The organism is Burkholderia orbicola, assembly GCF_900100915.1.
Taxonomy (GTDB): Bacteria; Pseudomonadota; Gammaproteobacteria; order Burkholderiales; family Burkholderiaceae; genus Burkholderia; species Burkholderia orbicola.
On sequence record NZ_FNKW01000003.1, the window covers coordinates 226,240 to 283,910 of the forward strand.

Genomic DNA, 57,671 nt, shown 5'->3' on the forward strand with positions numbered 1-57,671 from the left:
GATCGACGACCTGGCTCGGGCCGTGCACGTCGTACGGCTGGAAGCGCGATGCGGGATCGGCCACCGCCAGCGCGTCGTCGAGCAGGTAGCGGTACAGCGTGCCGGGGCCGCACGGCGCGACCGTCTCGAACCAGCCGTCGCCGGCGGGCGTCATCGGGATCGCGCGGCCGCCTTCGTCCTGCAGCTCGACGGCGGCGGTGCGGCTCGCGGGCGCCCACAGCCGGAAGCGCGTGCGGTCGGCCTCGACGCAGGTCGCGCCGAACGACGATTCGAATACGTGCGTGCCGGTGGGGCGGGCGGAACGGGATGTCATGGCGGTCCTCAGGAGGGCTGATCGGGCGGCGGCACGGCCGCGACCGCGATCACGGCCGCATGCGCGGCGACGTCGAGCCCCGCTTCCGGCCACGAGCGCGGGCCCGAGTCGGGCGTCGCGGTGTCGAGCAGGATGCGGTAATCGAGCACGGGCGCGGGCGGCATGAACGTGATGGTGTCGGCCGATGCGTTCAGCATCACGAGCAATGCCTCGGTGCGCCCCGTGCGGCCGGTGCCGACGCGCCGCATCGTCAGCGCGCGGCGTTCGCCGTCTTCCCACGCGGGCACGGTGAGCGCGTCGCCGCGTTCGTCGAACCAGTCGATCTCGCGCATGCCCGGCGCGCCGTCGCGGTCGCCCGACGGGTAGCGCGGCGCCGACATCACCGGATACATGCGCCGCAGCGCGGCGAGCCGCGACACGAAGCGGGTCATCTGCACGCCGGCGTCGCTGTGCGCCAGGTCCCAGTCGAGCCACGACAGTTCGTTATCCTGGCAATACGCGTTGTTGTTGCCGTGCTGCGTGCGGCCGAATTCGTCGCCGGCCACGAGCATCGGCGTGCCGAGCGCGGTAAACAGCGTCGCGAGCATCGAGCGTGCGACGCGCAGCCGCACGTCGCGGATCGCCGCGTCGTCGGTCGGCCCTTCGACGCCCCAGTTCGCGCTGCAGTTATCGTCGCGGCCGTCGCGGTTGTCCTCGCCGTTCGCGTCGTTGTGCTTGCCCGCATACGCCACGAGGTCGGCCAGCGTGAAGCCGTCGTGCGCGGTCACGAAATTGATCGAGGCCCACGTGCGGCGCCGCCCGTGATTGAACAGGTCGGCCGAGCCCGACAGGCGCGCGGCCAGTTCCGGGCGCTGCCCCGCGTCGCCGCGCCAGAAGCGCCGCACGGTGTCGCGAAACCGGTCGTTCCATTCGGCGAAGCCGGGCGGGTGGCGGCCGAGCTGATAGCCGCCGGGGCCGAGATCCCACGGCTCGGTGATCAGCTTGCGCTGCGCGAGCACCGGGTCCTGCCGCAGCGCATCGAAGAACCCGGCGCCCGGCTCGAAGCCGTGATCCTCGCGGCCGAGCGTTACGCCGAGATCGAAGCGGAAGCCGTCGATGTTGAACGCGGTCGCCCAGTAGCGCAGCGAATCCATCACCATCTGCACGACGCGCGGATGCGACATGTTCAGCGTGTTGCCGCAGCCGGTCTCGTCGACGTGGTAACGCGGATCGTCGGGCCGCAGCCGGTAATAGCTCGCGTTGTCGAGGCCGCGCCACGACAGCGTGGGCCCGAGCTGGTTGCCTTCGCACGTGTGGTTGTAGACCACGTCCAGCACGACCTCGATGCCGGCCGCATGCAGCTGGCGGACCGCGATGCGCATTTCGTCGAGCCGCCGCGTCGTCAGATACGACGGCTCCGGCGCGAAGAACGCGGCCGTGTCGTAGCCCCAGTAGTTGCGCAGCCCGCGTTTCACGAGTTCGCGCTGCTGCAGGAACGCGTGGATCGGCAGCAGCTCGACCGTCGTCACGCCGATCGACAGCAGGTGATCGATGAACGCCGGATGCGCGAGCGACGCGAACGTGCCGCGCTCCGGCGGGCGCAGCCCGGCGCGGCGCATCGACGCGCCGCGCACGTGGGTCTCGTAGATCACGGTGCTGCGCCACGGCACGTTCGGGCGGCGGTCGTTGCTCCAGTCGAACGCTTCGTCGACGACCACCGCTTTCGGCATCGCGGGCGCCGAATCGCGGCGGTCCATCGACAGGTCGGCCCGGTTCGAATGCACGCGATAGCCGAACAGCGCGTCCGACCAGCGGAACTGGCCGACCAGCTTGCGCGCGTACGGGTCGAGCAGCAGCTTGGTCGGATTGAAGCGATGGCCGTGCTGCGGCTGGTACGGGCCGTCCGCGCGGAACCCGTACACGGTGCCCGGATGCGCGTTGGGCAGGTAGCCGTGCCACACCTCGTCGGTGCATTCGGGCAGGTCGAGGCGCGCGAGTTCCTTGCGGCCGGTCGGGTCGAACACGCACAGCTGGATGCGCTGCGCATGCGCGGAAAACACCGCGAAGTTGGTCCCGAGGCCGTCCCAACTGGCGCCGAGCGGATAGCTGCGGCCGGGTTCGAGACGGTCGGGCAGGGCGGTCGGCATGGGGTGGATCTCCGTGTCGGGGAGGTGAATGATCAGGCGGGGGTCAACCAGAGCGTCGCGAGCGGCGGCAGGCGCAAGCTCGCCGACCACGCCTCGCCGTGCGCGGGCACGGCTTCGGCCCACACGGCGCCGTCGTTGCCGGCGTTGGTGCCGCCGTACGACGCGGCGTCGGTGTTCATCAGTTCGCGCCAGTGGCCGGGCGCGGGCAGGCCGAGCCGATAACCGGCGCGCGGCACGGGTGTGAAGTTGCAGACGGCGACGACCAGATGCCCCGCATCGTCGCGGCGCGCGAACGCGAACACGCTGTTGTCGCGGTCGTCGCCGATCAGCCAGGAGAAGCCGGCCGCGTGGCAGTCGAGCGCATGCAGCGCCGGCTCGGCCGCATACGCGCGGTTGAGATCGCGCACGAGCCGCTGCACGCCGCGATGCGCGGGCGCGTCGAGCAAATCCCAGTGCGGCGTCGCGTCGTGCGCGAACTCGCTCCACTGCGCGAATTCGCTGCCCATGAACAGCAGCTTCTTGCCGGGGTGTGCCCACATGAAGCCGAAATACGCGCGCAGCGTCGCGAGCCGCTGCCACGCGTCGCCGGGCATCTTCGCGACGAGCGAGCCCTTGCCGTGCACGACCTCGTCGTGCGATAGCGGCAGCACGAAGCGCTCGGAGAACGCGTACACGAGTCCGAACGTCATCCGGTCGTGGTGATAGCGGCGGTGGATCGGGTCTTCGTGCAGGTACGCGAGCGTGTCGTGCATCCAGCCCATGTTCCACTTGAAGTCGAAGCCGAGCCCGCCGTCGGCGGTCGGCGCGGTGACGCCCGGCCACGCGGTCGATTCCTCCGCGACGGTGACGACGCCGGCCGGCGCGGCGTCACCGTGCAGCGTGTCGTTCAGCCGGCGCAGGAACGCGACCGATTCGAGGTTTTCGCGGCCGCCGTACACGTTCGGCACCCATTCTCCTTCCTTGCGCGAATAGTCGCGATACAGCATCGACGCGACCGCGTCGACGCGAATGCCGTCGACGTGATAGCGGCGCGCCCACGCGAGCGCCGACGCGACGAGGAACGCGCTGACCTCGGTGCGCCCGACGTTGAACACGCAGGTGTTCCAGTCGGGGTGCATCCCCTCGCGGGGATCGGCATGCTCGTATAGCGCGCTGCCGTCGAATTGCGCGAGCCCGTGCGCGTCGTTCGGAAAATGCGCGGGCACCCAGTCGACGAGCACGCCGATGCCGGCCGCGTGCGCGCGATCGACGAAGCGCGCGAAGCCCTCGACCGGCCCGAAGCGCGCGGACGGCGCGAACTGCGCGAGCGGCTGGTAGCCCCACGAACCGCCGAACGGGTATTCGGCGATCGGCATGAATTCGACGTGCGTGAAGCCCATCCCCTTCACGTACGGAATCAACCGCTCGGCGAGTTCGTCCCACGTCGCGCTGCGGTCCATCTGTTCGGGGATGCGCTGCCACGACTCCGGATGGACCTCGTAGATCGACCACGGCACGCGGTAGCGGTCGTCGTGGCGCGGCCGCGCGTGCATCCAGCCGTCGTCGTGCCAGGCGAACGCGTGGAGCGCCGCGACGTCGGCGACCACCGACGCCGTGCGCGGCGGCGCCTCGGTCGCCCGTGCGCACGGATCGGCCTTGTGCGGCAGCACGCGCCTGTCGGCCGCGACCAGCTCGTACTTGTAGCGCTCGCCCGGGCCGATACCCGGCACGAACAGCTCCCACACGCCCGACGGCCGCCGCAGCCGCATCGGATGGCGGCGGCCGTCCCATGCGTTGAAATCGCCGACCACCGACACGCGCTGCGCGCTCGGCGCCCACACCGCGAACCGCACGCCGTCGGTATCGTCGATGCGCACCGGTGTCGCGCCGAGGCAGTCGAGCACGGCTTCGGGATCGCCGGCCGAAAAACGCGCAAGCGCTGCTTCGTCGAGCAGCGTGCCGAACGCGTACGCATCGTCGGTCACCTGGTGCGCATCCGGCCAGTCGATCGAGAGCAGATAGTGCGGCGCGCCGCCATCGTGCGCGATCGTCCCCGCGAAGCAGCCCGCGCGATCGACGCACGCGAGCGTGCCGAGTTCGGCGCCGTCCGGCGACAGCGCACGCACGCGCTCGGCGCCGGGCAGCAGCGCCCGCACGACGATCTGGTCATCGTGTCGGTGCGGGCCGAGGCAAGCGAACGGGTCGGGATGGCGGCCGGCGAGCAGCGCATCGATATCGGCGCGTTCGAACAGCGTATCGGTCATGGATTTCCTCCGTCGTCGGGCAGCACGCCGTCGCCGAGCAGCCGGTCGACCAGCGCCGCGAGCCCGCCGACCGGCACGCTCAGCCAGTCGGGCCGGTTCGCGGCCTCGTAGCACAGCTCGTACGACGCCTTGTCGATCAGGAACAGCGCGAGCAGGCGGTCCGCGTAGTGCGGATCGACGAAGCGCGCGGGCGCGAGGTCGGCCGCCGCGCGATAGCATTCGACGAAGCGGTCGGCGGCGGCCTGCCCGAAGCGGTCGAACAGCGCGCGCTTGCGGCCGGCCGCTTGCGGCGGCGCCTTCTCGATCGCGAACTGCGCGGTCGCGCTCACGTACGACAGCGAGCGCAGCAGGCCGGCCACGTCACGCAACGGATGCGATTTCGCGCGCCGCCGCTCGAGCGGGCGCGCCGGTTCGCCTTCGAAGTCGATCAGCAACGCGTCGCCCTGCACGTCGAGCACCTGGCCCAGATGAAAATCGCCGTGAATCCGCGTGCATTGCGCATCGAGCGTGCGCGGCACGAGCTCGCCGAGCGCCTCGACGGCCGCGTCGCGCGATGCGAGCAGCGCGTCGGCCGACGCGCGGGTGGGCGCATCGAGCGCGTCGAGCCGCGTGCCCAGCACGTCGAGCGCGCGTTCGAACGACGCGATCGCGTCCACGCACCAGCCGTCGACGTGATCGGGCGTCGCGGTTTCCGGTGCGAACGCGGGATCGTCGGACGGCTGCGCAAGCGCGACGTGCAACTGGCCGAGCCGCGTGCCGATGATGCCCGCGAACGCCGCGTAGCCGAGCAGCGCGTCGGGTTCCTCGTCCGTTTCGGCCGCCTCGCCTTCGTCCGCAGCGGGCAGCGCCAGTTCGTCGATCGCGCGGCGCAGGAAGTCGAACGAACGCGTCCACGCGTCGCCCTGGTTGTCGACGTAGCGCTGCAGGATCGCGACCGTATGCGGCGTGCCGTCCGGGTCGACGTGCACGACTTCGCCGGCCAGCGTCGCGGTGTTCGCATAGCCGATGCGCGTCAGGTGCCGGCTCATTTCCGCTTCCGGATGAGTGCCGTGCGCGACCTTGCGCACCAGCTTCAGCACGATCGCGTCGCCGATCACGAGCGAGCTGTTGCTCTGCTCGGCCGCGAGCCAGCGCACTTCCGCGTCGTCGCCCGGATCGAGCCCGGCGAGCGCGCCTTCCGGCAGAAAGGTGAGTTGGCCGCCGTCGGACGTGGGCACCGTCGCGCCGTCGCGCAGCTTGCGCAGCATCCCGCGCGCGAACGCCGGCAGCGCGAACGCGTCGGTCAGGTAGCCGACCGTATGGCCGCGCCGCACGCGCGCCAGCGCGAGCTGCGTGAACAGCGGATGGGACGTCTCGCCGCCCCAGGCGGCCGCGAGCGGCACCACGTAGCGCTCGACGCCGCCGTCGCTCGCGGATACCCACGCCTCCGCATACTGGAACGGCTCGTCCGGAATCGGCGTGACGACGTTCAGCCACGCGTCGCCGATCTTGCGATCCTTCGACGCGAACCAGCGCCGCCGCGCGAGCCACGACGCGAGCGCGTCGTGCGCCAGCGCGTGCAGTTGCGACACGTCCGGCCGCGTATCGCCGCGCCGCATCACCAGCGTCACGTATTCGGGCAGCGGTTCCGCATGCGGCTGCCGCCACGACGGTTCCCGGCCATGCTCGGCGAGCACGAACCACAGGAACCCGTACGGCGGGAAGGTGAGGAGATACGGGAGCTGGCCGATCGGCGGAAACGGCGAATCGGACGTCATCTCGATCGGCACGCGGCCCGCGAATTCGGACAGGTCGAGTTCGACCGCCTGCGACGCGCGCGACAGGTTCGCGACGCACAGCACCGGCTCGTGGCCGTCCAGCTCGCGCAGGTACGCGAGCACCTTGCGGTTCTCCGGGCGCAGGAAGCGGATCGTGCCGCGCCCGAACGCCTGCGACGCGCGGCGCGTCGCGAGGATGCGGCGGGTCCAGTTCAGCAGCGAGTGCGGATCGCGCGTCTGCGCCTCGACGTTGATTGCGTCGTAGCCGTACAGCGAGCCCATCACCGGCGGCAGCACCAGCAGTTCGGGGTCGGCGCGCGAGAAGCCGCCGTTGCGGTCCGACGACCACTGCATCGGCGTGCGCACGCCGTCGCGGTCGCCGAGGTGGATGTTGTCGCCCATCCCGAGTTCGTCGCCGTAGTAGATCACCGGCGTGCCGGGCATCGACAGCAGCAGCGAATTGATCAGCTCGATGCGGCGCCGGTCGCGCTCCATCAGCGGCGCGAGCCGGCGCCGGATGCCGAGGTTCAGCCGCGCGCGGCGGTCGCTCGCATAGGTCTGCCACAGCAGGTCGCGCTCCGAATCGGTGACCATCTCGAGCGTCAGCTCGTCGTGGTTGCGCAGGAACACGGCCCACTGGTTGCTCGGCGCGAGCGCCGGCGTCTGCCGCATGATGTCGAGGATCGGGAAGCGATCCTCGCTCGCGATCGACATGTAGATGCGCGGCATCAGCGGGAAGTGGAACGCCATGTGGCATTCGTCCTCGTTGCCGAAGTATTCCTGCACGTCTTCCGGCCACTGGTTCGCTTCCGCGAGCAGCATCCGGTTCGGATACTCGGCGTCGATCGTCGCGCGGATTCGCTTCAGGATCGCATGCGTCTCCGGCAGGTTCTCGTTGTTGGTGCCTTCGCGCTCGACCAGATACGGCACCGCGTCGAGCCGCAGCCCGTCGATGCCGAGGTCGAGCCAGAAGCGCATCACCTGGATCACTTCGCGCACGACGGCCGGGTTGTCGAAGTTCAGGTCCGGCTGGTGCGAGTAGAAGCGGTGCCAGTAGTACTGGCCGGCCACCGGGTCGTGGGTCCAGTTCGACGTTTCGGTATCGAGGAAGATGATCCGCGTGCCCGCGTATTTCGTGTCGGTGTCGGACCACACGTAGTAGTCGCGATGCGTGGAGCCCGGCTTCGCGCGGCGCGCGCGCTGGAACCACGGATGCTGGTCCGACGTGTGGTTGATCACCAGCTCGGCGATCACGCGGATGCCGCGCGCATGCGCTTCGCGGATGAAGCGCCGCACGTCGGCCAGCGTGCCGTAGTCGGGATGCACGTCGCGGTAGTCGGCGATGTCGTAGCCGTCGTCGCGGCGCGGCGACGGATAGAACGGCAGCAGCCAGATCGTGTCGACGCCGAGTTCGGCGATGTAGTCGAGCTTCGCGATCAGGCCGGGGAAATCGCCGATGCCGTCGTTGTTCGAGTCGTAGAACGACTTCACGTGCACCTGGTAGATGATCGCGTCCTTGTACCACAGCGGATCGTCCGCGCAGAGCGCGGGTTCGCGGCGCCGCGCGCGGCGCCGGCGCGGCGTGCCGGCCGGCGCGAGCGACGGGAATTGCGCGCGGCGCACGTCGTCGAGGGAATCTTCGCGTTTCATCATGCATGCGCTCCCGAAGGGCGGCGGGCGGGGTCCGGTTCGGGTGCCGCCGCCCGCGCGGCGCCCGGAGACGGCGCGAGCCGCCAGATTGCATACGGCCGCACGTGCGGATCGAGCGACACGTACTGGCGATGGCCGCGCCAGGTTTCCGCATGCGCGGCGTCCTGTTCGAGCGCATCGAGCGGTTCGCCGTCGGCCAGCCCGAGGCCGCGCCACAGCGCCGCATCGAGCGTGAAGTTCGCGGCCTGCGGATGCCACGGGTCGAGACTGATCGCGACGATCACCACGCTGTCGAACGCCGGCGTCGCCTTCACGAACACGAGCACCGAATCGTTGTCGGCCTCGACGAACGTGAGCCCGAGATGCGTCTGCAGCGCCGCGTGATCGCGCCGCGCGCGGTTCAGCCGCGCGATTTCCGTGCCGATGTGCGCGGCCTTGCTCCAGTCGCGCGCGCGCAGCTCGTATTTCTCGGCATCCGCGTATTCCTCGCTGTCCGGCAGCGGCACCGATTCGCCGAGCTCGAAGCCCGAGTACAGGCCCCACGAGCCGGCCAGCGTCGCCGCGAGCGCCGCGCGGATCACGAACTGCGAACGCGGCGCGTTCTGCAGGTGGCGCGGATTGATGTCGGGCGTGTTGACGAAGAAGTTCGGCCGGAAGAATTCGCGTGGCGGGCCGGCCGTCAGCTCGGTCAGGTAGTCGATGAAGTCGCGCTTCGACTCGCGCCACGTGAAGTACGTGTACGACTGCGAGAAGCCGACTTTCGCGAGGCGGTACATCATCCCCGGCCGCGTGAACGCCTCGGACAGGAACACGACGTCCGGATGCCGGCCGCGCACGTCGGCGATCATCCACGCCCAGAACGGCAGCGGCTTCGTGTGCGGGTTGTCGACGCGGAAGATCCGCACGCCCGCGTCGACCCAGAACAGCACCGCGTCGCGCAGCGCGAGCCACAGGTTGGGCAGCGCGTCCGGCGCGTAGAAATCGGGGTTGACGATGTCCTGGTAGCGCTTCGGCGGATTCTCCGCGAAACGCAGCGAGCCGTCGGGCCGCCACGCGAACCAGCCCGGATGCGCGGCGAGCCACGGATGGTCGGGCGAGCACTGGATCGCGAAATCGAGCGCGATCTCGAGCCCGTGCCCGCGCGCGGCGCCGACCAGCGCGCGGAACGACTCGAGTGTGCCGAGCTGCGGATGCACGGCCGTGTGGCCGCCGTCGGGCGAGCCGATCGCGTACGGGCTGCCGACGTCGTCGGGGCCGGCGGTCAGGCTGTTGTTGCGGCCCTTGCGCGCGGACGTGCCGATCGGATGGATCGGCGGGAAATACAGCACGTCGAACCCCATGTCGCGGATGCGCGGCAAATGTGCGATCACGTCGTCGAACGTGCCGTGCCGGTGCGGATCGTCGCTCGCCGAGCGCGGAAACATCTCGTACCAGCTCGAGAAGCGCGCCTGGCGGCGTTCGACGTCGACCGGGTAGGTCGTCGCATCGTGCGTGACGAACGGGCGGTAGCGCAGCGCCGCGAAGGCGTCGGCGAGCGCGGGCCCGCCGATCAGCGCGAGGCGATCGTCGGGCGACGCGTCCTTGAGTTCGGCGACGAGCCGTTCCATCTGCTTGACCGCGCGCGGATCGACGGGATCGGCGAGCTTCAGCGCGGTGGCGAGCAGCAGTTGCGCTTCGCGCACCTCCAGCGTCACGTCCTGGCCGGCCGCGCGCTTCTTCGCGATATCGGTGACGAGCGATGCCCAGTCGTCGCGCCACGCGACCACGCGGAATTCATGGCGGCCGAGCCGGTCGAGCGTGACGCGTGCGTGCCAGCGGTCGTTCGGCTCGGCTTCGAACGGCACTTCGCGCCAGGTGTCGTCGTCGGCGGCGCGCCACTGGAGTACGGCCGCGAGATGCGCATGCCCGTCCGTGAAGATCGACGCGCTGACGACGAGCGGCTCGCCGATCACGCGCTTGATCGCGAAGCGGCCGTCGTCGACCGACGGCTCGACGCGCTCGATCGCGATCCGGTCGGCCACGAGCGCGGCCGACAGCGCGGTGCGTTCGCGCGCGGCGTCGGCGCGCGTCGTGACGGGCGGCGCCCGCCATGCATGCAGCAGCGCATACGCGCCGGGGGCGAGCGTGAACGGCTCGAGCGCGGCCGGCGGATGCGTGTGCGCGCCGTCCTGCGTGACGACGCGCGTGAAGCCGCCCGGCACGCCGGGCAGGATCGTCGCGGGGTCGACCGTCGCCGGCGCGTCGAGATCGGGATTCAATGCGATCAGCAACGCCGCGTCGTCGTGTTCGAGCAGCGGCCCGGTGCCGCGCAGCAGCGCGGTCGCGCTCGCGCCCGGCGCGCTCAGTTGCACGATTTCGCCGCGCGCCGCCGCGACGGGCGTGGCGCGGCGCCACGCGTTCGCATCGGCGAGCGCGCCCGACAGGTCGAAACGCGCGTGCTCGAACGCGGCGCGGTAGCGCGCGGCGTCCGCGTCGCGGGCCATCAACGGCACCGTCACGCCGCGCTCGAAGCCCATCGGCACGAGCCAGCCGGTGCCGACGGCCGCGGCCGTCCACAGCGCGCGGCGATACGCGCGGGCGACGGTGTCGTCCGGCGCGTCGGGCCAGTCGTCGGCGAGACGCGGGCCGTCGGGCGCATCGGGGAACGCGATCGGCGCGCCGATGCGGCGCAGCAGCCGGTGCTCGTCCGCGAACCACTGCGCGCGCAGGTCCCACCAGCGTACCGATGAAAACACCGCGTCGAACCCGGCGGCTTCGAGCTGCGCGAGCGCGTCGCGTGCATGGCCGGGCACCCCGGCGAGCACCGCGACGTCCGGGCGCGCACGGCGCAGCGCCGCGCGCCAGCCCGGCCACCAGTCGGCCGGCAGGTGATGCGGCGCGTCGATCAGGAAGCCGGCCGCGCCCGCGTCGGCGTACGTCGCGAGATGCGCGCACCACCATGCGGACAGCGCGTCGCGCACGGCTTCGTCGGCGGTGTTCGCATGCGCGATATCCAGTGCGTGCGCGGTGCCGCGCGGATCGATCAGCGCGTCGTCGTGCGTACGCTCGACGTACCAGTCAGGGTGCTCGGTGCGCAGCGGGTTGTCGCGCGCGATGCGGTCGGGCACGACTTCGAGCAGCAGGCGCAGCCCGTGACCTTTCGCCAGTTGCGCGAGCCGCGAGAAGGTTTCGAGCGCGCTCGCGCGGGTCTCGAACGACTGGGCCGGCCGACGGAAATCGGCCACGTGGCGCGGAAAGCCGGCCACGCTCGCGGCCCAGAACGCGCCGACCAGCACGTGATCGAAGCCCATCCCCGCGATATGCGCGAAGGTCTGCGGCCACGCGTCGAGCGGCCCGACGAGGCGGGCGTCGCAGAAGTAGAGGTGGGGAGCGAACGGTGGTGTGGAGTCCATGGCGTGGCGCGGCGTGGGCGGGTAGCGCGAGCGGTAAAGCCGGTTCGTCGCAACCTGCGTGCCTGCTGCGCGAACGTCAGCAGGACGGGGGCGTGCAGGGGAAAGCGGTTTGAAGGGGCCTGTCGTTTTTACATGAGCGCCAGGCCCACGTATGTACTACATGCGCGGTATGGAGCGGATATCCGAACTGTCGCCGGTCGCGGCATCGTCGTCCGTCGTCGGAATCGGCACACCCGGGTCATATCGCACCACCGCGCCATGTTCGATCCGGTGCGGGAACGACGGCGGCGCGTCCACCTCGTCGCCGAAGCGCGCACGCACGAACGCGCGCAGCAGCGCCTCACGCGCCGTGTGGCCACGCGCGCCGCAGGTCGACGGGCCGTCGACGAACGTCGCGTCGCATTCGACGTCGTCGCCGTGGCGGGCGATCCGCAGATCCTCCACGCGATCGAGCACCGCGCCCGCGTCGGCCCACGACGCCGACGGCGCGAACGGTGCGTCGAGATGCCGGAGCGCGTCGCAGGCGGCCGTCACGACGACGGTCGGCGCGACCGCCGTGAAGCGCAGCGTGTCTTCGTCATCGGCGCACAACGCGCGTGCGCACCAGTAGTCGAGATCCTTTCCGTCGAGTGCGTCGGTTCGCATGGGCTGCCTCCGTCGGATCGAAAAACGCGTCACCGCGCAAGCGCCGTGCCCGTCGCGGGCGTCGAACGCATCCGCGCCACCAGCGGGTAGTGGTCCGACGCGTGCCGCGCCCGCGCGCTGCGGTGCACGACCACGTCGACCAGCAGCTCGCCCGGATGAATCCAGATCCGGTCGAGCGAGAACACCGGGCACACGGTCGGGAACGTGCGCGGCGCCGGCGCACGCCGGAACCGCGTGACGAGCGCCTGCAGCGCGCGGCCGCGCACGAACCATTCGTTGATGTCGCCAAGCAGGATCACCGGCATCGCGCCGGTATCGAATGCCGCGAGCAGCCGCTGCACCTGCGCGCTGCGTTCGCTGGCCGACAGCCCGAGATGGGTCGCGACGACGCGGATCGGGCCGGTACTGCAGTCGATGTCGGCGTCGAGCGCGCCGCGCGGCTCGCGCGGATGGAACGACAGGTCGAGCGTGCGCGCCGCGCGGATCGGGCAGCGCGACAGCACCGCGTTGCCGTAGCGGCGCTCGGGCGTGTCGATCGTCGGGCCGGCCGCCGCGTGCATGCCGGTCGCGTCGCGCAGGTGCGCGAGCACGTCCGGCGCGCGCGTGCCGCCGAGCGGTACTTCCTGCAGCGCGATCACGTCCGCGTCGAGTTCGTCGATCACGGCCGCGATCCGGTCGACCGCACGCGCCGGCCACGCGCCGTAGCCGCCGTGGATGTTGTAGGTCGCGATCCGCAGGTCGCGCCCGCCCGGCGCGGTGGCGGGCGCCGCGTCGGCGGTGACGACGTGCGGCGCCGGGGCCGGTTGTTTGCTCAGCGCCATCGTCGCAGCATCCTCACGAGCAGGATCGACACGCCGACCAGCGCGAGGCCGATCGCCGCGAGCCACGCGAACGCACCGGGCCCCGGATGGCTGAGCGCGGCGGTCAGCTGGTGCGCGAACGTGACGGTCAGCACGATGCCGGGCAGCATTCCGAGCGCGGTGCCGATCAGGTAGTCGCGCAGCCCGATGTGCGACGCGCCGGCGACGAGGTTCACGACGGTGAACGGCGCGATCGGCAGCAGCCGCAGCACGGCCATCGCGACCACGCCGCGCCGGCCGATGTGCTCGCTCAGCCGGTTCGCGCGCGGACCGGCGAGCCGGCGCACCGCGTCGCGCCCGAGCCAGCGGCCCAGCGCGTAGGTCGCGGCGGCGGCCGCCATCGAGCCGATACCCGCATACGCGAAGCCCGGCCACGCGCCGAACACGAGCCCCGTCGCGGCGATCAGCAGCGTGATCGGCACCGCGCAGGTCGCCGCCACCACGTAGGCCGCGAGCAGCAGCACCGGCGCGGCCGGCAGCCGCGCGATGCCGGCCACCGCGTGCGACAGCGACGCGACGTTCAGGTGCGCGCCCAGCGGCGTGAAGCGCCACGCGAGCGCCAGCGCGGCGATCGCGAGCACGATCGCGCCCAGCACGAAAAAGCGCGCGGTGAGCGAGCGGTGCTGTTCGTGCGGCACGAATTCGCGGACGAACCTGTCGGGCTCGATCGGCTGCTCGGGGTCGAGCCGCGCGCTGACCGGCACGAGCGCCTCGAATTGCGGCGACACGGCCGGATCGAGCGTGCGCAGCGTGCGGCCGGGTTTTGCGCGCAGCCGGTCGAGTACGACGTTCGGCCGTTCGCCGCACGCGAACGCTTCGGCCACAGCCGCGGGCGTCGTGCCGAGATGCTCGGCCAGCAGCCGCTCGCGCATGCCGGCGATCGCGCCGCGGATGCGCGGATCGCCGGCCGCGACGAGCGCGATGCAGCATTCGGTATCGAGCACCATCGAGCGGTTATTGAGGTTCGCGCTGCCGATCACGATGCATTCGTCGTCGACGATCGCGATCTTGCTGTGCACGTTCACGCATCCGTCGCCGAGCCCGTCGACGTGCGGATACAGCAGCCGGTAGCGGTCGAAGCGGTCGGCCGACGCGAGCGTCGCGTGCAGCCGTGCGCGCAGCACGCCCATCGTCGCTTCCTGCAGCCAGCCGCTCTGCACCCGCGGCGCGACGACGGTGACGTCCGGCCCGTCCGTATCGGCGAGGCGCGCGGACAACGCTTCGCGCACCACCGCCGCGGTGAAATACTGGTTTTCGACATACAGGTGCCGTTGCGCGGCGCGAATCGTATCCTCGACCAGCGCGCGCACTTGCCGCACCGGTTCACGGCCGCCGTGGCGCGGCGCCGTATAGGCGATGCCGAGCCGCACGTCGCGCACGTCGACGCGCGCCTCGCGCGGCCACGGATCGTCGTCGTCGGGCCGGTCGAGATGCCGCTGCGCGCGAATCGCGATCGGGCGCCCGCACGCCTGCAGCCAGCGGGCCCGCGCCTGGTCGCCGATCGCGGCGGCCGCGTCGCCGTCGAACATCGCGTGCACGTCGTGGAACGGCCCGTACGGCATGCCCTGCTCGTCGCGGCGGCGCGGATCGTCGGCCGCATGCGCGGGCGTGTCCCAGCGGGCGCGCGTCAGGTCGAGGCCGCCGACGAACGCGAGCCGGTCGTCGATCACGACCAGCTTCTGGTGATGCGATGCGCCGCGCGGGTGTGCATCGTCGAGCCGGAACCGGATGCCGCGATGCGCGCGCCAGCCGGCCCGATACACGGGCGGCCAGTCGCGCTCCAGCGCGTAGATCATCGCGAAATCCCACGCGAGCACGTAGATGCGCAGGTTGTGACGGGCCGACGCGAGCGCATGCAGGAAGGCCGCGAGCGTGTCGGGCAGCGTGTCGTCCGCGCCGCCCGGCGCGAGCCGCATCCGGCTGTCGACGTCCCAGCCGACGATGAACACCGTATGGCGCGCACGCAGCAGCGCGGCGCGCAGCGTCGAGAAATACGCGTCGCCGTCGACCAGCATCGTGAAGCGGTCCGCGTGGCGGATCGTATCGCAGTTGCGCCCGCGTTCGAGCAGGCCGTGCCGCGACGGGCCGTCCGCCGGCGCGGCGTCGACGCGCCGGTCGTCGGCGCGGGTCATGCGATCCGGCGCGATCATCGGGCCCCGACGTCCCGGTTGCCATCGATCCGCTGCAGCAGCGCATCGCAGCGTGCCCGAAGCCCCTGCAATTCCGGCGAATGCGCGTCGAGCCGCGCATGCTCGCCATGCGCGACCGCGATGTCGTAGATCTCCTGCGCGATCGTCGCCGACGCGTGCGCGATCCTGATCCGGTCGAGCCAGTCGCATTCGGCGCGCTGGCACGCGAGCCACGCGCGCAGCGCGCCCACCAGCTGGCTGGTCGTGAGCCAGGCGCCGCTGCGCATGCGCGCGGCGAGCTGGCTCGTCACGAGATAGGAGAGCAGGTCGGTCTGGGTCACACGAAACTCCTTGACGAGGTGTCGGGTTGACAGGCCCGTACGCACGCGATGTTTTGCAGCGTCTCGCAGATCGCCGCAAATTCCGGCCCGCTCGTGCGCGAGAACGAGACGGAGATGTCGTCGGTGTCCGGATCGTCGTCCGATTGCTGGACGATGAACCGTTTCACCCGCACCCGGCCGGGGCCGAGCGCTTCGTGCAGCGTGCCGAGCGTGAGGCCGCCGCGCTCGGCCACGAGCAGCAGCGTGCGCTGCTGGCGCTGCGCGATGAAGCGGCGCTCGAGCGGCTTCACGCCCGCGAGGATCGCGAGCACGATCGCCGTGGCGCCCACTGACGCAACCACCATGCCGCCGCCCGCCGCGAGCCCGACGCCGGCCACCGCCCACAGGCTCGCGGCCGTCGTCAGCCCGCGCACCACTTCGCCGCGCAGCAGGATCGAGCCCGCGCCGAGAAAGCCGATGCCGGACACCACTTGCGCGGCGACCCGTGACGGATCGAGCACGACGCCGTTCTGCCCGCGCACGTCCTCGAAGCCGAACGTCGACACCAGCATCACGAGCGCAGAGCCCACGCAAACGAGCATGTGCGTGCGCAGCCCGGCGGCCCAGTTCAGGCGTTCGCGTTCGAGCCCGATCACGCTGCCGAGCAGCGCGGCCAGCAGCAGGCGTCCGAGTAATTCGAGGTGGCCGATCATGATGTGCATCCCTTCCGGCCCTCAGCGAGGCGGGCCCGGTAGCGGTTCGATACGGAAAAGGGACGCAAGCAGCGTGCCGGCCGGGCACGGCGCGTGCGCGCAAGGCCGGCGGCGCGTCTGGCGAGCATGCGGCGCGCATTTTTTGCATCGCTATCGCAGATAAGACAGGAGGCCACCGTGGCACATCAACAGGACGCACAGGTTCGGGACCCGTATCGCGGCCACGAGATTTTCGTGTGGGCGCGACCCAACGAGCACGGCGCATGGCGTGACGAGGTGCAGGTGTACGTCAACGGCGCGCGCATCGAGCTGGTGGTGCCGGAAGCCGCCGGCCCGGAATGGCTGACCGAGGTCGAGGCGCTGCGGGCGGGCCTCGAGCGCGGCCGCTATCTGATCGACAAACGGGTGGACGACGATTGAGCGGCATCGCGCTTGCGGCGCCGTGTGCCGCGACAGCGCCCCGCCGTGCAAGTACCCCATGAACCCATACCGGCCCGCGCCGGGAGGAACCGATGAGCGATCCGCGTACCCTGCATATCTACCGCTACGACCCCGACCGCGACGCGGCGCCTTACATGCAGCGCTACGAGATCGACGTGAACCCGGACGACCGCATGCTGCTCGACGTGCTGGGCCGCGTGAAATGCGACGACGAGACGCTGTCGTATCGGCGCTCCTGCCGCGAAGGCATCTGCGGCTCGGACGCGATGAACATCAACGGCAAGAACGGCCTCGCATGCCTGACCAACATGCAGACGCTGCCGCGCGAGATCGTGCTGCGGCCATTGCCGGGGCTGCCGGTGGTGCGCGACCTGATCGTCGACATGACCGATTTCTTCAACCAGTACCACTCGATCCGGCCATACCTGATCAACGACACGACGCCGCCCGCGCGCGAGCGGCTGCAGTCGCCGGACGAGCGCGACCAGCTCGACGGGCTGTACGAATGCATCCTGTGCGCGTGCTGTTCGACGTCGTGCCCGAGCTACTGGTGGAACCCGGACAAGTTCGTCGGTCCGGCCGGGCTGCTGCAGGCGTACCGCTTCATCGCCGATTCGCGCGATCTCGCGACGGCCGAGCGGCTCGACGATCTCGAGGACCCGTACCGGCTGTTCCGCTGCCGGACGATCATGAACTGCACGGACGTGTGCCCGAAGGGGCTGAATCCGACCAAGGCGATTTCGGAGATCCGGACGATGCTGGTCAGGCGGACGGTGTGAGGCAGGATATCCCGAAGCCGGGCTTCAACTCCCGCTATTTCCCGGCGAACGCGTCAGCCTGCGCGGCGCGATGCCGTGCCGCAACGCGATCGTCGCCCGGATAGAACTGCCGCGCCCATCGCTGGAACACCGGGTACGGCCCGTCGCCTGCGAGCGGTGTCCCGTAGCCCGTGTAGTCGCGATGGCTCCACACCATGATGTCTTCCTTGAACACCGGCACCAGCCACAGCCGGTGCAGCAACCGGCCGAGCACGGCGTAGACGAGCCGCTGCACCGGGGCCGGCCACCTCGACAGCCACGAAAAGCGGAACGAGATACCGTCCCGGAAGGTCCAGCGCAGCGGCGCGATCTGCACGCCGCACGCGAAGATCTTCGCTTCGAGGCCGATCGCCTTCATTTCGTGATCGGACGACACGCAGCCAAGGCCATGAACGCCGATCACCGTGCTCCATTTGATGTGCTTCCACGCCATGTCCACCTGCATCGAAATGCGCGGGCCGTCGATCACGGGCGTATGCGGCTTCATGTCCTTCCAGCGATGCAGCGCGCCGAAATGTTCGAGGTCGAAGCCGTTTTCCGGCAGGTTCTGCATCACGCCGCGTAGCGTGAATGCCTGGCCGACCGGTGCCGAGAAGCCGGTCATGTCCACTTCCGGCAGTTCCCAGGTCGGCGCCAGGCCGTCGGCGTTCTGCCATACGAACACGAAGCCGTTCCACTCGCGCACATGCCAGGTGCGAAGCGTCAGCCGTTGGCCGCCTTTCGTGCAGCCGGCGGCGATACGCCGGCCGTCGGGGCCGTACGCGTAGTGATGGAACGGACAGACGATCTGCTCGCCGTCGACCGTACCGCCGTGGCCGAGATGCGCGCCCTGGTGCGGGCAATACGCGTCGACCGCGCGGGCGACGCCCGAGGCCGTCCGGTACAGCACGACGTCGCGTCCCATGAACGGCGTCGTGAGCACGGCCTCGCGCTTCAGCTCGCGGCTGAAACACAGCGCGAACCACCCGTCCGGATAGGGCAGCGGCGCGGTTTCGTCGACGGGGCCGGCTGCATGCATCGCGCGCTCCTGCATCGGCATGGCACTCATCGCGCGAATTCCCGATCGGCGTGCATGACGGCCGGCGGCCCGGCGCCGTCTTGCCCGTGCTGAGCGTCGCCGTCGGCCCCTGGGTAGAACTGCGCGGCCCAGCGCCGGAACGTCATGATCGGCAGCTCGCCGGCCATCAGCGTCGGGCGTGCGTCGTAGTCGCGGTGATCCCAGATGCGCAGGTCGCGCTTGAATTGCGGCACGAACCACAGCCGGTATGCGGCGCTCGCGAGGACCTCGTGCAGGGCCCGGCGCAGCGGCGACGGCCACGCCGACGCACGTTCGACGCGCAGCGCGACGAATTCGCGGCAGGTCCAGCGGTCGGGTTCGATCTGCGTGGGGAACAGCACGACCCGCGCGTGCAGCCCGAGGTCCGGCAGTTCCATGCGCGCGGCCATGCAGCCCAGGCCGTGCATCGTGATGTCCAGCAGCAGCCGTTGCCCGAGCAGCACGAGCGTCGAGCGCATCGTCATCCGGTGGCCGTCGGCTTGCGGCGGCTCGAGCACCGGGTTCGACCAGCCGTGCACCGGGCTGAAATGGTTGACGTCGACGCCGTTCTCGGCCGGATTCTGCAGGCTGCCGTTCAGCGTATGGCACTGGCCGCGCGGCCGCGAATAGCCGTCGAGGTCGAGTTCGGGCAGCGACCACGACGGCGCTGCGCCCGCACGCTCTTGCCACGCGAGCACGAGGCCGTTCCATTCGAGCACGTGGCGCTGCCGCAGCGTGGCGGTGGGCGGCTTGCCGTCCCGCCCGGCGCGCACGCAGGTGCCGTCCGGCGCGAACGCGAGGTGATGGAACGGGCATACGATCTCCTCGCCGCGCACGATGCCGCCGTGCCCGAGATGCGCGCCGAGGTGCGGGCAATGCGGCGCGACCGCGCGAATCAGGCCGGATGCCGTTCGATACAGCACGACGTCCGCGCCCATGAAGCGCGTTACGACGAGCGCGCCGGGTTTGACGTCGCGGCTGTAGGCCAGCGCGAACCAGCCGTCCGGATAGCGATGTCGCGAGGCGGCGGCGGGTTCGGGCACAACAGGGATCGGTGCGTGCATGTGCGTCTCCAGTCACCGGGGCGAAGCATGCCGGTCCGCCGCCGCGATTTCCTCGAGCGTCGGCAGTGCCGTCATCGCGACTGCGCCGCCGGCGAAGCGTCCGCCGCCGAGATCGTCGCCGTGGTAACGGGTGCTGAATGCATGAAACTCCGCATTGCCTGCACTCATGTAACACAGCTCCGTCACGTAAGCCTGCGCATCGGCGTCGCCGGCCAGCGCGCCCGTCGCGACCGCTTCACGCGCGTCGATCAGACGGTGTTCGTTCGACGTGCAGAGTACCGCCAGCCGGTCGAGCGCGGCCTGCGCATTCAGTTGCTCGACGCGCATCAGGATCCACACGGCGTTGAATCGCTCGTGCGCGGACCATTCCTTGCGAAACGAAAACAGGTCGTTGACGAGGATCACCGAATCGATCGCCGCATCGCGCGCGTCGGCCAGCGCCGCGTGTTGCGCGAGGCGCTGCCCCATGTCGATGTCGAGCGCGTATTCGGTGAGCAGCGTGATCCAGTGGCCGAAGCCCTCGACCCGGCGAAACGCGAGATAGTCGACCAACGACAGGCGCGTTGCGTCGGTTGCCGTCGGGCTGGCCTGCGTATGGATCTGCTCGCGGATGCATGCGACGAACCGCCGCCAGAAGGCCGGACGCGCCTCGCTCTGGGTGCGGATCAACTGCAGCGTGTCGTGCAGCAGTCGCGCGGAAGGTGCGTCGGCCGGCGGAGGCGTGCCGTCGACGGCCGCCAGGAAATGCTCGCGCAACGTGTCGAGCCCCGCCTGGTCGCCGATGCGCGCGAGATGCGTGAAGGCGTCGTCCATCAGCGTCGTGACGTGCATCATGCGGTGGAGCGCGTACACGCGATCGGGCCGCGCATTCGGGTAGCACAGGCTGCCATACGCGGGAATGCGCTGCGCGAGAAAACGGCGCGCCGCTGCGTCGCTGCGATAGTGCTGCACGATGTACGGGTAGTCGTCGATCGCGAGTTGCCGCTCGATTGCTTCATGCTGCGGGTGCCGTGCGACGGGCAGCGACAGATGCGGCAGCGGCAGCACCATCGTTTGCGTTTGCGTCTCGCTGGGCGGCGCGCTCGTGGCGCGCGGCGTTCCGGATGCTTGCATGCGGCTCTCCGGGTTACGCGTCGGGTTTGACCGCGACGATGCTGTAGGTCGACACCTTGTTCTTGATCAGCGCGACGGACCAGTTTTCGGCGAGCACGCGCAGTTCTTCCAGCGTGTCCGGTGCACGGTGCGGAAAATGGCGGTCGATGTTGGCCTTGGCATCCATCAGCCAGCGCGCGACGTCGATGTTCGACGGCAGCACGCGCATGTCGCGGATCGCGAACCCGGCGTCGATCAGCACCTGCCTGAAATAATCGGGCGTCTTGCGGTGCTTGCATGCGATCCGGTCGACCTCGTCGGGCGTGTCGGACGCGTATTCGCTCAGGTCGACGTTGTACAGATTGTCCGAGATGACCACCGAGCCGCCGCCGCGCACACGCGCATGCAGCGCGCGCATCGCCTTTTCGTAGAGCGCGTTCGGGAAATGCGAGATCACGCCGCGAATGATCACGAGATCGTACGGTGTCGCGGGGTCGGGCAGTCGATCGACGTCCTGTGCGTTGCACTGATACAGGTTGATGCGTTCCGCGAGCCCGTGCTGCGCATGAAAGCGGGCGCAGTAGTCGAGCTGTTCGCGACTGACGTTGATACCGTCGAGGCGCATGCAGCCGGGGAAGCGGCCGGCCAGATACTTGAGGATGTAGCCCCAGCCGCAGCCGATGTCGAGAATACGTTCGACGCGCGGGGGAACGGGGCCGTCGAAGCCGGCGAGATGAAGCTGGCGTTCGAAGTAGCGAATGCCCGATTCATCGAGCGAGATCGGCGGCGTGGAGCGCGGATCGTCGTACACACCGAACTGGAACAACAGGTACTCGCCGATCGCCTTGCGCCAGTCGTCCGGGCTGCCGGCGTAGGTCGTCTGCACTTTCCGCTCGTAATCGCTCACCGTCTCGCCATGCAGCACCCGGATCGGCAGGGCGGGTTCCAGGTGCGGCGCGCGCAGTTCGGCGATCGCCCGTTCGCTGACCTGATTCATCGAAATCCTCGCGTTGTCCATTTCCGTCGAACCGGACAAAACAATGCCCGCCGATCGAGCGGCGGCGCACATCTTTACGAAACGCCGGCACAAAAATACCCCGGCCGATACCTGTGATCGTGCGATTGAATAAATCGAGGTAATGCTTCGGTCGAAACGTTATGAAGGTGAAAGATCCGTGCGCATTTATAGAATCCCCGGATAAATGGCGGAAAGGGCGCAACGACGCCACATTGCGACACAGGCCCCATATCGTGCCTGGGACGTCTGGCGATGCGGGCTGGCGCCGGCTGGCCGGTTCGGCTCCGTACGCAACGCGTATTTTCACGATTCTGGCACTGCGATCGTGAACCGGAAGCGAAGTGTTTTTGTTATATGAAAGGCGATTCGATTTTTCAAGAATCTTCCCGTCTGTTTTAAAAACACGGGAAAATGGGCGCGGATAAAAATATTAAAATCGCGCTTGTCAATGGCGGTGGGGATTGTTTCGATTCGATGAATCGAAAAAAGCCGCGACGCGAACGATCGCGCGCGCGGCTATCCGGCCGGACGAGCTCGTGCGGCCGCATGACGTCAAGCTCGACTGAAATGCCCGCTCCCGCAGGAGCGGACTGGGCGCGGCGCACTGGCGCCTACGGCCGCGCAGCCACCTCGTCCAGATGCCACAGCAGATCCGCCGGATCGTCGTACACGCGCAGCGCGCCCGCCCGTTCCAGCTCATCGCTGCCGTACCCGCCCGCCAGCAGCCCGACGCCGAGCGCGCGGCAGCGGGCGGCGGCGAGCATGTCCCAGATGCTGTCGCCGACCACCACCGTATGCTCGATCGGCACGTTCAGCTTCGCGGCGGCAGTCAGGAACAAATCCGGGTCCGGCTTCGCATACTTCACCTGATCGCGCGTGACGACCACGTTCTTCGCGGGATCGACGCCGAGCGCCTCGAGGTTGATGGCGGCCGTTTCCATCCGCCCGCTGGTCGCGATCGCCCAGCGAATGCCGGCATTCGACAGCGCGGCCAGCAGTTCGCGCGCACCCGGCAGCGGCCGGACCTGCGCGCGCAGCCGCTGGTACGCAGCGGCGTGCAGCCGCGCGAGCCGCTCGACACGGTCGGCGTCGATGTCGCCGGCCGTTTCGCGCAGCAACTGGTTCAGGAACAGGCCGCCGCTCATCCCGATCTTGCGGTGGATGCGCCACACCGACAGTTCGATGCCTTCGGCATCGAGCGCTTCCTTCCACGCGAGTACGTGCTGATAGACGCTGTCGACGAGCGTGCCGTCGAGATCGAACAGAAATGACGTTTCAATGCGCATGTAACTCTCCTGGCCCGATGGTCGTCGGGCAAATCGTCGGCAAAACCCAATGCGTCACATTATCGGCGCACGGCCGTGTCACCGCCATGTCCCGCGCCGCATGCGCCGCGCCCGGCGGCAGCGGGGCGAACACCGCTGGTACAATCGCGCCGATGCGCCGGGCGGGCCGCCCGCGCGCGCCCAACCTTCGTCGAATCCCCGTATGGCAACCCCCGACGCCGTCAGTTCCGAACAATCGTGGTGGGGCGTTCTGGCCCTGGCGCTCACCGCCTTCATCTTCAATACCACCGAATTCGTACCCGTCGCGCTGCTGAGCGCGATCGGCGACAGCCTGCAGATGCAGCCGACCGCGGTCGGCCTGATGCTGACGATCTACGCGTGGGCCGTCGCGGTCGTGTCGCTGCCGCTGACGTTCGTCACGCGGCACGTCGAGCGTCGCAAGCTATTGAGCGTGGCGCTGCTGGTGTTCATCGGCAGCCATGTCGTGACCGGCGTCGCGTGGAATTTCACGGTGCTGATGATCGGCCGGCTCGGCATCGCGTGCGCGCATGCGGTGTTCTGGTCGATTTCGATCCCGCTCGCGGTGCGGCTCGCGCCGAGCGACCGCAAAAGCCGTGCGCTCAGCCTGATCGCGATGGGCTCGGCGATCGCGATGGTCGCCGGGATTCCGCTCGGCCGCGTGATCGGCGAGGCGTTCGGCTGGCGCGTCACGTTCCTGATCATCGCGGGCACGGCGGGCATCGCGCTGCTGTTGCTGCGCGCCACGTTGCCGTTGCTGCCGAGCCAGGGCGCCGGGTCGCTGAGCAGCATCGGCGTGTTCCTGCGCAAGCCGGCGCTGGTCGCGCTGTATGCGATCACCGTGCTGGTCGTGTCCGCGCACTTCACGTCGTACACGTACATCGAACCGTTCGTGCAGAGCATCAATCATGCGAGCAACAGCCGGATCACGTACGTGCTGATCCTGTTCGGCATCGCCGGTCTGCCGGCCGCGGTCTGCTTCAATCGCGTCTACCCGCACCGGCCCGACGATTTCCTGCTGGCGTCGATCGTCGCGCTGTCGGGCTGCCTGCTGATCCTGTTCCCGTGCGCGCTGAACATCGTCACGCTGTCCGTGCACACGCTGGTGTGGGGCGGCGCGATCGTCTGCTTCGGGCTGGCGATGCAGGCATGGGTGCTGAAGCTGGCGCCGGACGCGACCGACCTGGCCGTGTCGATCTACTCGGGGCTGTACAACGTCGGCATCGGCGCCGGCGCGCTGCTCGGCAACCATATCGCGGGCGACTTCGGGCTGCCGTGGATCGGTACCTTCGGCGGCGTGGTCGCGATCTTCGCGGCCGGGGTCGCGTGGGCCGCGTTGCGGCTGCACGCGAAACGGGAAGCGGCGCTCGCGGCCCCCGCGCCTTGAAGCCGCTGCCCGGCACGCCGCCGGTGCATCACGCGATCGAATAGCCGCCGTCGGCCACGAGCGCGTGCCCCGACACATAGCTGGCATCGTCCGACGCGAGGAACGCGACGACCGTCGCCATCTCGTCGGCGGATGCCCAGCGGCCGGCCGGCGTCGATTCGGCAAAGGCGAGCCGTGCTTCCTCCGACGGCCAGATGCCGCGATGATGGAACGGCGTATCGATCAGCCCCGGGCACAGCGCGTTGACGCGCACGCCGCGTTTGAACCATTCGATCGAAGCCGTCTTCGTCATCCCGATCACCGCGTGCTTGCTCGCGATATACACCGACGCATTCTCGAAGCCGATGACGCCGCCCATCGACGCATTGTTGATGATGCTGCCCTTGCCCTGGCGCAGCATGATCTCGGCCGCGAACTTCATCGAATTGAACACGCCGCGCACGTTCGGCTCGAACACCCGGTCGTAGCTTTGCGCGTCCTGCTCGAGCATCGGCGCGAACACGCCTTCCGTGCCCGCATTGTTGAACGCGATGTCGAGCCGTCCGTGGGTCGACACCGTGAAATCGAACAGCTTGCGAAGCTCGGCTTCGTTCGCGACATCCGCGGCAAAGGCCGTTGCGTTACCGCCGGCGGTCGCGATCTCGTCGACCAGTCGATCGAGTTCGGCCTTGCGTCGGGCGCTGACGACGACCTTCGCGCCGCGGCGCGCGAGTTCGATCGCCGATGCGCGGCCGATGCCGGAACTGGCGCCCGTCACGAGGGCGATGCGACCGTCGAGCGAGGCAGAGTGCGTGCTTGCGTTCATGATGCGTTTCTCCGTGAGGGGTGATCCGTTGCGTCGAAGCGACGTCTGATGCGCATTGTGGTCGCTCGGCGGCGACAAAAAAATGGAACAATGGCGCATTTAGAATTCCTTCTTGAGGAATTAAAATCGCTTTTTCGCGGGCATCATAAAGGCTTCCCATGCTCAACCGCCTCGATATCCTGAAGATCTTTTCCGCGGCCGCCGCCGCGCCGACGTTTCGCGAGGCGGCCGCGCGGCTCGGCGTGTCGCCGCAGGTCGTCACGCGCGCGGTGCGCGAACTGGAGGAGATGCTCGGCGAAACGCTGTTTCACCGGACGACCCGCAGCATCCGGATCACCGCGTTCGGCCAGTCGTTCGCGCGCGAGGTGCAGGGCGCGCTGGCCGTGGTCGACGGGCTGTTCGGGCCGGCGACCGGCCAGCGCGACGAGCCGGTCGGCGTCGTCCGGATCACCGCGCCGTCGGGCATGGGGCGGCATTACGTGCAGCCGATCCTCACCGGCCTCATGCAGCGGTATCCGGGGCTCGTGCCCGATCTGCGGCTGTCCGACGTGCCGTCGCCGGTGGTCGACGAGCAGATCGACATCGGCGTGCGTGTCGGCGCGATCGGCGACAACCGCTTCGTCGCGCGCATGGTCGGGCCGCTGCCGATGTGGGTGGTGGCCGCGCCGTCGCTGATCCGGCGGCTGGGGGAGCCGAAAAACCGCAAGGCGCTTGAAGCGATGCCGGTGACGTGCCTGATCGATCGGGCGAGCGGGCGGCCGTGGCCGTGGATGTTTCGCGGCGAGCAGCAGTTCGTGCCGTCGTCGCCGGCTTACCTGACGGACGACACCGAGGTGGAAATCGAGGCCGTGTGCGCAGGGGTGGGAGTAGGCCAGTGTTCGGAATATCTGGTGCGGCCGTACGTCAGGAAGGGGCGTCTCGTGCGGGTGCTGCCGAGCCTCGAGCCCGAGCCGTGGAAGCTGCACGTCTATCGGCCGCGGCGCGGGCCGATGCCGCGTCGTATCCGGGTGGTGTACGACGAACTGGTGGCGAAGCTCGCGGATGCGACGTGGCGGGAGTAGGGGGCGCCGCACAACGGCAAACGTCGGTCGCGGCGGCATCATGAACCTTTCCGTGCCCGACCCTACGCCGGACGAATTTCGGCTGTTCGGCAACCTCGGGCCCGCCTGAAGGCGCTGCGGCCGATCGTCGATGTGAGGACCGCCGCGAGGCCCGGCATCACGCCACCGATCCGCGCATTTCGCCGCATCGTTCGTTGCGATGCGCTCGTTACGGCGTGTTATGCTCCGCGCGAAACCCGTGCTCCGGAATTCGCGGCTCGGCAACGGGCCGCGTGTGCGGCACGGCCGTTCGCCCTCGATTGATTGACGCTCATGAACGGTAACTCCACGCTCGATCCAGTGGCGCAAGAGGCGATTGACTGGGAAGTGAGGCTGCGCTCCGGCGAGATTTCGCAGGCGGAGCGCGACGCATTCCTGGCATGGCGGCGCGCGGACCCGGCCCACGAAGAAGCGTGGGCGCGGCTGCAGCAGCGGCTCGGCAGGCTGGGCCCGTTGCAGGGCACGTCGAGTACGGCGGTGCGGCGGGCGCTCGACGAGCCGTCGCGTCACCGCAGACGATGGCTGAAAGCCGGCGCGGGCCTGGGAGGCCTCGTGCTCGCCGGGATCGGCACGCGCCAGCTCATTTCGACGTTTTCGCTCGACGCGGACTACCACAATGGCGATGTGGTCCCGCAAAGAGTCCAGTTCGACGGCAGCGTTTCGGTCACGGCCGGCGCGGCCACGCGGGTCTATACCCATGCGCGTGACCAGGCCGACCTTTATCTGGCCGCCGGCCAGGTTGCAACCGATCCGGCTCGCGCGGGCTATCAGCCTGTCGTCGTGACCACCCGCGACGGCATGGTCCGCACCGAGCGGGCGCGCGTGAGCGTGGACGTTCTGCGCCTGCATACCGTCGTGGCTGTGCAAGGCGGCGATGCGGTGCTGGCCGTGCCTCACGGGCGCCGCTTGCATGTACCCGATGGATCGGCGTGGTCGCTGTCCGGCGGGCAGATCGCCCGCATGCCCGAAACGTCGGCCGACATCTTCTCGTGGACACGCGGCACGCTGGTCGTGCTCGACCGCGCGGTGCCGGACGTGATCGAAACGCTGGGCCGTTACTTCGGCGGCTATATCCGTTTTCCGGAGGCCGCGCTGTCGCGCCGCGTGAGCGGCGTCTTTCCGCTCGACGACGCGCCGGCCGCACTCCGACAACTGGCCGAAAGCCTCGGGTTTTCCCTGAATCTGTACGGCAACATGCTCGCCGTCGCCACCGCTGCCTGAAACCGCAGGCTTCCGCTCCAGTCCCCTCCGAATTTTTTTCGATTTGCGGTGTCACTTTTCGCCGCTCGTTGCACAAGGTAAATAAGAGCGCATCGAATCGCTCGACATCAACCCGTGCACTCGAGTGGAGGAAGTGTGTTCGACGCTATCGACAAGTCCATATTGTCCGTGCTGCAGCAGGACAGCACGCTCTCGGTGGCCGAAATCGCCGACCGCGTGAACCTTTCGACCACGCCCTGCTGGCGACGCATTCAGAAGCTCGAGCAGGACGGGGTGATCGCGCGTCGCGTGGCGCTTCTGGACGCGAAGAAGCTCAACGTGGGCGTGACCGTTCTGGTGGAAATCAAGACCGCGGAACATACCGCCGCGTGGTTGCGGCGTTTCTGCGACGTGGTGGCGACGATTCCCGAGGTGGTGGAAGTCCATCGCATGAGCGGGCACATCGACTACATGCTCAAGGTCGTGGTGCCGCATATCGACGCGTACGACAGCGTATACAGGCGTCTGATCGGCGCGGTCGATATCTTCGACGTCAGTTCGAGCTTCGCGATGGAGACCATTAAGCAGACCACCGTATTACCGCTCGATTACATGCTGTGACCGCGCGGGCGGAGCAATTTATCGACAGGGACGGAGAAGGACGGAATTTCACCGGCGCGGCGGAAACCGCGGAATGGAATTCCAAAACGGGCGGCGCAAGCGAATTGTTTCAAAAAAACATTCCAGGCCCGGACGATAGACTTGTTTCATCGATGACGCGTTCGGGCAGAGGCTGACCGAAGCCCGATTTGAAGCATGACGGTACTTTGCGACACGATGATGACGCGATTACGCGTAGGAATACTGACAGAACGGACGAAGAGCCAATACATTCGACAAGGGAGTGGTTCAAACGTGAAGCTCAACATCAGAACACGCCGGGCGATCTCGAGCCAGGCATCAGGGGTTGCCATCGCGGTCGCCGTTGCACAGGTTTTCATCGCGGCGTCGGCGCATGCACAACAGGCTGCCCAGCAGTCATGGCATCTCGCGAGCGGTCCGCTGGACCGTACGCTGGTCGAAATCGCGCAGGCGGCCAACGTGAGGTTGAGCTACGACGCGGGCCTCGTGCAATCGTTGAAATCGTCGCCCGTCGAGGGTAGCTACACCGCCGAGGCCGCGATTCGACAAGCGCTTCGAGGCACCGGCCTCGATCTCGTCGCGACGGGCAGCGGTGGTCTGACCATTCAGAAGGCGGTTGCGAAGCCCGCTGCGGCGGCGCCCGTCGCGGCGTCGGCGGCGGCAGCCTCCGTGGGGCCTGTCGATACCACGCTTCCGCTCATCAGCGTGGCGGCCAGCCGGGACTCCGGCGGCACCGGCTTCGTCGCGGAATCGTCGTCCACCTATGCGCGCTCGGACGTGCCGCTGAGCCAGACGCCGAAATCGGTCAGCGTCATCAACGCGGCGGTGATCCAGAGCCAGGCCGCTCAGTCGCTCTCCGATGTGCTGAGGAATGCTTCCGGTGTCGTCACGCGGCCGGGGCCGCTTGGTGTGCCGAGTTACACGATTCGCGGGTTTGTAGCGCAAAACCTCACATCGGATGGATTGGCGACTGTCGGGACGGCCCCCAACGTTACGCCGACGATCGCCATCTCGAGCGTGGAAGTGGTCAAGGGGCCCTCGGCCATCGTGAATGGCAACAGTCCGCCGGGAGGCGTCATCAATCTCGTCAAGAAGACGCCGCAGGCCGAGCCGTTTCACGAAATCCAGGTGGGCTACGGCTCCTACGGCAGCGAGCAGATCGCGCTGGACAGCACGGGCGCCATCACCGCCGACAAGAAGCTTCGGTATCGCTTCATCATCTCGGGTGAACGGGTCGGCCAGAATTCGATGGGATATGACGGCGAGAGAAATTTCTACTTTGCCCCGACCCTGGAATGGAAGGATTCGACCACGGATCTGACGGTAGGCTATGAGCGCACGGTCAATCGCGAGCCGGTTCCCCCGTTCACTGTCGGCTATGCCAAGGGCGATATCTATCGAAACTATATCGACAAGCCGCTTGGCACGCCGTCCGACCATTTCGGCGCGCAAACGGACAATATTTTCATTCACCTCGAACAAAAGCTCGGCACGGCGCTGACCTTCGTGAGCAAGGGTTCCTATACGCGGACCCAACAAACGCAGCAAGCCTGGACAACGGCGACGCCGCTCTCGGCGACCAACGGCACGTTGTTCCACAACTTCGATTCGGTCTCGGATTTCTACAGTTGGAGCTTCCAGAATTACCTGCGAGCCAAGTTCGATATCGGCACTGCGAAAAATACGGTGATTGCGGGCTGGGACGTTCTTCGCTACAGCCAGCATCAGTCTGACACCACGACATCGAAATTCATTTCCATTCCGAATGTCTTCGGCTCATTTACGCTCCCGTCTTCCGACACGGGAAACGTGATGCCGAATGGCACTACCTACTTCACTCAAACCGGTTTATATCTACAAGATCAGTTTTCCTATAAGAATTTCCATGCGCTCGCGTCCGTGCGCCGGGATACCTATCTGACACATGCGACCTACGCCGGTAACCCACCAGCGGGAAGCCATCAGAACGCCTATAGCCCAAGCCTCGGCCTGCTCTACGAACTGACGTCCGAGGTTGCTGCCTACGCCAGCTACAACCGCGGCTTCCAGCCGGGCACGGCGCTTCAATTCGGTGGCGGTGTGCTCCCCCCGCAGATCAGTCAGCAGGTCGAAGTGGGCATGAAGTTCAACCTGCTGGACGACAAGCTGGCCATCACGACCTCGGCTTACCGCACCTCCTTCAGCAATTACAACGTTGCCGACCCGGCCCATCGCGGCTTCTATCTTCCTGCCGGCGGCGCCGTGAGCCGCGGATTCGAAGCGGAGATTACCGGGCAGCCGCTGCCCGGCGTCAACGTGGTGGGCAGCTATACGTACAACGACTTCGTGCAGCCCCCGAACACCAAGCTGGCGGTGAACCTGCCCAAGAACAGCGCCAGCCTGTGGGCGACCTACAACTTCCAGACCGAAAAGCTCCAGGGTTTCGGTGTCGGCGCGGGGCTCTTCTTCGCGAGCGGGCAGTACATCGGCTCGGGCTCGGCGTACCGCATCCCCAGCCAGGTGGAGACGGATCTCGGCCTGTTCTATCGGAAGAAGGGGTACGGCTTGAATCTTTCGATCAAGAACGTGTTCAACCGCAAGCTCTACTACAGCAGCACGTCGGCCACCATGATTCCGATGGGTCCGGAGCGGACGGTCATGCTGACCGGAACCTATGACTTCTGATTCCTTGCCCGCCCGCCGGTGGGACGACATCGCCGTACGCGAGAACACGTCCCAGGCGCCTTATGCGCGCATACGCCGCATCGCGTGTGCCGCAGGGGTGCTGCTCGCGCATGCGCTGGGGCTGTACGTCGCGGTCCACCAAAGCGCGGTGACGCTCAGGCTCGAGGCGGGACGTCCCGCGGGCGGCACGGTGCAGGTGCAACTGGTTGCCGCGCCGGCGCTGCGGCCCGCGCCAACCCCACCTGCGCCGCCCAAGCCGCGGACCGAGCCACCGAAACCGGTGGCGCCGGCGAAGCCGGAAAAGGCGCACGTGCTGGCGTCGCACGCGCCGAGCCCGCGCACGGTGGAAGCGGCGCCCCAGGAAACGCCGAAACCCGCCGAAACGCGGCCGGTCGCGCCGGCGCCCGTGCCGCATCCCGCACCTGAAGCAGCGCCGGCCCAACCTGTCGCGCAACCCGCGCCGGGGCCGAACCTGCTGGACGCGCCGAAGCAAATCAGCGCGGGCGAGTTGAAGCAGTTGGGATGCCAGATGCCGCGACCCGACTACCCGGCGAAAGCGCGGCGGCTGCAACAGGAGGGCACCGTAGTCGTGCATCTGAGCATCGGCACCGACGGCGCGGTGACGTCCGCGCGCGTGGCGCAGAGCAGCGGCTCGCCGCTGCTCGACGCGGCCGCCGTCGCGGCGATCCGTGCCGGCCGCTGTCACCCGTACGAGACCGCGGGCATCGCGCGCTCGGTCGAAGCTTCCCAACCCATCGCATTCAACCTGAACGACTGAACCCGCACCAATCGGAGCAACACATGGAACAGTATGGCATCGCCAACGTCTGGCAACAGGGTGACTTCGTTACCCGCTTCATCTTCGTTTTCCTGATCGGCATGTCCGTCGTCTCCTGGTTCGTGATACTGACGAAAGGATTCGCCAATCGGCGTCTCGAATCGCTCGGCAAGCGCGCGCAAACTGGTTTCTGGTCCAGTGCGTCGATCAGCGACGGCATCGCGGCGCTGGGCGAGCGCGGTGACAATCCTTATCGTGCGCTGGTGCTTGCCGGGCGCGAAGCGAATGAACAGCATGCGGGCAACGAACCGTCGATGCAAGGCAGCCTGAGCGCGAGCGAATGGGTGGCGCGCGGGCTGCGCAACGCATTCGACGACGAAGTCGCACGCCTGCAGAACGGCCTGGCCGTGCTGGGCTCGATCGGCAGCACCGCGCCGTTCGTGGGGCTGTTCGGTACTGTCTGGGGTATCTATCACGCACTCATGGCGATCGGCATGTCGGGGCAGGCCAGCCTCGATCACGTTGCCGGCCCGGTGGGCGAGTCGCTCGTGATGACGGCGATCGGGCTGTTCGTCGCGATTCCGGCGGTGCTCGGCTTCAACTACGTGAACCGCGGCAACAAGCGCGTGAGCCATCGGCTGAACCGCTTCGCGCACGAGCTGCACGTGTATTTCGTCACCGGCGCGAAGGCCCGCGCCGACGCCAGCCGGCCGGTCGGCGCACCGGTCGCGACCAAGCGCGCCACGCCCAACCTGGCCGCCTGAAGGAGCCCGCCATGTCAATGATTACCGATGGCGGCGGCGACGAAGGCGTCATGAACGACATCAACATGACGCCGCTGATCGACGTCATGCTGGTGTTGCTGATCATCTTCATCGTGACGCTGCCCGTCATTAACAAGGCGGTGAAGGTCGATCTTCCGCAGGCGGCCGCGCAGCCGGCCGTGTCGAAAACGCAGGACATCGATCTGTCGATCACGGCCGACAAGACGGTGCTGTGGAACAAGCAGCCGGTCGACGCGGATGCATTGAAGGCGCGCGTGGCCGAGGCCGCGGCGCAGGGCGAGCCGCCCGCGGTCAACATCAACGCGGATCAGCACGTCGAGTACGGCAAGGTCGCGACCATTCTGGCGGCGCTCCAGGGCGGTGGTCTCAACAAGATCAACTTCGTGATGCAACCGCCCGAGGCGCACCAATGACGGTGAACGGCGCTTTCCCCGTTGACCGCGCGGAAGACGCGCAAGCGCGCCGCCGCTTTCCGCCGGTGTGGCGCCTGCTGCTGCCGTACTGGCGTACGCGCGAAGGCGTGTTCTCGCTGATATTGCTGATGCTCGTGATCGGATCGAGTTGGGCCACGACGTACGTGATGCTGTGGAACAACAACTGGACCGGCATGTTCTACGATGCGATCGGCGCTTCCCGATTCAAGGTGCTGCCGGAGCTGCTCGTGCGTTTCCTGCTCGTAGCGATGGCCGGTGCGGCCGTGCATATTACCGGGGGGGTGTTGCAGGAGATCGTGCAGATCCGCTGGCGCCGATGGCTTACGACATGGCTCACCGAGAAATGGCTCGCGCGCAACAACTATTACCGGATCGAACGCGACCGGGAACTCGAGAACGTCGATCAGCGTATCGCGGAAGACGTGAAGCTGTTCGTCAACGACACGCTGCTGCTGGGTCTTGGGCTTCTTTCGGTACCGGTCAGCGTCGTGTCGTTCAGCGTCGTGCTGTGGCGCATGGGCGGCCCGTTTCAAATGCACGTCGGCGGATCGTCATACGTATTGCACGGTTATCTGGTGTTCGCCGCATTTGCCTACACCAGTGTCATTTTCGTGGCGACGCATTATCTGGGCCGCAGGCTCATCACGCTGACGGCCAGACAGCATCGTCTCGAGGGCGATTTTCGCGTGCTCATGGTGGGCGTGCGTGAATTCGCGGAACAGATCGCGTTCTTTCAGGGGCAAACGTCCGAGCATGGGCGTCTGCAGGCATCGTTTCGCTTCGTGGTATCGAATCTATACGCGACGCTGTGGGTGAGGACGCGCGTCTCGTTCTTTAACAATATCGTCGGTCAGTTGAGTTCGGCCATTCCGATCATTCCGACCTTGCTGATGCTTCCGCAGCTGATGTCGGGTGGGCTGACGCTCGGCGGGTTGATGAAATCGAACAGCGCATTTAATTCCGTCACGGGGTCGCTGGCATTTTTTTGGCAAGCCTATCCGGGATTTACGTCGTGGCGCGCGGAAGCCAACCGTTTGCGCGAATTCCTGCACGTGAGCGAGCATGATCCGCGGCAGGACATCGCGCTTCACGAAAGCCGCACCGGAGCGGTCGCCGCGAGCGGGCTCGTCTTGCGCGACGCGTCCGGCGCCACACTGTCGCGCGTGCCCGACTTCGTGCTCCTGGCCGGCCGGCGGTGCCTCGTGCGAGGTCGATCGGGGTGCGGGAAAAGCACGTTGCTGCGCGCGCTGGCCGGCCTATGGCCCTACGGCGAAGGCACGATCGTGCGTCCGGCAGCCGGCACGTTCTTCTTGCCGCAACGCAGCTATATTCCGCCGGGCACGCTGAAGGCGGCCGTGACCTATCCGCGCGACGCTTCGGCGTACCCCGACAGCGAATGCGAGGCACTGCTGCACGCATGCGGATTGTCGGCCTATGCGCCCTTGCTCCATGTCGAGGACCGCTGGAGCACACGGCTGTCCGGCGGCGAGCAACAGCGCGTGGCATTTGCGCGCGTGCTGCTCGCCAAACCTTCCACGGTGTTCCTCGACGAATGCACGTCCGCACTCGATAGCCAGAGCGAGAAGGAACTTTACGGTCTGCTAATCGAGCGTTTGCCTCAGGCCACGGTCGTCAGCGTCGCGCATCGCAAGGAGCTGCTGGCGTTTCACGACACGACGCTCGATTTTCCCGCACCGGCGGCACCGGAAGCACGACAGGACGCGGCCGACGAAACAGAGGGCGCACACGCCGGCGGTCGCGCATCCGTCGGAACGCAACTGTGCTGAGCGCCACGATCCCAACCGACGCCGTGCATTTGAACAATGTACGGCGCGCCAACAAGTGAAACAGGACAAGATCGATCCATGAGCAATCTGAAAGCAGTGACGCTGGAAACCATCGAAGCCGACGTGATCAACAACCCGCTGCCCGTACTGGTCGACTTCTGGGCGCCCTGGTGCGGTCCGTGCAAGGCGCTCGCGCCGACGCTGTCGAAATTGAGCGAGCAATTTGAAGGCAACGTGGCGTTCGTGAAGATCGACGTGGACGAGAATGCAGGCGTTCGCGAACGATTCGGCGTTCGCGGTATTCCGACGCTGATCCTGCTGCGCGGCGGCAAGGAACTCGGCCGCGTGGTCGGTAATCGCTCCGCCACGCAACTGGCCGGCTTCATCGACAACCACCTCGGCTCCGTGACGGCGTTGCCGGCGGCGATCGCCGTTGCACCGAACGCGTTCGGCGGCAACGCCCAGCTCAAGACGGAGCGCCTTGCCGCGTTGCGCGTGTGGCTGGATCGCAAGCGAGCCGCGCCTTCCGAAGCGATGTGGGACGGCGAAATCGGCAGCGCCATTCAGTTCGTCTGCAACACCGCGGACGTGGACGATTGCGCAAGAACGCTGGGTATTCCGGCCAACGTGCTGGCCGTGGTGGAATCGCTGTCGAGCTATCGCAGTACCCATCTGAACGGAGCGGAGTTCGTCGCGCAGTGGCTTGACGCCGTTCCGGTGGGAGCGAATCTCTCGCGGCTGCCGCAAATGCTGGTCACGGATCTGCTGTCCGGCGGCGAGATGTCTGAGTTGATCGGCGACGATGCGGCGTTGCTGTCGATTCGCGACCGGCTTGTCGCGCAGCATGATCCGGCGCGGGCGGCAGGGCCGCTCGACTCGGAACTGGCCGCGATCAAGCAGGCGCTCGCGAAGGCCGACGCTGCGGCAGCCGGCGCCGCACACGCGTTGGCGACACGGCTTCTCGTGTTGGTCGCTCAGCCGCTCGGCGATGCCGCGATCGTCACCGATTTCATATTCGGCCTTGCGGGCGCGCATTGGGAGTTGTTGCGCGCGGCCTGCAACTGGACGCGCGATGACGACCGACGCTTCATGCAGCTCGCGGAAGAAACGTCGAAGCGCGCGGTGGAGCGCGGCGAAGAGGCTTCGCAAGGCGACAAGACCCTCGAGCGAATCGGGCTGGTGGATGCTGAACTCATCGCGCGGTTTCGGTCTCACTACGGCGATGGCACGAAGGCCATGAAAACGGTCGGCACGAGCATCGGCGATCGTTTGATCGCGATCACGCAGCGCTGCGCGTAAGTCATCTGAGAAAAAGCGCGCGTCGAACGTAAATTCCGGATACGCCGGCGTGCGCGCAAAACGATTCCACGAATCCGCGAGACGGCGATTTCTTTCGTAAAAAAATTCCGATCGCGCTCGATAGAATATTTCCAATGTGCTCCCGTTCGACATGACGCGAAAACGTCTCGGCAGACGGGCAGGCGCGTGGGGCGCACGGCAATTCAACACTCGGAGTGGTTTCCATGCATGACGGCGGTACGCAATGGCGCGACGTGAAATCCGATCTGGAGGCGGCGGCCGAATGTGCGCTCGATCTGGCACGACGAGCAGGGGCCGACGGCGTTCGCGTGGAGGTCGATCATGTCGAATCGCGGACGGCAACCGTACGCAACCGGATGCCGACCGAGCGGAGCCTTCGACTGTCTTCATCTATCTCGCTCGCGGTCTATCGCAATGGCCGACGCGGCGCGACGACCTCGTCCGATTTGTCCCCCGACGGCCTCGCCGGTGCGGTGGCGGCCGCCATCGACATCGCGTCGGTCACGGACGTCGATGCTGCTGCCGGCCTGGCCCCGGCGGACTTGCTCGCCAGGGACTTCATCGATCTGGACTTGTATCATCCGCTCGATCTGTCGCTCGATGACATGCTCGACGACGCCCGTCGCGCGGAAGAGGCCGCGTTTTCCACGAGCCCTGCCATCGTGACGACCAACGGCGCCAGCGTCGGAACTTCCGCGGGGTTGTCGCTGCTCGCGACCAGCGAGGGGTTCGGGCACAGCGTGCCGTGGTCCGCGCATTTCGTGTCGTGCATGCCTATCGCGGCCGGCACTGGCGAGAAACAGATGGGATTCTGGAGCGACGGCGCGCGCGCTTATGCCGATCTCGACGCACCCGCACGGATCGGTACGCAAGCCGCGACGCGCGCGCTCGCGCTGCTGGGCGGCACGCAGATTGAAACGCAGCGTTGCCCCGTGTTGTTCGAGCCGATGGCCGCGATGTCGCTGCTCGGCGAGTTCGTCAACGCGGCGTCGGGCGATGCGCTTTATCGGACGGGCTCGTACCTGACTCGCCGTCTCGGCACCCCAGTCTTTGCCGATCACATTCAGTTGTACGAAGATCCATTCGTCTCCAGGGGAATGGCGAGTCGATGCTTCGACTCTGATGGCGTTGCCGTGTCCCGACGATCGGTTGTCGAGTCAGGCGTGTTGCGCGGCTATTTTCTTGGCTTGTACGCAGCCCGGCGTCTCGGCATGGCGCCGACCGGTAATGGCTGGGGTCCGCACAACCTCGAAGTGCGCAGCGCGAAAACCGCTGACTCGGACGGGATCGACGCGATGCTGGAGAGGCTCGATCGCGGCCTGTTCGTCACCGAGATGGCAGGTGGCGGCGTAAACCGGCTGACCGGCGATTTCTCGCGTGCCGCGAAGGGGTTCTGGGTGGAGAACGGCCAGATCCGTTTTCCGGTCACCGGTATCACGATCGCGTCGAATCTGAATGCGATGTTTTCCGGCCTGCTCGCCGTGGGGGCCGACACCGTGACCAGAGGAAGCTTCCGCACGGGTTCGTGGCTGATCGATGAAATGAGAATCGGCGGCAGCTGACGCGCGCGATGCGCGGCCATCCTTTCCTGTCACATACCGGTACGACACCATGCTGGACACGCACGAAACCCTGACTGACACCCGCGGCCCCTCGCTCCACGACATGCGTCGCGCGGCGTATGTAGGACTGCTCGACAAACACGGCATCGACGAAACGCATTTGTTCGCCGCGCTGAACAGCGCGCTCGGGCAGTCCGGCGACTTTGCCGACATCTATCTGAAGGAGTCGATCGCCGAATCGTGGTCGCTCGAAGGCGGCGCCGTGCGGGGCGGCGCCTGGCAGTGCGATTCGGGATTCGGCATTCGCGTGCTGAACGGCGAGGAGACGACGTTCGCGAGTTCGCAACGAATCGGGGCGGACGCGTTGCGCACGATCGCGCGGCAGATTCGGTCGGGACCGGAGGTTCTCTCCCGCGTAACGCCTCGCGGCGAACCAGCCGGCTCCGCGGCGGCGCGATCGATCTATCTTCCGCGCGCCTCGCTTAGCGCGATCGGCGCGGAGCGGAAACTCGCGCTGCTCAAGCGCGTCGACGAACTGGCGCGTTCGAAGGATCGGCGCGTGGTCGAGGTCAACGCCATGCTCGCCGCGACGCACGAGACGGTGTGGATCGCGCGTTGCGACGGGCTCGGCGTCGGCGACGTGCGACCCATGCTGCGACTGGCGATCAACGTTCGGGTCAAATCGGGCGACCGGGTCGAAAGCGCGAGCGGCGGGATCGGCGGCCGCTACGGGCTCGCTTCGTGGTCGGACGACGACCTCCGCACGCTGGTGTATGACCGTGTCGAAGCCGCGCTGACGAAACTCGATGCACGGCCCGCGCCGGCGGGAACGATGACCGTCGTCGTCGGGCCGGGCTGGAACGGCGTGCTGTTGCACGAAGCCGTGGGCCATGGTCTCGAGGCCGACGGCATACGGCGCAAGACGTCGGTGTTCGCGGGCCGCGTCGGCGAGCAAGTGGCGGCGCGCAACGTCACCATCGTCGACGACGGCACGCTCGAAGGCCGCCGGGGTTCGCTCAATGTCGACGACGAGGGCTGTCCGACGCAACGCACGGTGTTGATCGAGGACGGCGTGTTGCGCGGCTGCATGCAGGACTCGCTCAACGCGCGGCTGATGAACATGCGGCCGACGGGCAATGGCCGCCGCGAGGGCTATGCGGTGTTGCCGATGCCGCGCATGACCAACACGTTCATGCTCAACGGCGATCGCGAGCACGACGAGATCATTGCGTCGGTGAAGCGCGGGATCTACGTGGCGGGGCTCGAGGGCGGGCAGGTCGACATCACGAGCGGGCAGTTCGTGTTCGAGGCGTCGGAAGCATTCCTGATCGAAAACGGCAAGCTCTGCGCACCCGTGAAAGGCGCGACGATCACCGGCAACGGGCTGGACACGATCCAGAAAATCAGCATGGTCGGCAACAACCTCGAGCTCGACACGGGCCGCGCCGTGTGCGGCAAGGCCGGCCAGTCGGTGCCCGTGAGCGTGGGGCAGCCTACCGTTCGGGTGGACGACATGACGGTGGGCGGCACGGCATGACGAATGCGTGCGGACGGATGGCGAACCGAAGATGAGAGGGTGGACGCAGCGTCTCGACCAGTCGAGGGTCCGGTCGCGGGCGGACAAGACGGAACTTCTGCCTTTGCCGAAAGCCATTCGCGACGTGCTTTCACTGGAGTATCACCTTCAGCTCGAAGCGCTGCGCGCCGGGGCCGGTTCGCTGACCGCGCTGCGCATCCTGTTGCGCGTGGCGATGGCCGCCGCGATGCTGCGCGAGCTCGGCTACGGCGGGCAACGCCTGCATGCGTCCGACGAATACGAGCGCATCGCCGGCGATGCCTATGAATCGGGAGAGGAAGGCCGCTACGGATTCGATCCGGCCGCCTTTTGCGCGTTCGCTGCGCTCGTGACGGATCACGACGCGCAACTCGAGACGGCGCCCGTCCGGGTGATCGACATCGTCGCACGGCAACTGGAGCGACCCGGTGCGGCGCAGTGAAAGCGGCACGTTGGCGACAACAAACGGCAGGGAAGAAGGTCAGCCGGCAGCCGAGCGCCGACGCGGGTGCCGCCGGCTCATGTCATCAGATAGCACTGCGTCAAGGCCTGCGCGATATATTTGCGCACCATGCTCACCGACACGCCGAGCCGCTCGGCGATCTCAGCGTGCGTGAGGCCGTCGATCTGACTCATCACGAACGCGCTTTTCGCATTGGGTGACAGGCCGTTCAACGCCTGATCCACGAGCAAGAGCGCCTGTGTCACTTCCGCCATGCTTTCCGCCGACGGGGTGACGGCTTCTTCCCGATGGGCGAGCGTTTCCAGATACGCGCGTTCCAGGTCGCGGCGGCGCCACATTTCATAGGTGAGGCGCTGGGCGATGACGGTGAGAAAGGCGCGTGCATCGCGCACCGCTGTCAGGTCCTGCATACCGGCAAGTTCCGCGAACGACGACGACGCGAGATCCTCCGCATCGGCAGGCGAGCCGACGCGCCTTTGCAGTTTCGACTTCAGCCATGCATAGCTCGCGCGGAATTCACTCGTCAGCCATGCAGCGCGCGAGCGCGTGCGTTCGTCGTCGACATCGCATCTCGTGGGGGAGCCACTGATCGGTGAACTGTAATTCATATGAAACGGATTCCTGGACCCGCGGCGTCAAGGCACGCAAGCGTGCACGAAAACAGCACATGAAGAAGCGCACATTATTTGCGCCGCCACGCCTCTGGAAGTGACAACGCCCCTGCGCAGCGCCCAGGCTTGAGTATGCCATTACAAAAACCACCGGAGTCAAAGTGGTTTGAAACCAACGCAATATTTTGCGCCGTCGTTTCGCCGTCGAAGGAACCCGCCGTCATCGGTCGATAAGTCTGATGAATACGCGAACGATACGGACACCGCATCATCGAGGGAACCAAGGAATCGTGGAATCGTTATGAGGTCATGCTCGGCACGGGCGCGGGGAATTCGCGGCATCCTTTCGGTTGGAGGCCGCTTCTGAGCCGCATTGACGTGGACATGGCACATGCGTGTTTCAATCCGCGCCCGAGCGTGACGTGACGATCGCCGCCGAGCTTAGGCGGCGTATGGTCCGACCGCGGACGTTCCGTTATCGACAACGACGCGTATCGACACGCGAATGACGGGCTGCGATTACACGAGACTATGAGGTGGGCCAAACATGTATTGGCCTTCGGGGGCAACGCCAGCCCGGTGTCAGCATGAACAGGCCCCAAGCGCCAATTGCCATGCGACCTGCTTCACTCCGCATCGTCAATGCGGTCCGTCGTGCCTGATCCCAGCCGCGTCGAGCTGCCGAAGTTTCGCGTACAGCGTCGTGCGCGAAATGCCGAGCTGCCGCGCGGCCGCCGACACATTGCCGTCGTGCTCGTCGAGCGCGCGCCGGATCGCATCGAGCGACTGTTCGTGCAGGCTCGCCTGCGGGCCGGCGGTCGACGCGACGTTGCACACGTCGGCAGCGTCTTCGAGCACATCGGCGTGACGCGCCCTCGTCGCCCGGTCGAGCGGCGCACGCACGGTGCGCACCCATACGTGGCTACCATCGTCGCGCGCGATCCGCTGCGGCGTGCGTGCCGGTGTCAGCAACCGGCGCTGCTGCGCGGGCGTCGCGCCCGGAAACAGTTGCCGGAGATCGACCGGCGCCACCGGCCCGGCGGGCGCGAGGTCGAGCATCTGGCGGGCCAGGCGGCTCACCGCGCGCACGCGGCCCGCTTCGTCGAGCGCGATGACGCCGGCGAGCGGCGTGCCGAGCCAGCGCGGATCGAATTGCACCTGCAGCAGATGGCAGTCGCGCAGCATCGCATAGAGCCGCTGTTCGGCGGACAGCGATGCGTGCCGGAATGACTCGCGCAATTGCGCGATATTACGCCGGCCGACGCCGGTGATATCGAGCGCGCCGATCACTTCGCTGTCGAAGCCCACGAGCGGCACCGCAAGACAGAACACCCGCGACAACTCGTCGAGATAGTGCTGCGCGCCCGCGACGACGGTTTCGGCGCCGTCGTGAATCACGCAGCTCGGCGCGGTCGTGCCGATGTTCGGTTCGACGATCCGGCGCCCGGCGACGATCGGCGTCAGCAGCGCGTCGTCGCATTGCGGGCTGCGGCGCGCATGGACGATCGTGCCGTGCGGATTGACGCACATGACCGTCCATTCGCTGCCGCCGAATGCGGCCCACAGCGGCTCGATCTCCTGCGCGACGCAGCGGGTGAGCCGCCGGTCCGCGCGCGATTCGTCGGGTTCGCGCTGCATTTCATAGCGGGCGGTTTGCCAGGGCCGCAGCCCGGCGTCGCGCGAACGCAGCCACGAACGCGCGACGCTGGCCGGCAACGCCGTGTCCGGCAGCGGTTCGCCCGCGGCGAAGCGGGCGCGGAGCCGGTCGAGGTCGACCGGCCGTGAAAGGGATTCGGGGGCCGTGTTCACGCTGCGCTCCATTTGAAGTCGAGGTCCGGGCCAGGCGTGTCGGCCTGGCGTGTCGCGCGAATGCGTAATATAGCCCGGCGCCTGAAGGCGGGTATTTTCCCGGGAAGAGGCGCCGCCGCATGCGGGCGATGTGCGTCGGCGTGCGGCCGGCGGCGCCTGTTGCGTTCAATGCGGCAAACGCAGGATCGGCTTGAGCGTGCTGCCGTTGCTGCTGTCTTCCGCCGCCTGGTTGATCTGGTCGAGCGGATAGAACTTCACCAGCCGGTCGAACGGAAACCGCCCTTGCAGATACAGCTGCACGAGCTGCGGAATGAACGTCTGCGGCACGCTGTCGCCTTCGACGATGCCGCGGATCGTGTGGCCGCCGAGCAGCAGGCTGTTCACGTCGAATTCGGCCTTGGTGCCGAGCTTCGGCGCGCCGACCACGCCCATCGTGCCGCGCGAGCCGAGCGCGTCGATCCCTTGCGACAGCACGGCCGGCAGCCCGGTCGATTCGAGCGCGAAGTCGACGCCGCCGCCGGTGATCTCGCGGATCGCGTCGACGACGTCGACTTCCCGGCTGTTGAGCGCGTGCGTCGCGCCGAGCTCCAGCGCCAGCGCGAGCCGCGACGGCACGATGTCGACCGCGATGATCGTCGTTGCGCCGGCGATGCGCGCGGCCATCACCGCGCTCATCCCGACCGCGCCCGCGCCGAAGCTCGCGAAGCTGCTGCCGGTGCGCACCGCGAGCGAATTGATGACGGCGCCCGCACCGGTCTGGATTCCGCAGCCGAGCGGGCCGAGCAGTTCGAGCGGCGCTTCCTTCGGCACCTTGATCGCGTTGTTCTCGCGGGCGAGCGCGTAGCTCGCGAACGACGACTGCGCGAAGAAATGATCGTGCAGCGGCTGGCCGGATTCGTCACGAAGCGCGGTCTGCCCGTCCGCGTCGGCGCCGCCGAAGTTCAGCGCGAAGAACTGCCGGCAATACGCGCCGTGACCGCCGACGCACGACGTGCAGTGACCGCACGCGCCGTAGGTCAGCACGACGTGGTCGCCCGCGGCGAGCGTCTTCACGTTCGGGCCGACCGCCTCGACCACGCCGGCGCCTTCGTGACCGAGCACGGCCGGCAGCGGCACCGGATAGTACTGGTCGCGCACGATCAGGTCGGTATGGCACAAGCCGGTCGCGACGACGCGCACCAGCACCTCGTCGCCGCGCGGCGCGCGGATGCGGGCCGCTTCGATCGAGAAGGGTGCGCCGGCGGCGCGCGCGACGGCGGCGGTAACGGCGCGTGTGTCGTGTTCGGTGTACATGGTCGGTCTCCTCGTCAAATCGGATACGGCGGCGCTTCGCCCTTGATCGTCAGCCACTGCCACTGCGTGAATTCCTCCCAGTTTGCCGCACCGCCGATGCTCGAGCCATTGCCCGATGCGCCGACGCCGCCGAACGGGTTGATCACTTCGTCGTTGACCGTCTGGTCGTTGATGTGCAGCAGCCCCGTGTTCAGGCGCTCGCCGATCCGCAGTGCGCGGCCGACGTCGGCGGACAGGATCGCCATCGACAGCCCGTATTCGGTCCGGTTCGCGAGCGCGATCGCGTCCTCGTCGGTATCGAACGGCACGACGATCGCGACCGGCCCGAAAATCTCCTCATCGAACGCCGGATTGCCCGGCGCGACGCCACTCAGCACGGTCGGCTCGAAGAACAGGCCGCGATGGCCGCCGCCCGTCTCCACGCGTGCGCCCGCGCGGCGGGCCGCGTCGACCAGGTTCGCCGCATGGTCGCGTTGCGCGGCGTTGATCAGCGGGCCGAGGCCGACGTCGCCGCTGGCCGGGTCGCCGACGCGCAGGCTGCGCGCCTTCTCGACGAGCTTCGCGACGAAGCGGTCGTGAATCGCACGCTGCACGAGCACGCGGCCGGTCGCCATGCAGATCTGGCCTTGGTGCAGATACGCGCCCCATGCGGTGTTGGCGACCGCGCGGTCGAGATCGGCATCGTCGAGCACGATCAGCGAATTCTTGCCGCCGAGTTCGAGCGATACCTTCTTCAGGTGGCGGCCCGCCGCTTCGCCCACCTTGCGCCCGGCGGCGGTGGAGCCGGTGAACTGGATCATCGCGACGTGCGGATCGGCGACCAGTGCCGCGCCGGCGGCGCCGTCGCCGGGCAGCACGTGCAGCACGCCTTCGGGCAGGCCGGCGAGCTCGAACACGCGCGCGATCGCGATGCCGCCGCACACGGCGGTGCGCGGATCGGGCTTCAGCACGACGGCGTTGCCGAGCGCGAGCGCGGGTGCCACCGCGCGCATCGCGAGGTACAGCGGGAAATTGAACGGCGAGATCACGCCGACCACGCCGCGCGGGCGGCGGCGCGCGAGCGACAGCCGGCCGGCCGCTGATGGCAGCACTTCGCCGGCCGCGCGCGACGGCAGCCCGGCCGCTTCGTGCAGCGCCTTGATCGTGACGGACGTTTCGAATGCCGCCTTCGCGCGCGTCGAGCCGCTTTCGCGCACGAGCCAGTCGACGATTGCGTCGGCGTGCGTTTCGGCGATGGCTGCGGCGCGGCGCAGGACGGCTGCGCGGTCGTCGTAGGGCAGGGCGAACCAAGCGGGCTGGGCGCGGTGCGCGGTAGCTGATGCTTCGGCGATGGCCGAGCTGTCGGCAAGACCGATGCGGCCGAGCGTGTTGCCGGTCGCCGGCTCGATCACGTCGGCCGCCTGTGGGCTCGCGTGCCAGCGGCCGGTGAAGATCTTGCCGCGCCAGATGTCGGTGTCGAACAGTGCGGGGGTGTTGCTATCCATGTGCGCTCCTGGGGATTTCGGATCGGCCGGATCGTTGCGTGAGCGTCGATCGGCATGCGCGCGAGGGTAGGGGACGGCGGTGAAACGGGGGTATCCGGGTTTTTTCCCATCCGTCGCGCCCGCATGGATTGGCGGGTGGATACGATTCGGTGTGCGGAAATTGAACAGTTGCCGTGTGGACTTGTGCCGCACGCAGTGTGACGACACGGCAGCGTCCAAACCGCCGACAGCAAGCTTATCGCGAGCGGTCAGCCGTCACTTGCATCGAGCACGGGACGCCTTCAGATCGCGGGGCGCAGGCAGACCGAACTTGGTAAATAGCCTTGCCAGGTAGGACGGCGATTCGATCCCTACGCTCAGGGCTGCCGACAGCACGGTCGTGCCGGGAACATTCAAGAGCGAACGCGCGCGCATGACCCGTTGCCGGAGCTGATAATCGGTGAGGCTTTCGCCGGTTTCCTCGCGGAAGATCCGGGTGAGATGACGTCGCGATATGGCGAATTCCGAAGCGATTGTCTCGATATCGATCCGCTCCGCGAGCATGACGTCAAGGTACGCCTTGATTTCACTGACCAGTTGCTCGCGCGAAACCTTCGGATTGGCACCGCTCGGTTCGGCGCCGAGCACCGCCGCCACGCACGCCGACGCAATCAGCCGATCGACCAGATCGTTCTGATACCGCGCCATATCGTGCGCTTCCTCCGTTTCGTCGACCGCGTCGAACTGTGTTTGCAAACGCAGTGCCCCAAGCAGAGCAGGCGGCGGCACGCAGTAGCGCGGTGCATCGCCCCCGGCGATCCGGACATTGGATTTGCGCGCACAAAACGAAACGAAGTCGCGCTCCGCATAGACCGCCGTATGGCAGTGCTCTCCGGGATTGCTCGTCGTGTCGTGAAAAATCCCGGCAGGAACCATCGCAAGCACGCCGGCGCCGATGCGTTGCGAATGCTTTGAACACTCCGAAGTCAGCGTCAGCGTGCCTTGACTCGGCAGCAGGAACATGAACTCTTCGTGCTCGTGCCACGACGTCACGTAATCGGCCATCGTGATGCGACGGGTCGCAGCCACGCGGTCGGCGGGAATGTGCGATTTGGACGTCTGATAAAACATGGCGGGAACCTGCGACTTGGGACTTTATAAGGGACGGGCAACGCGCTGACGCCAATCGCCATGGCCCGATAGTGAGCATGTTCCGGCCCAAATGGAAGCGAATAAAAAACGCAGGCCGTGCATGCTGCGAGGGACGGCGGACTGGCCTTCCCGCCGGCTTCACAAAAGGCGGCACACCGATAGGCGGAGTTAATTAGGGAGCAAGCGCATGAGCATCGTACAACGTGTGCGGCTTGTACGGGTATTTTCCACCACCGACGAGGGCGGCAATCCGGCCCCGATTGTGCTCGACGCGAACGGCTGGTCTGACGCGCAAATGAAAGAGATGGCCCGCGCGTATGGTCTGGAAAGCGGGTTCGTGATGCGCGCCGTCGATCCGCACCATGATTTCCGCTTCCGCTTTTTTGTGCCCAACCACGAGATGGAGATGTGCGGACACGCGACGCTGGGCGCATTGTGGCTGCTGCGTCGCACGGGCGCATGGCGCACGAACACGGCGCTGATTGAAACGCTGAGCGGCAGCGTCGACGCGCGGTACGACGCGTCCGACGCGCGGATCGAAGTCAGCCAGCCGGCGGGACGCGTCGAGCCGGTTGTCGACGCGGCGCTCATTGCCAGGACACTCGATGCATTGAACCTCGATGCGGGCGATCTGCTGCCGCTCGGCATCGTCAACGCAACGACGAGCCGCACCAAAACGCTGGTGCCGATCCGCACGCCCTCACGGCTGAATGCGATCACGCCGAAACTCGACGTGATCGAAGCCCTATGCGACGCGCTGTCGTCGACCGGTCTGTATCCGTTTGCGCTGGATGCCGATGCACCGCACGTGTTCGACGCACGGCAATTCCCGCGCGCGTCCGGCTATCCGGAAGACGCGGCGACCGGCATCGCAGCGGCAGCGCTCCTGTACGGCGCGCATCGCTATGGGCTCGTCACCGGAGCGGGACGCGGCATCGTCGTGCGTCAGGGTGTGGCGATGGGACGTCCGTCCGCGATCACGGTGAACTTTCGCGATCCGGCCGATGAAAGCAGCGGTTGCTGGCTCAGTGGCCCGGTTGGTCTGATGGACGAGGCCTGAGTCATGTTGCTGGGCACACTCGAAGTCGATTTGTCGACGCGCTCGTTACGACGTGATGGGAAGGCTATCCATGTCGGTTCGCGTGCATTTGACGTGCTCGCGGTACTGTTGTCGGCGGCGGGACGTCTCGTCACGAAAGACGAGTTGATGGCCGCGGTCTGGCCCGGCACGGTAGTTGAAGAAAACAATCTGCAGGTCCATATTTCCGCGTTGCGAAAATTGCTCGGACCACAACGCGACCTGATTGTGACCGTACCCGGTCGCGGTTACCAACTGACGCAGAGATCCGCCCCGACCGCGAATTTGACGCCGGCTACACCGCTCAGGCAGGGCGACAGCGATATTCCGCGACGGCACGGGGCGCTCACGGGACGCGACAGCCTGGTCTCCAATATTGCGGCAATACTGGACACGACGCATATATTGACACTGGTGGGCGCCGGGGGAGTCGGGAAAACGAGCGCGGCAATTGAAGTTGCTCATGCGGCAGTAAGCGGCCGTTTTGATATCACGCGTTTCGTCGCGCTTTCCGATGCCGCCTCGCCAGAAGCGGTCTTGCAGAAAATCGCGACGGCATTCGGCCTGCCGATACGGGACGACAGGTCGGCGGTCGACGCGCTGGTCGCAGCTTTGCCGCGAGACCGCACGCTGCTGGTGCTGGACAACGCCGAGCACGTCATCGATACAGTCGCTCGACTGGTCGATTCAGTTTGCATGCGGCTTGGCAACTTGCGGGTACTCGTCACGAGCCGTGAGCCGTTGAGGGTATCAGGTGAGCGTGTCTTCCACGTGCGTCCGCTCCAGGTGCCACGTCCGGAGTCATCTATCGCAGAGCTGCTGGATTGTGAGGCAGTGCAAATGTTCTTGCAGCGCGCGCGACAGTCGGGTTGCGACCTTGATACTTTAAGAAAAAGCGCTCGTCTCGTTGGCGATATCTGCCGTCGGCTCGACGGTAATCCACTGGCGATCGAAATGGCAGTCGGGCGTATCGGTGCATTGGGCGTTCGAGGTGTTCACGGATTTCTCGACGATCGCTTCAAGTTGCTGACGCGGGGATATCGGACGGCGCTTGCGCACCACCAGACGTTACAGGCCAGCTTCGATTGGAGCTTTGCGTCGCTGAGCCCGTCGAGTCAGAAGCTCTTGGGTCACGTTGCGGCATTCCAGCGTGCTTTTACGTTCGAGGCATTGCGTGCGCTGGTATGCGATGCGCGGTATACGCTGTCTGACGTTGCCGGCGACATTGCTGAACTGACCGAGAAGTCGCTGGTGAGTGTTGAGCCGGGTAACGGCGAACATCGATTCTTTCTTTCCGAATCCGCTCGAGCATACGCGTTGCAAAAGCGTCGCATCGGAGGGAAGGACATTCGAATGTTCGCGCACTATGCCGGGTACCATTTCAGTGCTTGTGACGAAGCGCCGACCATTGGAACGGATGCGTTCAACGAGAAAGTGGAAGAGCGGGAGCTTGCCTACGCCATCTGAGCATGTGAGGCAATGGTAGGCCTGGACCGCTGACGCGGCCTGAACGAATTGCAGCGAGCGGCCGGTCCCACCCCAAAGCCAATTGGTCGAAACGCGTCGGGCGGCATCGAAATACGCCCTCCCGTCGCGCCCCTCTGTCTCTTCAAGCGTGTGCACGCCAACCGCACCGCCATCGCGGTATGCCTGCGAGGAATGACTGTTATCGACGGCGCGTGCCTTCTTCGAGCGGGCGCTGACCTTCATCATTTGTTCACCGTCAACCACCAGGAGCAAAACGGTGAGCCACTTCCCCACCTACACGATCGATAACGCGCCGGCCGCGTCGAAGGCCAGCCTCGAAGACACGAAGCGCGCCTTCGGCTTCGTCCCCAACCTTCAGGCGCATATGGCGGAATCGCCCGCGCTGCTGGCCGGTAATTCGGCGCTGTGGGATCTGTTCTCGAAAAGCACGCTGACGCCGCATGAGCAACAGGTCGTCTACCTGACCTCGAACTTCGAGAACGACTGCCACTACTGCATGGCCGGTCACAGCACGCTGGCAAAGATGATCAAGATGGACGCAGGCGTGATCGCCGCGCTGCGCGCGGGCACGCCGCTGCCCGATGCCAAGCTCGAAGCGCTGCATCACTTCACGACGCTCATGGTGCGTGAGCGTGGCTTCGTCCCGGACGCCGATGTCGATGCGTTCCTCGCCGCCGGCTACACCCGTCAGAACGTCCTTGAAGTGATTCTGGGTGTGGCGACCAAGGTGATGAGCAACTACACGAACCACATCGTCCACACCGAACTCGACGGCTTCATGGCTGGTAACGAGTGGACCAAACCGGTCGCTGCCTGAGCCGGGCCTGCGTCGCGTGATCGACGAGGGCATCGGCCACGGCCCGGCGCTCGAAGGTATCGCTGCGGTCGAAGCGGCACGCATTGCCTCAGCGCAAAACGCGGCCTGAACCCACTGATTCGTTCGTTCCTTATTCCTCTATTCCTCTCGACGGAGAATACTCATGTCACTCCAAGACAAACTCGACGCGTTCCGGGTCGACTTCAAGGCAGGCAAGCCGCCGTTCAACGCACCGCCGGAGATTCATCCGGTGATGGAACGCGCCACCGCAGAACTGATTGCGAGCGGGCAAGCGGGTCGCGCGATCAAGGCCGGCGACCGCGCGCCGTCTTTCAAACTGAAAGATCAGGATGGCAACGACGTGTCTTCCGCTGCGTTGCTGGTGAAGGGCCCGCTGGTGGTGACGTTCTATCGCGGCGTCTGGTGCCCATACTGCAATATCGAATTGCAGGCGATCAACGAAGTGCTGCCGGAGATCCGGTCCTACGGCGCGAACGTCGTGGCGATTTCGCCGCAGACGGCGGTCAATAGCCGCAAGTCCGTGCGCACCAACGAACTGGGTTTTCCGGTGCTGAGCGACGTGAACGGTCAGACGGGTGCCGACTTCGGACTGCGTTTCGCGTTGCCCGACTATCTGGTCGAACTGTACAAAAACCTGAAGAACGATCTGCCGGCGTTCAATAACGACCCGAGCTGGACGTTGCCGATGCCCGCTCGCTATGTGATCGGTCAGAATGGCATCGTGCTGTATTCGGAGGTCAACCCCGATTACACGCGCCGTCCGGACCCGTCGGACATGTTCCCGGTTCTGGAAAAAGCGATAGCCAGCGCCTGAGCCTTGCCATTCAACGCTCACAGATTGCCACGCCGCACCGGGGGAACCGGTCGCGGCATGTCGATTTCTTCCGGTTCGTAAAGGACATTCGATGACACATCGTACATTTCTCGTAACGGGCGCGACCAAGGGCATTGGTCTCGCATTGACGGAACGGCTGATTGCCGACGGCCACCATGTAGTGGGCCTCGCGCGCGACGCGAGCGATTTCCCGGGCGAGCTGGTCCGCGTCGATCTGGCCGACCGTGCCGCGACGGGCGCGGTGCTCGATGATCTCGTGCGTCGTCACACGTTCGACGGCGTCGTGAACAATGTCGCGCTGGTCAGGCCGCAGCGTCTGGGTGAGGTCGCGCTGAACGATCTCGACGACGTTCTCGCGCTGAATCTTCATCCTGCCGTGCAGACGGTGCAGGCGCTGCTTCCCGGCATGCGGGCCCGCGGCTGGGGGCGTGTCGTGAACATCTCGAGCCTGACGATTCTGGGGATGACGCAGCGCACCGCGTATGCAGCGGCCAAGGCGGCGCTCGTGAGTTTTGCGCGTTCGTGGGCGCTGGAACTGGCCGGCACCGGCATCACGGTGAATGCCGTCGCGCCAGGCCCGACCGAGACCGCGCTGTTTCGTGCGAACAATCCGCCGGGCAGCGAAGGCGAGAAGCGCTATCTCGCCGCCGTGCCGATGGGCCGTTTCGGCCAGCCGCATGAAATCGCCGCGACGATCGCGTTTCTGCTGTCCGATGCGGCGGCTTTCATGACCGGTCAGACGCTTTACGTCGACGGCGGAGCATCAATCGGCAAGCTCGCTTTCTGAGTGCGGGCCGGCACGACTGCTGCCGGCTGTACCGAGCACCTCTTCGACGAAGGCGATGAACGCTCTTGCCTTCGCACTGACCAGGCGCCCGGCCGGAAAGACTGCCCACAGGTCGATCGGGGGCAATTCCCAGTCGGTCAGTACCGCCTGAACCGTGCCGTCGGCGAGTTCCGGCGAGAACATCCATTCCGACGCGATCGCCAGGCCCAGTCCGCCGAGCACCGTCGTACGCATGCCTTCGGCGGCGCTCACGCTGACGCGTCCGGATACGACCACCGCCACTTCCTTGCCGTGCTGGCTGAACGCCCAGGACTCGCCGCCGCCTCGCAGCGAATACACGATCACCTGATGCTGACAGAGGTCCGCCGGCGTGGTCGGCACGCCCGCCTCGGCGAGGTAGGCCGGCGTGCCGACCACCAGCCGGCGGCTTTGCGCGATGCGGCGCGCGGTCATCGTCGAATCGTCGAGCGATCCCATGCGCAGGGCGACGTCCACGCCTTTCTCGAGCAGATCGATGCTGCGGTCGTCCAGCACGATATCGATCTGCAAGTCAGGGTGCCGATCGAGAAACGTCTTGAGCGAAGGGAGAATATGCAGCCGCGCGAAGGTCACGGCGGCGCTGATGCGCAGCACGCCGGCCAACCCGGTAGACGCATCGCGCGCGACCTGCTCGGCAAGATCGACTTCTTCGATGGCGCGTTTCGCGTGCTCGTAGAAGCGCTGACCGGCATCGGTGGGCGTCAGCCCGCGTGTCGAGCGCAAAAGAAGTCGCACGCCCAGTCGCGCCTCGAGTTGCGCGATCGACTTCGAGACGGCCGGCTGCCCGAGTTTGAGTCGCTTGGCGGCGGCCGAGAACGAGCCTGCCTCCACGACGCTGACGTACGTTTCCATTGCTGCCATCCGGTCCATGCCGCTGCTTCTCCGTGAAGGACCGTGAAGTCCGTGTCGTGGTTGGGATGTGCCAAGGCGCAAAGGCTTAAGTCTAGCGCGTCGGAACACGTGGCCGATGAAACTGCGGGCGATCGGTTCTTGCCGGCGGAATGGCACGCACGCCCACGGAAACGATTCGTAAAAGCCAACCAGCCGCGCGTGCAGGCTGGTTCAGATGACCGGCGCCGGGCGATGGAACGAATAATCGGTGTAGCCGCGTGCATCGCCGCCATAGAACGTCGAGCGGTCGTAGTGGTTGAGCGGCGCCCCGACGCGCAGTCGTTCGGGCAGATCCGGATTGGAGATGAACAGGCGCCCGAATGCGACGAGATCGGCGTCGCCTGCCTCGATCATGCGATGCGCGCTATCCGCGGTGAAGCCGCCCGCCGCGATGAGCGTGCCGTTGAACACGCGCCGCAAGTCTTTCGCCGAGACCGCCGACGCCGCGGCGGCGACGTCATCGTTACCGCGCACGCGCGGCTCGACCACATGCAGATAAGCGAGCCCATGGTCATCCAGACGACGCGCGACATAGCCGAACGTGGCATGCGGATCGCTGTCGGACATCGTGCCGTACGAACTCCCGGGCGAAAGACGGACCGCGATGCGGCCGGCCTCCCACACCGAACCGATTGCATCGAGCACCTCGAACAGAAAGCGTGCGCGGTTCTCGAGCGAGCCGCCATATGCGTCCGTACGGTGATTCGAGCCGTCCCGCAAGAACTGGTCGGGCAGGTAACCATTGGCGGCATGCAGTTCGACACCATCGAAACCCGCCTGTTTCGCCAGCGCCGCTGCGTGACGGAATTCTTCGATCACGCCGCGAATTTCTTCCAGCGCGAGTGCCCGGGGGAGCACCTGTTCGACTTCAATGACCTGGCCATTTTCGTCGTGGATCGCCGAGTGTTCATAGGCGCGCACGGCAGAAGGCGCGACCGGCAATTCTGCGCCGATGTTGGCGGGATGCGCCTGTCGTCCCGCATGCCACAGCTGCACGAAGATGCGTCCTCCTTTCGCGTGGACGGCGTCGACAACACGTCGCCAGCCGTGTGCATGTGCTTCGGTGTAGATGCCCGGCGCATCCACATAAGCGAAGCCGAGCGGCGACACGGAGGTTGCGTCGGAAATCAGCAGCCCCCCCGACGAGGCGCGCTGTGCGTAGTAATCGACCATCAGATCGCCGGGAACGTTGTGCGCGTCGGTGCGCATCCGTGTGAGCGGCGCCATGACGACGCGGTGAGCGAGCGGATAGGGGCCGACCCGAGTCGGGGTGAAGAGCATATTCATTGCGCGTTACCTGAAAAAGTAAAAGAGGAAGAGGGCCTCTGGATCTTCAGGGCAAGCGCGAATCCGCAGAAGGCAGCACCGGGTGATAGCTGTCATTCCTCCCCGGAATAGTTTGAAGCGCGACGCGTCGAGCGTCATGGGGCATCGTCGAGCTCTGACCCGATAGTGGCCGTCGGCTTTTGACGACCGACGAACATCGGCGACGAACGTCGATATCCGCCTGCTCACTTCCTTCCCCTCGTGCTCGGAAACCGACACCGAAGCCGCAGGCCGGACGGCTAGCCCCCGTTTTTCCCGTCAGGAAAACCCTGATCGACTCGCCAGGCCGCCGGTTTTCAGCCGATTTTCCCGCTGTCACAAGCAGCCGCAGTCGGCCCGCCGCCCAAACGATCCCCAACCCCGCACAACCTGCTCCATCAAGCCTCCCCGCCAGCCTACCTCATCAAAACAGGTATGACGCACCGCAATATTCCGCATGCATTGCCAGGTTTCAATACCCATCAGGTATCAAAAATCCCGCCTAAAAGTATTGGACGCCCCATTTCCCCGCCGCGTATAAATCCGTTCCATGAACCACCCCCACGCAGCGCGCCCCATGTCCTCCGCCACCATCGAACGCATCGAAACCCGCCTCGTCGATCTGCCGACGATCCGCCCGCACAAGCTGTCGGTGGCCACGATGCACGGCCAGACGCTGATGCTGGTGAAGATCTTTTGCAGCGACGGCGTGACCGGTATCGGCGAAGGCACGACGATCGCGGGAATGGCCTACGGCCCGGAAAGCCCGGAAGCGATGAAGCTTGCGATCGACGCGTACCTCGCACCGGCGATCGTCGGCAAGGATGCGACGCGTGTCCAGACGCTGATGGCGTTCGTCGGCAAGCTCGCGAAGGTCAACCATTTCGCGAAAAGCGCGCTCGAAACCGCGCTGCTCGACGCACACGGCAAGCGTCTCGGCGTGCCGGTCAGCGAACTGCTCGGCGGCCGCCGCCGCGATCGTCTGCCGGTTGCCTGGACGCTCGCGTCGGGCGACACGGCCACCGACATCGCCGAAGCCGAACGCATGCTCGACCTGCGCCGCCACAACGTATTCAAGCTGAAGATCGGCGCGAAAGCACCGGAAACGGATATCCGCCACGTGGCCGAGATCAAGAAGGCGCTTGGCGATCGCGCATCGGTGCGTGTCGACGTGAACATGGCGTGGAGCGAAACGCAGGCCGCGCGCGCGATTCCGGCGTTGGCCGATGCGGGCTGCGAACTGGTCGAGCAGCCGGTGGCGTCCGCCGCGGCGCTGGCGCGCCTGATGCGCCGCTTCCCCGTCGCGCTGATGGCCGATGAAATCCTGCAAGGCCCCGACAGCGCATTCGACATCGCGAAGCATCACGGCGCCGACGTGTTCGCGATCAAGATCGAACAGAGCGGCGGCCTCTTCGCCGCGCAGCGCGTGGCCGCGATCGCGGATGCGGCCGGCATCGAGCTGTACGGCGGCACGATGCTCGAAGGCGCGTTCAGCACGGTGGCGTCCGCTCACCTGTTCGCGAGCGTCGCGAACCTGCAGTGGGGCACCGAACTGTTCGGGCCGCTGCTGATCACCGAGGAAATCCTGACGCAGCCACTCGATTACAGCGACTTCGAACTGACCGTGCCGGACGGCCCCGGTCTCGGCATCGCGCTCGACGAGGACAAGATCAGGCGCTTCACCCGCGACGGGCTGACGAAAGTCGCGCGGTAACCGAGTCAGGCAAGGACCGTCACCCCCCAAATACACATGGAGACAGCATCATGAGCGTCAAAGTTTTCGACACGACGGAAGTGCAGGACCTGCTGAAAGCTGCATCGAACACGGCCGGGAATGGCGGAAATGGCACGAACGGCGACGCACGTACGCAGCAGATCGTGCTGCGCCTGCTCGGCGACCTGTTCAAGGCGATCGACGATCTCGACATCACGCCCGACGAAGTGTGGGCGGGCGTCAACTACCTGAACAAGCTCGGTCAGGATGGCGAAGCAGCGCTGCTCGCGGCAGGCCTCGGTCTCGAGAAGTATCTCGACATCCGGATGGACGCCGAGGACGAGGCGATCGGCCTCGACGGCGGCACGCCGCGCACGATCGAGGGGCCGCTGTACGTGGCCGGCGCACCGGTGCGTGACGGCGTCGCGAAGATCGACCTCGACGCGGACGACGGCGCGGGCCCGCTCGTGATCCACGGCACGGTCACCGGTCTCGACGGCAAGCCGATCGCCGGCGCGGTGGTCGAATGCTGGCATGCGAACTCGCACGGCTTCTATTCGCATTTCGACCCGACCGGCAAGCAGAGCGACTTCAACCTGCGCGGCGCGGTGAAGACGGGCGCCGACGGCAAATACGAATTCCGCACACTGATGCCGGTCGGCTACGGCTGCCCGCCGCAGGGCGCGACGCAGCAACTGCTGAATCGCCTCGGCCGCCACGGCAACCGCCCCGCACACGTGCACTTCTTCGTCGATAGCCCCGCTCACCGCAAGCTGACGACGCAGTTCAACATCGACGGCGATCCGCTGATCTGGGACGACTTCGCGTATGCGACGCGCGAGGAGCTGATTCCGCCCGTGACCGAAAAGACCGGCGGCACCGCGCTCGGCATGAAGGCCGACGCGTACCAGGACATCGAATTCAACTTCGTCTTGACGTCGCGCGTGCAAGGCAAGGACAACCAGATCGTCGAACGCCTGCGCGCGTCCGCCACCGCATAACCGCCGGCGGCACGGCGGCGCGCGAGCGCCGCCGCTGCCGGCCGGTCACCCCGAGATTCAACCGATACCGATGCGAGCGTGCTTGCAGGACGCGGCACGCGCATGGGAGGAGCCATCATGTCCGCCACGATCGACCACACCAACGACCTGGATCATCTGCTGGAAACCGCCGTGCAGGATGACAAGGAGGCCGGCATCTTCCGCTGCCGCCGCGACATCTTCACGAACGCGGAGCTGTACGAGCTCGAGATGAAGCACATCTTCGAGGGCAACTGGGTGTACCTGGCGCACGAAAGCCAGATTCCCGACAACAACGATTACTACACGACATGGATCGGCCGCCAGCCGATCGTCATCACGCGCGACAAGACCGGCGAGCTGCATGCGGTCATCAATGCGTGTGCGCACAAGGGCGCGATGCTGTGCCGCCGCAAGCACGGCAACAAGGGCAGCTTCACGTGCCCGTTCCACGGCTGGACCTTCTCGAACACCGGCAAGCTGCTGAAGGTGAAGGACGAGAAGACGACCGAGTATCCGGTGCAGTTCAACACGCACGGCTCGCACGACCTGAAGAAGGTCGCGCGCTTCGCGAACTATCGCGGCTTCCTGTTCGGCAGCCTCAACGCCGACGTGCTGCCGCTCGAGGATTACCTCGGCGAAGCGCGCGTGATCATCGACCAGATCGTCGAGCAGGCGCCGAACGGGCTCGAAGTGCTGCGCGGCAACTCGTCCTACATCTACGAAGGCAACTGGAAGATGCAGATGGAGAACGGCTGCGACGGCTATCACGTGAGCACCGTGCACTGGAACTATGCGGCGACGATGGGCCGCCGCAAGGAAGACGGCACCAAGGCGGTCGACGCGAACAGCTGGAGCAAGTCGGTCGCGGGCGTGTACGGCTTCGACCACGGCCACATCCTGCTGTGGACCCGGACGATGAACCCGGAAGTGCGGCCCGTGTACCAGCATCGTGACGAGATCAAGGCGCGCGTGGGCGACGTGCAGGCCGATTTCATCGTGAACCAGACGCGCAACCTGTGCGTGTACCCGAACGTGTTCCTGATGGACCAGTTCAGCACGCAGATTCGCGTGGTGCGGCCGCTCGCGGTCGACAAGACGGAAGTCAGCATCTTCTGCTTCGCGCCGAAGGGCGAGAGCGAGGCCGACCGCACGACGCGGATTCGCCAGTACGAGGATTTCTTCAACGTGACCGGCATGGGCACGGCCGACGATCTCGAGGAGTTTCGCGCGTGCCAGGCCGGCTATGCAGGCATCACGGCGATGTGGAACGACCTGTCGCGCGGTGCGCCGCTGTGGGTCGACGGGCCGGACGAGAACGCGCGGAAGATGGGGCTGAAGCCGCGCATTTCGGGCGAACGCAGCGAGGACGAAGGGCTGTTCGTGTGCCAGCACGAACACTGGGTGAACGTGATGCGCGATGCGCTGAAGAAGGAACGCGGGGAGGTGGCGGCATGAGCTTCGATTACCGGACGATTTGCGCGGCGCTGTATCGCGAGGCGCGCCTGCTCGACGATCGTGAGTGGGACGCGTGGCTGACCTGCTACACGGAGGACGTCACGTACTGGATGCCCGCATGGGACGACGATGACCGGCCGACCGACGATCCGCGCAGCGAGATCTCGCTGATGTATTACGCGGATCGCGGCGGCCTCGAGGATCGCGTGTTCCGGATCAAGACCGAGCGCAGCGGCGCATCGACGCCCGAGCCGCGCACCAGCCACAACGTGACGAACGTCGAGGTGCTGGCCGAGCGCGACGACGAGGTCGACGTGCGCTACAACTTCCACACGCTGAACCACCGTTACCGCGTGACCGATCACTTCTTCGGCACGATGTTCGTCACGTTGCGCCGCACGGGCGACGCGCTGCTGATTTCACGCAAGAAGATCGTGCTGAAGAACGACTACATCCGGCAGGTGCTCGACGTCTATCACGTCTGATGC

At 66.8% G+C, this 57,671-nt stretch carries 47 protein-coding genes (1 of these 47 running past the window's edge); 24 read left to right on the forward strand and 23 right to left on the reverse strand.

All coding sequences use genetic code 11. The annotated features are described in order from the left end of the window. The 10 genes from treZ to BLS50_RS30960 all read right to left on the reverse strand — a co-directional run. Positions 1 to 313, reverse strand: partial view of a malto-oligosyltrehalose trehalohydrolase gene (gene treZ / locus BLS50_RS30915; RefSeq protein ID WP_074807216.1) — the beginning only. It extends 1,559 nt beyond the left edge of the window; the window shows 313 of its 1,872 coding nt (coding positions 1-313); it begins with the start codon at positions 311 to 313; the stop codon falls past the left edge of the window. A gap of 8 nt (positions 314 to 321) precedes the next feature. Further along, on the reverse strand, positions 322 to 2,439 hold the full coding sequence (gene glgX / locus BLS50_RS30920) for a glycogen debranching protein GlgX (RefSeq protein ID WP_027806786.1): 2,118 nt from the start codon (positions 2,437 to 2,439) through the stop codon (positions 322 to 324). Between the two features lie 32 nt (positions 2,440 to 2,471). Then, positions 2,472 to 4,682, reverse strand: coding sequence for a 1,4-alpha-glucan branching protein GlgB (gene glgB, locus BLS50_RS30925; RefSeq protein WP_074807219.1), 2,211 nt, complete (start codon positions 4,680 to 4,682; stop codon positions 2,472 to 2,474). Then, complete coding sequence (treS, locus tag BLS50_RS30930; protein WP_074807221.1) at positions 4,679 to 8,089, reverse strand: maltose alpha-D-glucosyltransferase; 3,411 nt, start codon at positions 8,087 to 8,089, stop codon at positions 4,679 to 4,681. Before treS ends, glgB begins: the two co-directional genes overlap by 4 nt. Further along, positions 8,089 to 11,481, reverse strand: a complete 3,393-nt coding sequence (locus tag BLS50_RS30935; protein ID WP_074807224.1) for a maltotransferase domain-containing protein — start codon at positions 11,479 to 11,481, stop codon at positions 8,089 to 8,091. The genes treS and BLS50_RS30935 overlap by 1 nt, the downstream gene beginning before the upstream one ends. A gap of 156 nt (positions 11,482 to 11,637) precedes the next feature. Continuing rightward, positions 11,638 to 12,126, reverse strand: coding sequence for a phage protein NinX family protein (locus BLS50_RS30940; protein ID WP_074807228.1), 489 nt, complete (start codon positions 12,124 to 12,126; stop codon positions 11,638 to 11,640). A 29-nt stretch (positions 12,127 to 12,155) separates the two neighbouring features. Further along, positions 12,156 to 12,947: an endonuclease/exonuclease/phosphatase family protein gene (locus BLS50_RS30945; RefSeq protein ID WP_074807231.1), complete on the reverse strand. Its 792-nt coding sequence runs from the start codon at positions 12,945 to 12,947 to the stop codon at positions 12,156 to 12,158. Beyond that, positions 12,938 to 15,136, reverse strand: a complete 2,199-nt coding sequence (locus BLS50_RS30950) for a VTT domain-containing protein (protein ID WP_074807234.1) — start codon at positions 15,134 to 15,136, stop codon at positions 12,938 to 12,940. The genes BLS50_RS30945 and BLS50_RS30950 overlap by 10 nt, the downstream gene beginning before the upstream one ends. After that, positions 15,133 to 15,456, reverse strand: coding sequence for a hypothetical protein (locus BLS50_RS30955; RefSeq protein WP_012336640.1), 324 nt, complete (start codon positions 15,454 to 15,456; stop codon positions 15,133 to 15,135). The genes BLS50_RS30950 and BLS50_RS30955 overlap by 4 nt, the downstream gene beginning before the upstream one ends. Next, complete coding sequence (locus BLS50_RS30960) at positions 15,453 to 16,148, reverse strand: MgtC/SapB family protein (protein WP_074808661.1); 696 nt, start codon at positions 16,146 to 16,148, stop codon at positions 15,453 to 15,455. Before BLS50_RS30960 ends, BLS50_RS30955 begins: the two co-directional genes overlap by 4 nt. Before the next feature lie 177 nt (positions 16,149 to 16,325). On the opposite strand from BLS50_RS30960, the gene BLS50_RS30965 reads away from it, so the two are divergent. Both BLS50_RS30965 and BLS50_RS30970 read left to right on the forward strand, forming a co-directional pair. After that, a complete protein-coding gene (locus BLS50_RS30965; RefSeq protein WP_074807236.1) occupies positions 16,326 to 16,568 on the forward strand; it encodes a DUF6566 family protein in 243 nt (80 codons plus the stop codon). 92 nt (positions 16,569 to 16,660) lie between these two features. Beyond that, positions 16,661 to 17,368, forward strand: coding sequence for a succinate dehydrogenase/fumarate reductase iron-sulfur subunit (locus BLS50_RS30970; protein ID WP_074807239.1), 708 nt, complete (start codon positions 16,661 to 16,663; stop codon positions 17,366 to 17,368). Positions 17,369 to 17,402: 34 nt separating this feature from the next. On the opposite strand, the gene BLS50_RS30975 is transcribed toward BLS50_RS30970, so the two are convergent. The 5 genes from BLS50_RS30975 to BLS50_RS30995 form a co-directional block, all read right to left on the reverse strand. Next, complete coding sequence (locus BLS50_RS30975) at positions 17,403 to 18,455, reverse strand: Rieske (2Fe-2S) protein (RefSeq protein ID WP_074807242.1); 1,053 nt, start codon at positions 18,453 to 18,455, stop codon at positions 17,403 to 17,405. After that, the gene (locus BLS50_RS30980) at positions 18,452 to 19,507 is read right to left on the reverse strand and encodes a Rieske 2Fe-2S domain-containing protein (RefSeq protein WP_074807245.1); all 1,056 of its coding nucleotides are present in this window, start codon (positions 19,505 to 19,507) and stop codon (positions 18,452 to 18,454) included. Before BLS50_RS30980 ends, BLS50_RS30975 begins: the two co-directional genes overlap by 4 nt. Before the next feature lie 12 nt (positions 19,508 to 19,519). Further along, entirely contained in the window at positions 19,520 to 20,620 is a 1,101-nt protein-coding gene (locus BLS50_RS30985) for a terpene synthase family protein (RefSeq protein ID WP_074807249.1), read from the reverse strand. A 13-nt stretch (positions 20,621 to 20,633) separates the two neighbouring features. Then, positions 20,634 to 21,596, reverse strand: a complete 963-nt coding sequence (locus BLS50_RS30990) for an SAM-dependent methyltransferase (protein ID WP_074808664.1) — start codon at positions 21,594 to 21,596, stop codon at positions 20,634 to 20,636. Between the two features lie 632 nt (positions 21,597 to 22,228). Beyond that, the gene (locus BLS50_RS30995) at positions 22,229 to 22,903 is read right to left on the reverse strand and encodes an HAD family hydrolase (RefSeq protein WP_012336648.1); all 675 of its coding nucleotides are present in this window, start codon (positions 22,901 to 22,903) and stop codon (positions 22,229 to 22,231) included. A 202-nt stretch (positions 22,904 to 23,105) separates the two neighbouring features. Here BLS50_RS30995 and BLS50_RS31000 point away from each other — a divergent pair, with 202 nt between their 5' ends. Beyond that, the gene (locus BLS50_RS31000; protein ID WP_011545522.1) at positions 23,106 to 24,308 is read left to right on the forward strand and encodes a sugar transporter; all 1,203 of its coding nucleotides are present in this window, start codon (positions 23,106 to 23,108) and stop codon (positions 24,306 to 24,308) included. 28 nt (positions 24,309 to 24,336) lie between these two features. Here the strand turns inward: BLS50_RS31000 and BLS50_RS31005 are convergent, their stop codons facing one another. Next, complete coding sequence (locus BLS50_RS31005; RefSeq protein WP_074807252.1) at positions 24,337 to 25,113, reverse strand: SDR family NAD(P)-dependent oxidoreductase; 777 nt, start codon at positions 25,111 to 25,113, stop codon at positions 24,337 to 24,339. Between the two features lie 158 nt (positions 25,114 to 25,271). On the opposite strand from BLS50_RS31005, the gene BLS50_RS31010 reads away from it, so the two are divergent. The 12 genes from BLS50_RS31010 (at position 25,272) to BLS50_RS31065 (ending at position 39,382) form a co-directional block, all read left to right on the forward strand. Then, complete coding sequence (locus BLS50_RS31010; RefSeq protein WP_074807255.1) at positions 25,272 to 26,174, forward strand: LysR family transcriptional regulator; 903 nt, start codon at positions 25,272 to 25,274, stop codon at positions 26,172 to 26,174. A gap of 312 nt (positions 26,175 to 26,486) precedes the next feature. Next, positions 26,487 to 27,434: a FecR family protein gene (locus tag BLS50_RS31015; RefSeq protein ID WP_053525908.1), complete on the forward strand. Its 948-nt coding sequence runs from the start codon at positions 26,487 to 26,489 to the stop codon at positions 27,432 to 27,434. 135 nt (positions 27,435 to 27,569) lie between these two features. After that, entirely contained in the window at positions 27,570 to 28,034 is a 465-nt protein-coding gene (locus tag BLS50_RS31020; protein WP_012336653.1) for an Lrp/AsnC family transcriptional regulator, read from the forward strand. Positions 28,035 to 28,328: 294 nt separating this feature from the next. Further along, positions 28,329 to 30,719 carry a TonB-dependent siderophore receptor gene (locus BLS50_RS31025; protein ID WP_074807259.1) on the forward strand — a complete coding sequence of 797 codons (2,391 nt, stop codon included), beginning with the start codon at positions 28,329 to 28,331 and terminating at the stop codon, positions 30,717 to 30,719. 97 nt (positions 30,720 to 30,816) lie between these two features. Continuing rightward, positions 30,817 to 31,497: an energy transducer TonB gene (locus tag BLS50_RS31030; protein ID WP_256334266.1), complete on the forward strand. Its 681-nt coding sequence runs from the start codon at positions 30,817 to 30,819 to the stop codon at positions 31,495 to 31,497. A 23-nt stretch (positions 31,498 to 31,520) separates the two neighbouring features. Beyond that, positions 31,521 to 32,261, forward strand: a complete 741-nt coding sequence (locus BLS50_RS31035) for a MotA/TolQ/ExbB proton channel family protein (RefSeq protein ID WP_027808560.1) — start codon at positions 31,521 to 31,523, stop codon at positions 32,259 to 32,261. 11 nt (positions 32,262 to 32,272) lie between these two features. Further along, positions 32,273 to 32,695, forward strand: a complete 423-nt coding sequence (locus tag BLS50_RS31040) for an ExbD/TolR family protein (RefSeq protein WP_074807266.1) — start codon at positions 32,273 to 32,275, stop codon at positions 32,693 to 32,695. After that, complete coding sequence (locus BLS50_RS31045) at positions 32,692 to 34,503, forward strand: ABC transporter ATP-binding protein/permease (protein ID WP_074807269.1); 1,812 nt, start codon at positions 32,692 to 32,694, stop codon at positions 34,501 to 34,503. The genes BLS50_RS31040 and BLS50_RS31045 overlap by 4 nt, the downstream gene beginning before the upstream one ends. Before the next feature lie 78 nt (positions 34,504 to 34,581). Next, positions 34,582 to 35,802: a thioredoxin gene (gene trxA, locus BLS50_RS31050; RefSeq protein WP_074807272.1), complete on the forward strand. Its 1,221-nt coding sequence runs from the start codon at positions 34,582 to 34,584 to the stop codon at positions 35,800 to 35,802. Positions 35,803 to 36,026: 224 nt separating this feature from the next. After that, on the forward strand, positions 36,027 to 37,385 hold the full coding sequence (locus BLS50_RS31055) for a metallopeptidase TldD-related protein (RefSeq protein WP_074807273.1): 1,359 nt from the start codon (positions 36,027 to 36,029) through the stop codon (positions 37,383 to 37,385). Between the two features lie 49 nt (positions 37,386 to 37,434). After that, entirely contained in the window at positions 37,435 to 38,922 is a 1,488-nt protein-coding gene (gene tldD, locus BLS50_RS31060; protein ID WP_074807276.1) for a metalloprotease TldD, read from the forward strand. Positions 38,923 to 39,025: 103 nt separating this feature from the next. After that, positions 39,026 to 39,382, forward strand: coding sequence for a Fis family transcriptional regulator (locus BLS50_RS31065; protein ID WP_256334267.1), 357 nt, complete (start codon positions 39,026 to 39,028; stop codon positions 39,380 to 39,382). 77 nt (positions 39,383 to 39,459) lie between these two features. Here the strand turns inward: BLS50_RS31065 and BLS50_RS31070 are convergent, their stop codons facing one another. The 5 genes from BLS50_RS31070 to BLS50_RS31090 form a co-directional block, all read right to left on the reverse strand. Further along, positions 39,460 to 40,011, reverse strand: coding sequence for a sigma-70 family RNA polymerase sigma factor (locus BLS50_RS31070; RefSeq protein ID WP_077179759.1), 552 nt, complete (start codon positions 40,009 to 40,011; stop codon positions 39,460 to 39,462). 642 nt (positions 40,012 to 40,653) lie between these two features. Next, positions 40,654 to 41,823, reverse strand: coding sequence for a helix-turn-helix domain-containing protein (locus BLS50_RS31075; RefSeq protein ID WP_256334268.1), 1,170 nt, complete (start codon positions 41,821 to 41,823; stop codon positions 40,654 to 40,656). 165 nt (positions 41,824 to 41,988) lie between these two features. Continuing rightward, positions 41,989 to 43,116 carry an NAD(P)-dependent alcohol dehydrogenase gene (locus tag BLS50_RS31080; RefSeq protein ID WP_074807281.1) on the reverse strand — a complete coding sequence of 376 codons (1,128 nt, stop codon included), beginning with the start codon at positions 43,114 to 43,116 and terminating at the stop codon, positions 41,989 to 41,991. Between the two features lie 14 nt (positions 43,117 to 43,130). Beyond that, a complete protein-coding gene (locus BLS50_RS31085) occupies positions 43,131 to 44,600 on the reverse strand; it encodes a benzaldehyde dehydrogenase (protein WP_074807284.1) in 1,470 nt (489 codons plus the stop codon). A gap of 255 nt (positions 44,601 to 44,855) precedes the next feature. Further along, positions 44,856 to 45,710, reverse strand: coding sequence for a helix-turn-helix domain-containing protein (locus BLS50_RS31090; RefSeq protein WP_074807287.1), 855 nt, complete (start codon positions 45,708 to 45,710; stop codon positions 44,856 to 44,858). Positions 45,711 to 45,918: 208 nt separating this feature from the next. On the opposite strand from BLS50_RS31090, the gene BLS50_RS31095 reads away from it, so the two are divergent. From BLS50_RS31095 to BLS50_RS31115, 5 genes are all read left to right on the forward strand, one after another. Then, positions 45,919 to 46,791, forward strand: coding sequence for a PhzF family phenazine biosynthesis protein (locus tag BLS50_RS31095; RefSeq protein ID WP_074807289.1), 873 nt, complete (start codon positions 45,919 to 45,921; stop codon positions 46,789 to 46,791). Positions 46,792 to 46,794: 3 nt separating this feature from the next. Further along, positions 46,795 to 48,276: an ATP-binding protein gene (locus tag BLS50_RS31100; protein WP_074807292.1), complete on the forward strand. Its 1,482-nt coding sequence runs from the start codon at positions 46,795 to 46,797 to the stop codon at positions 48,274 to 48,276. A gap of 277 nt (positions 48,277 to 48,553) precedes the next feature. Beyond that, positions 48,554 to 49,114: a carboxymuconolactone decarboxylase family protein gene (locus BLS50_RS31105; RefSeq protein ID WP_074807295.1), complete on the forward strand. Its 561-nt coding sequence runs from the start codon at positions 48,554 to 48,556 to the stop codon at positions 49,112 to 49,114. A gap of 163 nt (positions 49,115 to 49,277) precedes the next feature. Then, positions 49,278 to 49,949 carry a peroxiredoxin-like family protein gene (locus BLS50_RS31110; RefSeq protein WP_074807297.1) on the forward strand — a complete coding sequence of 224 codons (672 nt, stop codon included), beginning with the start codon at positions 49,278 to 49,280 and terminating at the stop codon, positions 49,947 to 49,949. 91 nt (positions 49,950 to 50,040) lie between these two features. Continuing rightward, the gene (locus tag BLS50_RS31115; protein WP_027808575.1) at positions 50,041 to 50,757 is read left to right on the forward strand and encodes an SDR family oxidoreductase; all 717 of its coding nucleotides are present in this window, start codon (positions 50,041 to 50,043) and stop codon (positions 50,755 to 50,757) included. Here BLS50_RS31115 and BLS50_RS31120 read toward each other — a convergent pair. Both BLS50_RS31120 and BLS50_RS31125 read right to left on the reverse strand, forming a co-directional pair. After that, positions 50,734 to 51,666: a LysR family transcriptional regulator gene (locus BLS50_RS31120; protein WP_074807300.1), complete on the reverse strand. Its 933-nt coding sequence runs from the start codon at positions 51,664 to 51,666 to the stop codon at positions 50,734 to 50,736. The two genes, BLS50_RS31115 and BLS50_RS31120, sit on opposite strands and share 24 nt — an antisense overlap. Positions 51,667 to 51,858: 192 nt before the next feature. After that, complete coding sequence (locus BLS50_RS31125; protein ID WP_074807302.1) at positions 51,859 to 52,974, reverse strand: alkene reductase; 1,116 nt, start codon at positions 52,972 to 52,974, stop codon at positions 51,859 to 51,861. A 595-nt stretch (positions 52,975 to 53,569) separates the two neighbouring features. Between BLS50_RS31125 and BLS50_RS31130 the strand changes: the two genes are divergently transcribed. From BLS50_RS31130 to benB, 4 genes are all read left to right on the forward strand, one after another. Further along, a complete protein-coding gene (locus tag BLS50_RS31130; protein WP_074807305.1) occupies positions 53,570 to 54,706 on the forward strand; it encodes a muconate/chloromuconate family cycloisomerase in 1,137 nt (378 codons plus the stop codon). 50 nt (positions 54,707 to 54,756) lie between these two features. After that, positions 54,757 to 55,707 (forward strand): catechol 1,2-dioxygenase, encoded by a 951-nt coding sequence (catA, locus tag BLS50_RS31135; RefSeq protein ID WP_074807307.1) that lies wholly within the window; start codon positions 54,757 to 54,759, stop codon positions 55,705 to 55,707. A 117-nt stretch (positions 55,708 to 55,824) separates the two neighbouring features. Beyond that, a complete protein-coding gene (locus BLS50_RS31140) occupies positions 55,825 to 57,183 on the forward strand; it encodes a Rieske 2Fe-2S domain-containing protein (protein ID WP_074807310.1) in 1,359 nt (452 codons plus the stop codon). Beyond that, positions 57,180 to 57,668, forward strand: coding sequence for a benzoate 1,2-dioxygenase small subunit (gene benB / locus BLS50_RS31145; protein ID WP_074807313.1), 489 nt, complete (start codon positions 57,180 to 57,182; stop codon positions 57,666 to 57,668). Before BLS50_RS31140 ends, benB begins: the two co-directional genes overlap by 4 nt. Positions 57,669 to 57,671 lie beyond the last annotated feature (3 nt).

Bases quoted from the DNA above. Each gene is read 5' to 3' on its own strand.
- trxA (WP_074807272.1), top strand. From the start codon at position 34,582: ATGAGCAATCTGAAAGCAGTGACGCTGGAAACCATCGAAGCCGACGTG.
- BLS50_RS30960 (WP_074808661.1), bottom strand. From the start codon at position 16,148: ATGATCGGCCACCTCGAATTACTCGGACGCCTGCTGCTGGCCGCGCTG.
- BLS50_RS31110 (WP_074807297.1), top strand. From the start codon at position 49,278: ATGTCACTCCAAGACAAACTCGACGCGTTCCGGGTCGACTTCAAGGCA.
- treS (WP_074807221.1), bottom strand. From the start codon at position 8,089: ATGAAACGCGAAGATTCCCTCGACGACGTGCGCCGCGCGCAATTCCCG.
- BLS50_RS31095 (WP_074807289.1), top strand. From the start codon at position 45,919: ATGAGCATCGTACAACGTGTGCGGCTTGTACGGGTATTTTCCACCACC.
- BLS50_RS30985 (WP_074807249.1), bottom strand. From the start codon at position 20,620: ATGCAAGCATCCGGAACGCCGCGCGCCACGAGCGCGCCGCCCAGCGAG.
- BLS50_RS31070 (WP_077179759.1), bottom strand. From the start codon at position 40,011: ATGAATTACAGTTCACCGATCAGTGGCTCCCCCACGAGATGCGATGTC.
- BLS50_RS30990 (WP_074808664.1), bottom strand. From the start codon at position 21,596: ATGAATCAGGTCAGCGAACGGGCGATCGCCGAACTGCGCGCGCCGCAC.
- BLS50_RS31010 (WP_074807255.1), top strand. From the start codon at position 25,272: ATGCTCAACCGCCTCGATATCCTGAAGATCTTTTCCGCGGCCGCCGCC.
- BLS50_RS31120 (WP_074807300.1), bottom strand. From the start codon at position 51,666: ATGGACCGGATGGCAGCAATGGAAACGTACGTCAGCGTCGTGGAGGCA.
- glgX (WP_027806786.1), bottom strand. From the start codon at position 2,439: ATGCCGACCGCCCTGCCCGACCGTCTCGAACCCGGCCGCAGCTATCCG.
- BLS50_RS30940 (WP_074807228.1), bottom strand. From the start codon at position 12,126: ATGCGAACCGACGCACTCGACGGAAAGGATCTCGACTACTGGTGCGCA.
- BLS50_RS31130 (WP_074807305.1), top strand. From the start codon at position 53,570: ATGTCCTCCGCCACCATCGAACGCATCGAAACCCGCCTCGTCGATCTG.
- BLS50_RS31125 (WP_074807302.1), bottom strand. From the start codon at position 52,974: ATGAATATGCTCTTCACCCCGACTCGGGTCGGCCCCTATCCGCTCGCT.
- BLS50_RS30970 (WP_074807239.1), top strand. From the start codon at position 16,661: ATGAGCGATCCGCGTACCCTGCATATCTACCGCTACGACCCCGACCGC.
- BLS50_RS31085 (WP_074807284.1), bottom strand. From the start codon at position 44,600: ATGGATAGCAACACCCCCGCACTGTTCGACACCGACATCTGGCGCGGC.
- benB (WP_074807313.1), top strand. From the start codon at position 57,180: ATGAGCTTCGATTACCGGACGATTTGCGCGGCGCTGTATCGCGAGGCG.
- BLS50_RS30950 (WP_074807234.1), bottom strand. From the start codon at position 15,136: ATGATCGCGCCGGATCGCATGACCCGCGCCGACGACCGGCGCGTCGAC.
- BLS50_RS30995 (WP_012336648.1), bottom strand. From the start codon at position 22,903: ATGCGCATTGAAACGTCATTTCTGTTCGATCTCGACGGCACGCTCGTC.
- BLS50_RS30975 (WP_074807242.1), bottom strand. From the start codon at position 18,455: ATGAGTGCCATGCCGATGCAGGAGCGCGCGATGCATGCAGCCGGCCCC.
- BLS50_RS31000 (WP_011545522.1), top strand. From the start codon at position 23,106: ATGGCAACCCCCGACGCCGTCAGTTCCGAACAATCGTGGTGGGGCGTT.
- BLS50_RS31040 (WP_074807266.1), top strand. From the start codon at position 32,273: ATGTCAATGATTACCGATGGCGGCGGCGACGAAGGCGTCATGAACGAC.
- BLS50_RS31100 (WP_074807292.1), top strand. From the start codon at position 46,795: ATGTTGCTGGGCACACTCGAAGTCGATTTGTCGACGCGCTCGTTACGA.
- BLS50_RS31090 (WP_074807287.1), bottom strand. From the start codon at position 45,710: ATGTTTTATCAGACGTCCAAATCGCACATTCCCGCCGACCGCGTGGCT.
- BLS50_RS30945 (WP_074807231.1), bottom strand. From the start codon at position 12,947: ATGGCGCTGAGCAAACAACCGGCCCCGGCGCCGCACGTCGTCACCGCC.
- BLS50_RS30980 (WP_074807245.1), bottom strand. From the start codon at position 19,507: ATGCACGCACCGATCCCTGTTGTGCCCGAACCCGCCGCCGCCTCGCGA.
- BLS50_RS31005 (WP_074807252.1), bottom strand. From the start codon at position 25,113: ATGAACGCAAGCACGCACTCTGCCTCGCTCGACGGTCGCATCGCCCTC.
- BLS50_RS31055 (WP_074807273.1), top strand. From the start codon at position 36,027: ATGCATGACGGCGGTACGCAATGGCGCGACGTGAAATCCGATCTGGAG.
- BLS50_RS31035 (WP_027808560.1), top strand. From the start codon at position 31,521: ATGGAACAGTATGGCATCGCCAACGTCTGGCAACAGGGTGACTTCGTT.
- tldD (WP_074807276.1), top strand. From the start codon at position 37,435: ATGCTGGACACGCACGAAACCCTGACTGACACCCGCGGCCCCTCGCTC.
- glgB (WP_074807219.1), bottom strand. From the start codon at position 4,682: ATGACCGATACGCTGTTCGAACGCGCCGATATCGATGCGCTGCTCGCC.
- BLS50_RS31080 (WP_074807281.1), bottom strand. From the start codon at position 43,116: ATGTACACCGAACACGACACACGCGCCGTTACCGCCGCCGTCGCGCGC.
- BLS50_RS31115 (WP_027808575.1), top strand. From the start codon at position 50,041: ATGACACATCGTACATTTCTCGTAACGGGCGCGACCAAGGGCATTGGT.
- catA (WP_074807307.1), top strand. From the start codon at position 54,757: ATGAGCGTCAAAGTTTTCGACACGACGGAAGTGCAGGACCTGCTGAAA.
- BLS50_RS31015 (WP_053525908.1), top strand. From the start codon at position 26,487: ATGAACGGTAACTCCACGCTCGATCCAGTGGCGCAAGAGGCGATTGAC.
- BLS50_RS31140 (WP_074807310.1), top strand. From the start codon at position 55,825: ATGTCCGCCACGATCGACCACACCAACGACCTGGATCATCTGCTGGAA.
- BLS50_RS30935 (WP_074807224.1), bottom strand. From the start codon at position 11,481: ATGGACTCCACACCACCGTTCGCTCCCCACCTCTACTTCTGCGACGCC.
- BLS50_RS31045 (WP_074807269.1), top strand. From the start codon at position 32,692: ATGACGGTGAACGGCGCTTTCCCCGTTGACCGCGCGGAAGACGCGCAA.